At 62.0% G+C, this 53,572-nt stretch carries 65 protein-coding genes and 2 tRNA genes (1 of these 67 cut by a window edge); 28 read left to right on the plus strand and 39 right to left on the minus strand.

Going from position 1 to position 53,572, the window contains the following annotated elements; translation table 11 throughout:
• The first annotated feature begins 86 nt into the window (after window positions 1-86).
• Window positions 87-320 (plus strand): hypothetical protein, encoded by a 234-nt coding sequence (locus tag ACGYKA_RS17490; protein ID WP_394439359.1) that lies wholly within the window; start codon window positions 87-89, stop codon window positions 318-320.
• Window positions 321-353: 33 nt separating this feature from the next.
• Here the strand turns inward: ACGYKA_RS17490 and ACGYKA_RS17495 are convergent, their stop codons facing one another.
• From ACGYKA_RS17495 to ACGYKA_RS17525, 7 genes are all read right to left on the minus strand, one after another.
• A complete protein-coding gene (locus tag ACGYKA_RS17495; RefSeq protein WP_394439361.1) occupies window positions 354-1,352 on the minus strand; it encodes a phage late control D family protein in 999 nt (332 codons plus the stop codon).
• The gene (locus ACGYKA_RS17500) at window positions 1,352-1,573 is read right to left on the minus strand and encodes a tail protein X (protein ID WP_394439363.1); all 222 of its coding nucleotides are present in this window, start codon (window positions 1,571-1,573) and stop codon (window positions 1,352-1,354) included. Before ACGYKA_RS17500 ends, ACGYKA_RS17495 begins: the two co-directional genes overlap by 1 nt.
• Window positions 1,542-1,952 carry a phage tail protein gene (locus ACGYKA_RS17505; protein WP_394439365.1) on the minus strand — a complete coding sequence of 137 codons (411 nt, stop codon included), beginning with the start codon at window positions 1,950-1,952 and terminating at the stop codon, window positions 1,542-1,544. Before ACGYKA_RS17505 ends, ACGYKA_RS17500 begins: the two co-directional genes overlap by 32 nt.
• Window positions 1,949-4,237, minus strand: coding sequence for a phage tail tape measure protein (locus ACGYKA_RS17510; protein ID WP_394439367.1), 2,289 nt, complete (start codon window positions 4,235-4,237; stop codon window positions 1,949-1,951). The genes ACGYKA_RS17505 and ACGYKA_RS17510 overlap by 4 nt, the downstream gene beginning before the upstream one ends.
• Before the next feature lie 117 nt (window positions 4,238-4,354).
• Window positions 4,355-4,648, minus strand: a complete 294-nt coding sequence (locus ACGYKA_RS17515; protein ID WP_394439369.1) for a phage tail assembly protein — start codon at window positions 4,646-4,648, stop codon at window positions 4,355-4,357.
• 9 nt (window positions 4,649-4,657) lie between these two features.
• Window positions 4,658-5,164 (minus strand): phage major tail tube protein, encoded by a 507-nt coding sequence (locus ACGYKA_RS17520; RefSeq protein ID WP_394439370.1) that lies wholly within the window; start codon window positions 5,162-5,164, stop codon window positions 4,658-4,660.
• Window positions 5,164-6,366, minus strand: a complete 1,203-nt coding sequence (locus tag ACGYKA_RS17525; RefSeq protein WP_394439372.1) for a phage tail sheath subtilisin-like domain-containing protein — start codon at window positions 6,364-6,366, stop codon at window positions 5,164-5,166. Before ACGYKA_RS17525 ends, ACGYKA_RS17520 begins: the two co-directional genes overlap by 1 nt.
• Before the next feature lie 331 nt (window positions 6,367-6,697).
• Between ACGYKA_RS17525 and ACGYKA_RS17530 the strand changes: the two genes are divergently transcribed.
• Window positions 6,698-7,900 (plus strand): O-antigen ligase family protein, encoded by a 1,203-nt coding sequence (locus ACGYKA_RS17530; protein WP_394439374.1) that lies wholly within the window; start codon window positions 6,698-6,700, stop codon window positions 7,898-7,900.
• Here ACGYKA_RS17530 and ACGYKA_RS17535 read toward each other — a convergent pair.
• The 28 genes from ACGYKA_RS17535 to ACGYKA_RS17670 form a co-directional block, all read right to left on the minus strand.
• Entirely contained in the window at window positions 7,897-11,079 is a 3,183-nt protein-coding gene (locus tag ACGYKA_RS17535; protein ID WP_394439376.1) for a right-handed parallel beta-helix repeat-containing protein, read from the minus strand. The genes ACGYKA_RS17530 and ACGYKA_RS17535 overlap by 4 nt on opposite strands.
• Entirely contained in the window at window positions 11,045-11,218 is a 174-nt protein-coding gene (locus ACGYKA_RS17540; RefSeq protein ID WP_394439378.1) for a hypothetical protein, read from the minus strand. Before ACGYKA_RS17540 ends, ACGYKA_RS17535 begins: the two co-directional genes overlap by 35 nt.
• A gap of 13 nt (window positions 11,219-11,231) precedes the next feature.
• Window positions 11,232-13,511: a hypothetical protein gene (locus ACGYKA_RS17545; protein WP_394439380.1), complete on the minus strand. Its 2,280-nt coding sequence runs from the start codon at window positions 13,509-13,511 to the stop codon at window positions 11,232-11,234.
• 15 nt (window positions 13,512-13,526) lie between these two features.
• Window positions 13,527-14,792, minus strand: coding sequence for a phage tail protein I (locus ACGYKA_RS17550; protein ID WP_394439382.1), 1,266 nt, complete (start codon window positions 14,790-14,792; stop codon window positions 13,527-13,529).
• On the minus strand, window positions 14,782-15,687 hold the full coding sequence (locus tag ACGYKA_RS17555; protein WP_394439384.1) for a baseplate J/gp47 family protein: 906 nt from the start codon (window positions 15,685-15,687) through the stop codon (window positions 14,782-14,784). Before ACGYKA_RS17555 ends, ACGYKA_RS17550 begins: the two co-directional genes overlap by 11 nt.
• Entirely contained in the window at window positions 15,684-16,022 is a 339-nt protein-coding gene (locus ACGYKA_RS17560; RefSeq protein WP_394439386.1) for a GPW/gp25 family protein, read from the minus strand. The genes ACGYKA_RS17555 and ACGYKA_RS17560 overlap by 4 nt, the downstream gene beginning before the upstream one ends.
• Before the next feature lie 59 nt (window positions 16,023-16,081).
• Complete coding sequence (locus tag ACGYKA_RS17565) at window positions 16,082-16,579, minus strand: phage baseplate assembly protein V (protein WP_394439388.1); 498 nt, start codon at window positions 16,577-16,579, stop codon at window positions 16,082-16,084.
• On the minus strand, window positions 16,576-17,127 hold the full coding sequence (locus ACGYKA_RS17570; protein WP_394439390.1) for a hypothetical protein: 552 nt from the start codon (window positions 17,125-17,127) through the stop codon (window positions 16,576-16,578). Before ACGYKA_RS17570 ends, ACGYKA_RS17565 begins: the two co-directional genes overlap by 4 nt.
• Entirely contained in the window at window positions 17,124-17,678 is a 555-nt protein-coding gene (locus ACGYKA_RS17575; protein WP_394439392.1) for a phage tail protein, read from the minus strand. Before ACGYKA_RS17575 ends, ACGYKA_RS17570 begins: the two co-directional genes overlap by 4 nt.
• Window positions 17,665-17,997, minus strand: coding sequence for a head-tail joining protein (locus tag ACGYKA_RS17580; protein ID WP_394439394.1), 333 nt, complete (start codon window positions 17,995-17,997; stop codon window positions 17,665-17,667). Before ACGYKA_RS17580 ends, ACGYKA_RS17575 begins: the two co-directional genes overlap by 14 nt.
• Before the next feature lie 5 nt (window positions 17,998-18,002).
• Window positions 18,003-18,266: a hypothetical protein gene (locus ACGYKA_RS17585; protein WP_394439396.1), complete on the minus strand. Its 264-nt coding sequence runs from the start codon at window positions 18,264-18,266 to the stop codon at window positions 18,003-18,005.
• A 61-nt stretch (window positions 18,267-18,327) separates the two neighbouring features.
• On the minus strand, window positions 18,328-20,412 hold the full coding sequence (locus tag ACGYKA_RS17590) for a phage major capsid protein (RefSeq protein WP_394439397.1): 2,085 nt from the start codon (window positions 20,410-20,412) through the stop codon (window positions 18,328-18,330).
• A complete protein-coding gene (locus ACGYKA_RS17595; protein ID WP_394439399.1) occupies window positions 20,339-21,955 on the minus strand; it encodes a phage portal protein in 1,617 nt (538 codons plus the stop codon). The genes ACGYKA_RS17590 and ACGYKA_RS17595 overlap by 74 nt, the downstream gene beginning before the upstream one ends.
• Window positions 21,955-22,488, minus strand: a complete 534-nt coding sequence (locus ACGYKA_RS17600; protein WP_394439401.1) for a hypothetical protein — start codon at window positions 22,486-22,488, stop codon at window positions 21,955-21,957. Before ACGYKA_RS17600 ends, ACGYKA_RS17595 begins: the two co-directional genes overlap by 1 nt.
• An 18-nt stretch (window positions 22,489-22,506) precedes the next feature.
• Window positions 22,507-24,462, minus strand: coding sequence for a phage terminase large subunit family protein (locus ACGYKA_RS17605; protein WP_394439403.1), 1,956 nt, complete (start codon window positions 24,460-24,462; stop codon window positions 22,507-22,509).
• Window positions 24,455-24,955 (minus strand): terminase small subunit, Nu1, encoded by a 501-nt coding sequence (locus ACGYKA_RS17610; RefSeq protein WP_394439405.1) that lies wholly within the window; start codon window positions 24,953-24,955, stop codon window positions 24,455-24,457. The genes ACGYKA_RS17605 and ACGYKA_RS17610 overlap by 8 nt, the downstream gene beginning before the upstream one ends.
• Entirely contained in the window at window positions 24,952-25,689 is a 738-nt protein-coding gene (locus ACGYKA_RS17615) for a hypothetical protein (RefSeq protein WP_394439407.1), read from the minus strand. The genes ACGYKA_RS17610 and ACGYKA_RS17615 overlap by 4 nt, the downstream gene beginning before the upstream one ends.
• On the minus strand, window positions 25,676-25,876 hold the full coding sequence (locus tag ACGYKA_RS17620) for a hypothetical protein (protein WP_394439409.1): 201 nt from the start codon (window positions 25,874-25,876) through the stop codon (window positions 25,676-25,678). The genes ACGYKA_RS17615 and ACGYKA_RS17620 overlap by 14 nt, the downstream gene beginning before the upstream one ends.
• A gap of 20 nt (window positions 25,877-25,896) precedes the next feature.
• Window positions 25,897-27,297, minus strand: coding sequence for a site-specific DNA-methyltransferase (locus ACGYKA_RS17625; protein WP_394439410.1), 1,401 nt, complete (start codon window positions 27,295-27,297; stop codon window positions 25,897-25,899).
• A gap of 256 nt (window positions 27,298-27,553) precedes the next feature.
• Entirely contained in the window at window positions 27,554-27,784 is a 231-nt protein-coding gene (locus ACGYKA_RS17630) for a hypothetical protein (protein WP_394439412.1), read from the minus strand.
• Window positions 27,781-28,401, minus strand: coding sequence for a YcbK family protein (locus tag ACGYKA_RS17635; RefSeq protein WP_394439414.1), 621 nt, complete (start codon window positions 28,399-28,401; stop codon window positions 27,781-27,783). Before ACGYKA_RS17635 ends, ACGYKA_RS17630 begins: the two co-directional genes overlap by 4 nt.
• Window positions 28,394-28,840 (minus strand): hypothetical protein, encoded by a 447-nt coding sequence (locus tag ACGYKA_RS17640; protein WP_394439416.1) that lies wholly within the window; start codon window positions 28,838-28,840, stop codon window positions 28,394-28,396. The genes ACGYKA_RS17635 and ACGYKA_RS17640 overlap by 8 nt, the downstream gene beginning before the upstream one ends.
• A 164-nt stretch (window positions 28,841-29,004) precedes the next feature.
• Window positions 29,005-29,232 carry a hypothetical protein gene (locus tag ACGYKA_RS17645; protein WP_394439418.1) on the minus strand — a complete coding sequence of 76 codons (228 nt, stop codon included), beginning with the start codon at window positions 29,230-29,232 and terminating at the stop codon, window positions 29,005-29,007.
• Window positions 29,233-29,265: 33 nt separating this feature from the next.
• The gene (locus ACGYKA_RS17650; protein ID WP_394439420.1) at window positions 29,266-29,547 is read right to left on the minus strand and encodes a hypothetical protein; all 282 of its coding nucleotides are present in this window, start codon (window positions 29,545-29,547) and stop codon (window positions 29,266-29,268) included.
• A 176-nt stretch (window positions 29,548-29,723) separates the two neighbouring features.
• A complete protein-coding gene (locus tag ACGYKA_RS17655; RefSeq protein ID WP_394439422.1) occupies window positions 29,724-29,975 on the minus strand; it encodes a hypothetical protein in 252 nt (83 codons plus the stop codon).
• The gene (locus tag ACGYKA_RS17660; RefSeq protein ID WP_394439424.1) at window positions 29,972-30,874 is read right to left on the minus strand and encodes a helix-turn-helix domain-containing protein; all 903 of its coding nucleotides are present in this window, start codon (window positions 30,872-30,874) and stop codon (window positions 29,972-29,974) included. The genes ACGYKA_RS17655 and ACGYKA_RS17660 overlap by 4 nt, the downstream gene beginning before the upstream one ends.
• Entirely contained in the window at window positions 30,871-31,272 is a 402-nt protein-coding gene (locus tag ACGYKA_RS17665; protein ID WP_394439426.1) for a VRR-NUC domain-containing protein, read from the minus strand. Before ACGYKA_RS17665 ends, ACGYKA_RS17660 begins: the two co-directional genes overlap by 4 nt.
• Window positions 31,273-31,590: 318 nt before the next feature.
• Window positions 31,591-31,935 (minus strand): hypothetical protein, encoded by a 345-nt coding sequence (locus tag ACGYKA_RS17670; RefSeq protein WP_394439428.1) that lies wholly within the window; start codon window positions 31,933-31,935, stop codon window positions 31,591-31,593.
• Between the two features lie 293 nt (window positions 31,936-32,228).
• On the opposite strand from ACGYKA_RS17670, the gene ACGYKA_RS17675 reads away from it, so the two are divergent.
• From ACGYKA_RS17675 to ACGYKA_RS17710, 8 genes are all read left to right on the plus strand, one after another.
• The gene (locus ACGYKA_RS17675; RefSeq protein ID WP_394439430.1) at window positions 32,229-32,573 is read left to right on the plus strand and encodes a helix-turn-helix domain-containing protein; all 345 of its coding nucleotides are present in this window, start codon (window positions 32,229-32,231) and stop codon (window positions 32,571-32,573) included.
• Between the two features lie 97 nt (window positions 32,574-32,670).
• Window positions 32,671-33,015 carry a hypothetical protein gene (locus ACGYKA_RS17680; protein ID WP_394439432.1) on the plus strand — a complete coding sequence of 115 codons (345 nt, stop codon included), beginning with the start codon at window positions 32,671-32,673 and terminating at the stop codon, window positions 33,013-33,015.
• Window positions 33,016-33,159: 144 nt separating this feature from the next.
• Entirely contained in the window at window positions 33,160-33,303 is a 144-nt protein-coding gene (locus ACGYKA_RS17685; RefSeq protein ID WP_394439434.1) for a hypothetical protein, read from the plus strand.
• 271 nt (window positions 33,304-33,574) lie between these two features.
• A complete protein-coding gene (locus tag ACGYKA_RS17690) occupies window positions 33,575-34,018 on the plus strand; it encodes a hypothetical protein (protein WP_394439435.1) in 444 nt (147 codons plus the stop codon).
• Window positions 34,015-34,290 (plus strand): DUF2312 domain-containing protein, encoded by a 276-nt coding sequence (locus ACGYKA_RS17695; RefSeq protein ID WP_394439437.1) that lies wholly within the window; start codon window positions 34,015-34,017, stop codon window positions 34,288-34,290. The genes ACGYKA_RS17690 and ACGYKA_RS17695 overlap by 4 nt, the downstream gene beginning before the upstream one ends.
• 2 nt (window positions 34,291-34,292) lie before the next feature.
• Complete coding sequence (locus ACGYKA_RS17700; RefSeq protein ID WP_394439439.1) at window positions 34,293-34,526, plus strand: helix-turn-helix domain-containing protein; 234 nt, start codon at window positions 34,293-34,295, stop codon at window positions 34,524-34,526.
• A complete protein-coding gene (locus tag ACGYKA_RS17705) occupies window positions 34,523-34,819 on the plus strand; it encodes a hypothetical protein (protein ID WP_394439441.1) in 297 nt (98 codons plus the stop codon). The genes ACGYKA_RS17700 and ACGYKA_RS17705 overlap by 4 nt, the downstream gene beginning before the upstream one ends.
• A gap of 187 nt (window positions 34,820-35,006) precedes the next feature.
• Window positions 35,007-35,228 carry a helix-turn-helix domain-containing protein gene (locus tag ACGYKA_RS17710; RefSeq protein ID WP_394439443.1) on the plus strand — a complete coding sequence of 74 codons (222 nt, stop codon included), beginning with the start codon at window positions 35,007-35,009 and terminating at the stop codon, window positions 35,226-35,228.
• A gap of 17 nt (window positions 35,229-35,245) precedes the next feature.
• On the opposite strand, the gene ACGYKA_RS17715 is transcribed toward ACGYKA_RS17710, so the two are convergent.
• Window positions 35,246-35,322: transfer RNA gene (locus tag ACGYKA_RS17715), tRNA-Arg, on the minus strand.
• A gap of 104 nt (window positions 35,323-35,426) precedes the next feature.
• Here ACGYKA_RS17715 and ACGYKA_RS17720 point away from each other — a divergent pair.
• A complete protein-coding gene (locus tag ACGYKA_RS17720; RefSeq protein WP_394414744.1) occupies window positions 35,427-35,948 on the plus strand; it encodes a superoxide dismutase family protein in 522 nt (173 codons plus the stop codon).
• Window positions 35,949-36,206: 258 nt separating this feature from the next.
• Here ACGYKA_RS17720 and ACGYKA_RS17725 read toward each other — a convergent pair.
• Window positions 36,207-36,281, minus strand: a tRNA-Thr gene (locus ACGYKA_RS17725).
• 85 nt (window positions 36,282-36,366) lie between these two features.
• Here ACGYKA_RS17725 and ACGYKA_RS17730 point away from each other — a divergent pair.
• The 7 genes from ACGYKA_RS17730 to ACGYKA_RS17760 all read left to right on the plus strand — a co-directional run bounded on the left by ACGYKA_RS17730 (window position 36,367) and on the right by ACGYKA_RS17760 (window position 41,116).
• Window positions 36,367-36,543: a hypothetical protein gene (locus ACGYKA_RS17730; RefSeq protein ID WP_168612795.1), complete on the plus strand. Its 177-nt coding sequence runs from the start codon at window positions 36,367-36,369 to the stop codon at window positions 36,541-36,543.
• A 3-nt stretch (window positions 36,544-36,546) separates the two neighbouring features.
• Window positions 36,547-37,818, plus strand: coding sequence for a UDP-N-acetylglucosamine 1-carboxyvinyltransferase (gene murA, locus ACGYKA_RS17735; protein WP_394414742.1), 1,272 nt, complete (start codon window positions 36,547-36,549; stop codon window positions 37,816-37,818).
• On the plus strand, window positions 37,815-38,285 hold the full coding sequence (locus ACGYKA_RS17740; protein WP_394412353.1) for a DUF2948 family protein: 471 nt from the start codon (window positions 37,815-37,817) through the stop codon (window positions 38,283-38,285). Before murA ends, ACGYKA_RS17740 begins: the two co-directional genes overlap by 4 nt.
• Window positions 38,286-38,315: 30 nt before the next feature.
• Window positions 38,316-38,645 carry a hypothetical protein gene (locus tag ACGYKA_RS17745; protein ID WP_394414740.1) on the plus strand — a complete coding sequence of 110 codons (330 nt, stop codon included), beginning with the start codon at window positions 38,316-38,318 and terminating at the stop codon, window positions 38,643-38,645.
• Window positions 38,646-38,696: 51 nt separating this feature from the next.
• Window positions 38,697-39,998 (plus strand): histidinol dehydrogenase, encoded by a 1,302-nt coding sequence (hisD, locus tag ACGYKA_RS17750; protein ID WP_394439446.1) that lies wholly within the window; start codon window positions 38,697-38,699, stop codon window positions 39,996-39,998.
• 152 nt (window positions 39,999-40,150) lie between these two features.
• Window positions 40,151-40,654: a UPF0262 family protein gene (locus ACGYKA_RS17755; RefSeq protein ID WP_269451601.1), complete on the plus strand. Its 504-nt coding sequence runs from the start codon at window positions 40,151-40,153 to the stop codon at window positions 40,652-40,654.
• Window positions 40,655-41,116 (plus strand): low molecular weight phosphatase family protein, encoded by a 462-nt coding sequence (locus ACGYKA_RS17760; RefSeq protein WP_067266605.1) that lies wholly within the window; start codon window positions 40,655-40,657, stop codon window positions 41,114-41,116.
• Window positions 41,117-41,120: 4 nt separating this feature from the next.
• Here ACGYKA_RS17760 and ACGYKA_RS17765 read toward each other — a convergent pair whose 3' ends face one another.
• The gene (locus ACGYKA_RS17765; RefSeq protein ID WP_067266603.1) at window positions 41,121-41,483 is read right to left on the minus strand and encodes a hypothetical protein; all 363 of its coding nucleotides are present in this window, start codon (window positions 41,481-41,483) and stop codon (window positions 41,121-41,123) included.
• Between the two features lie 214 nt (window positions 41,484-41,697).
• On the opposite strand from ACGYKA_RS17765, the gene lepA reads away from it, so the two are divergent.
• The gene (lepA, locus tag ACGYKA_RS17770) at window positions 41,698-43,500 is read left to right on the plus strand and encodes a translation elongation factor 4 (RefSeq protein WP_394414734.1); all 1,803 of its coding nucleotides are present in this window, start codon (window positions 41,698-41,700) and stop codon (window positions 43,498-43,500) included.
• A gap of 146 nt (window positions 43,501-43,646) precedes the next feature.
• Here lepA and ACGYKA_RS17775 read toward each other — a convergent pair whose 3' ends face one another.
• Window positions 43,647-44,114 carry an REP-associated tyrosine transposase gene (locus tag ACGYKA_RS17775; RefSeq protein WP_394414731.1) on the minus strand — a complete coding sequence of 156 codons (468 nt, stop codon included), beginning with the start codon at window positions 44,112-44,114 and terminating at the stop codon, window positions 43,647-43,649.
• A 147-nt stretch (window positions 44,115-44,261) separates the two neighbouring features.
• Here ACGYKA_RS17775 and ACGYKA_RS17780 point away from each other — a divergent pair, with 147 nt between their 5' ends.
• From ACGYKA_RS17780 to ACGYKA_RS17820, 9 genes are all read left to right on the plus strand, one after another.
• On the plus strand, window positions 44,262-45,092 hold the full coding sequence (locus ACGYKA_RS17780; RefSeq protein ID WP_394414728.1) for a 3-keto-5-aminohexanoate cleavage protein: 831 nt from the start codon (window positions 44,262-44,264) through the stop codon (window positions 45,090-45,092).
• 80 nt (window positions 45,093-45,172) lie between these two features.
• Window positions 45,173-45,943, plus strand: a complete 771-nt coding sequence (locus ACGYKA_RS17785; RefSeq protein WP_394414725.1) for an MBL fold metallo-hydrolase — start codon at window positions 45,173-45,175, stop codon at window positions 45,941-45,943.
• A 267-nt stretch (window positions 45,944-46,210) separates the two neighbouring features.
• A complete protein-coding gene (locus tag ACGYKA_RS17790) occupies window positions 46,211-47,266 on the plus strand; it encodes a C4-dicarboxylate TRAP transporter substrate-binding protein (RefSeq protein ID WP_394414722.1) in 1,056 nt (351 codons plus the stop codon).
• A gap of 26 nt (window positions 47,267-47,292) precedes the next feature.
• Window positions 47,293-47,826, plus strand: coding sequence for a TRAP transporter small permease (locus ACGYKA_RS17795; protein WP_067267049.1), 534 nt, complete (start codon window positions 47,293-47,295; stop codon window positions 47,824-47,826).
• Window positions 47,826-49,166 carry a TRAP transporter large permease gene (locus ACGYKA_RS17800; protein WP_067267050.1) on the plus strand — a complete coding sequence of 447 codons (1,341 nt, stop codon included), beginning with the start codon at window positions 47,826-47,828 and terminating at the stop codon, window positions 49,164-49,166. The genes ACGYKA_RS17795 and ACGYKA_RS17800 overlap by 1 nt, the downstream gene beginning before the upstream one ends.
• The gene (locus ACGYKA_RS17805; protein WP_067267052.1) at window positions 49,163-49,951 is read left to right on the plus strand and encodes an IclR family transcriptional regulator; all 789 of its coding nucleotides are present in this window, start codon (window positions 49,163-49,165) and stop codon (window positions 49,949-49,951) included. The genes ACGYKA_RS17800 and ACGYKA_RS17805 overlap by 4 nt, the downstream gene beginning before the upstream one ends.
• A gap of 17 nt (window positions 49,952-49,968) precedes the next feature.
• Window positions 49,969-52,065 (plus strand): 3-hydroxyacyl-CoA dehydrogenase NAD-binding domain-containing protein, encoded by a 2,097-nt coding sequence (locus ACGYKA_RS17810; RefSeq protein ID WP_394414719.1) that lies wholly within the window; start codon window positions 49,969-49,971, stop codon window positions 52,063-52,065.
• The gene (locus ACGYKA_RS17815; RefSeq protein ID WP_394414716.1) at window positions 52,062-53,237 is read left to right on the plus strand and encodes an acetyl-CoA C-acyltransferase; all 1,176 of its coding nucleotides are present in this window, start codon (window positions 52,062-52,064) and stop codon (window positions 53,235-53,237) included. Before ACGYKA_RS17810 ends, ACGYKA_RS17815 begins: the two co-directional genes overlap by 4 nt.
• Window positions 53,238-53,248: 11 nt before the next feature.
• Window positions 53,249-53,572 carry the 5' portion of an acyl-CoA dehydrogenase family protein gene (locus ACGYKA_RS17820; RefSeq protein ID WP_394414713.1) on the plus strand. It continues 876 nt past the right edge of the window, so only the first 324 of its 1,200 coding nucleotides appear in the window; the start codon lies at window positions 53,249-53,251; its stop codon lies beyond the right edge, outside the window.

The raw sequence follows: 53,572 nt of genomic DNA on the forward strand, positions 1-53,572 counted from the left end.
CGATGTGGGATCACGCAAAGGCTTGCGTGGCGGACTTCTGGCCTGACGCCAAGATCAACTGAATCCAACAATCCCCCGGAGGCAACATGACCGACGAACCTACCATCATTAAGCGGCGCATTGAGGCTTGCGCGATGCAGGCGCAGATGAACGCGAGAAACCACGGCGGCGACAACGCGACCGCAGCGGCAGACCTGATGTGCGCTTTTGTCTTGCTGGCCGTGAAGTCAGGTGGAGACCCCGAACGAGCGCGCGCCGCGATGTGGGATCACGCAAAGGCTTGCGTGGCGGACTTCTGGCCTGACGCCAAGATCAACTGAATCCAACAATCCCCCCGCCCTAAAGAGGGGGTATCATTCCGGAGGCTCGCAAACGACCGAGCAGCGGTAGCCACCGCTGTCGAGCGAGTGATCGACGCGCGTGACTAGCCACGACCCATCGAGATACGACCGGAAGCCCGAGAGGTTCACACGGCCCTCGGCGACCAGATCGGGATTGCCCGGCATTTGCAGCTGCAGGCTTCGACCCGCCCGAGCCGCCCGACGATACTCGGCATCGGCAGCGCGCTGCGCCGCATCGCGGGAGGGATACCGCTCCTTCAGCCGCTTGATCGGCTTACCGGCCCCGGCGAAACACTCCACAGCTTCGCCCGCGTCCAAATCCTGCCAGACCGCGACCACCTGACCGGCAGGCTCGCGGAGCGACCGGCTGGAGCGCCACGACGACACGTCGCCCAGCGCGACCGGGATGGAAGGCATAGACTGACCAGAGACGGATAAGCTCTCGCCCCGCTTTGCGAGGATCAGCTGACCGTCGGCGGGTTTGGCGATTGCATCGAGATCACGCGCCACGCGCGACAGGAGGTGAATATCGCTCTCGTCCACTTGGTCGATGTGCGGCAGCTTGATATCGGCCAGAGAGCCGGAGACGGCCGCGACCATGCCATGCTCCCCGGCGACCTTTTGCACCAGCGCGCCGAGCGTGGTGTCGGCTGGCCACGACCGCGAGCGCTGCTCGGTGATTGCCGTCTTTCCGGAGGACGTCTCGCCATGCACCGACGCCACGGCCGTGATGGTCATTTGATCAGGAGGACCACCGATCTCGACCCGGTCGGCGATGAACAGCCCCATGTACTTCTGGCGCAGCCCATACCCGAGCCAGACCTTCACCTCGGCCCCGGTTGGTGGTTCTTCCAGCCGGGCGAATAGAGAGCTATCTGAGAGCGTGATCGACACCCGGTCGGATTGGACCCCGGCCGCGTCGGACAGCTGTAGGGAGACGAGCCGGTCGGTCAGAATGCCGGTGATATCCTCCCCGTCCACTTCGACCCGAAACGAAGGCTTAAAATCCATCAGCCCCACAGCCGGACCGCCTCCTGCGCGCGCGGCTCTTCGGCAGGCGGCAGCACCACCTTTGTGCCGAGCGGCAGTATCGGCCCGAGAGCCGCAACGCCACGGTTGGCTGCGAGCACCTGCTCGACCAGACCACCAGACTGCCGCCCGTAGTGCTTCCAGACGATACGATCCAGCGTGTCGCCTTCTTCAGATAGGTAATAGGGAACGGAGCCCGCCATCGTACCGCCTCAATCTAAGATCAAACTCCTGCCGGAGCGGCGCACCACCCCGCTCGAATATCCGCTGCCCCTCGCGGACGCCCTCGATCACCCACGCGCCCATGACGCGCCCCCCGCTTGATAGGAGCGGCAGCGGCACTCCGAGAGACGCCTGCGCGCGCATTCGGGTCACTTGGTCTAGCCCGCCCTTGTAGTGCGGATAGATCACCCCCCGGAGCTCCAGCGTTTCAGAAGGCAGCCCGGTGAACTGCAGCGCGTCGTTTGCGCCGATCCGCTCCTGCGAGGACCAGCGGTACTCAGCGCCCCGCGTGAGCTCTTGATAAGCCGCCGTAGAGATCGAGAACTGGAAGGCGCCCAGCTGCATCATCGGATCACTCATGCCGCGCCCCCATACTGGCCATAGCCCCGCGCGCCATCATAGAGCGCGCCGGATGACGCATCGCGCATCCGCCGCTCCAACTCGTCAATGATCAGCTGCGGAGACATGCCGCCCGCGTTGATCTGAATGTGGTTGGTGACGGACGCCGCAGCCGCGCCGCCCCCGGCGCCGGACATGGCGCTGGTCATATCGGCCCGCGCGCCCTTGGCGAGAGACGCGATCCGCTCGGCCGCGCGATTGGTTGCGATGAACCCGGAGCGGTTGGTGAATTCGAGCTCCGGCCCCCACTCGCCGACCTTGCGCCAGCCCGGACGGAACGAACCGCCCGTCGCGCGCTTTTGCGGCCGGTGCATCGGATGCCCCTTCGGGAATGGCCGGTCGGCAGAACCGAGCGCCGCAGGCTCCGGCCCGCCGCCGCCGATCCCGACCTTTTCGAGAGCCGCCCCGGCTTTGTCGCGCACCCACTTAAGCGCGTCGATCACCGGCTTAATCTTCTCAAGCACCCAATCGAACTTTGCCCCGATCCAATCGATAACGGCACCCAGCCCGGCCTTGACCGATTGCCACGCCTCGGTGATGCCCGAAACATTCACGAACTCGCCGACCGTCTCGCCGACCCACACCCGCGCGGCCGCGAACTTGTCCCCGATCCAATCGACAACGAAGCCCACCCCAGCTTTGACCGCATTCCACTGCCGCCTGATCCCCAAGGTGTCCGCGAAGGCATCCATAGCGCCGACCACGACCCTGCGGGCTGCTTCGAAATCTTGGCCGATCATACCGAGAACCGAGCCGACAACGCTCTTCGTGGCCTCCCACGCCTCGGAGATACTAGAAACTTTCGAGAACGCCTCGATGACAATACCGACGCGCTCCTTCGCCAGATCGAACCGATCAGTAACCTTGCCCCACAGCCTCTTAAAGAAGCCGGAGATGGGCTCCCAGTATTTGTAGACCAGAATGGCGCCGCCCGCGATTGCGGTGACCGCCAGACCAATGGGGTTTGCAGCGAGCGCCAGACCGATGGCCTTGATGCCGCCCGCGACCACCGGCAGCGAGGGAGCGAGCGCGATCATCGCCGCGCCGAGACGGCCAACGCTCCAGACAAAGCGACCGACACTCAGAATGGCCTTGGAGGCGAACACGGCCCCGAGCACTACCCCGAAGTTATCCCAGCCGCCGACCATATCGGCCACCTTGGCGGTCACCTCGCCGACTTTGGTCGCGACCGAGCCCATGCCCGATGCGACCTCGCCGATGATTGGAATGGCGCGCTCTAGGCTTTCGACCGCGGTCTTTGCGAACGCCTGCACATCGGCGCGGTTTTCCTGCGCCCACGCCGAGAACGTCTCCATCGATCGCGTGACGACCGGCATGAACTCGGCACCGATTACGTTCTTCAGCCCCTTGACGGTCAGCTGCGCGTCGAGCAGGCGATCCTGAAAGACCTCGGCATCCCGCGCGGTTTTTTCCGAGAGGACGTAGCCGGTGTTACGCGCCTGCTTTCGCAGATCCACAAGACCCTTCTCGCCGTCGCGCAGCATGTTGACCATGCCGACACCGGCCCGCGAAAACAGGTCCGAGGCGATGGCCGCGCGCTCGGCCGGGTTCTTCACGTCCTTCATGCGCTCGGCGATTTTGCCAAGCGCGTCCTCCGGCTTCATTTCCAGCAGATCACGGACATTCAGCCCGAGCGCCTTAATCGCATCGGCAGCCGGCCCGGTGCCTTCCTTGGCTTCGCCCAGCCGCTTAACGAACGCCGTCATGGAACTGTCGAAGGTGGCGATGGGAACGCCGGAGCGTTCGGCCGCATACCGGAGCTCTTGAAACGCCTCGACGCCAATGCCCAGCTTGTCGGCCGACTTCGCCACATCATCGCCGAGCGCGGCCGTCGAGGATGCCAGCCCGAAGATCGCCGTGCCGACAGCCGCGACCGCGATGCCGGCATTGCGCGCGACCCGCGTCATGTCACCTGTCATGCGTTTGAAATCTTTGCCGACCCGCTGCGATGCCTGCGCGGCCCGCGTCCAGCGCTCCTGCTTGCGGCGCAGAGTGTCGAGCGTTCGACTTAGGTCTTCATACTCGCGATCAAGCGCCTCGACGGAGCGGCCCTGCTTCTCAAGCACCTTGCGCTGTTTCGAGAGCTCCTTCTGGCGGTCGGTGACGCCCTTGATCTCTTTGCCGACGCCCTCAAGCCCCGAGCGCAGAACGCCGATGTTCTTCTTAACCGACCGCTCCAGCACCGAGCCGATCTGGACCGTGGCGTTAAGTTTTTGCTGCGCCATCTTCTAGCCCCTCGATCCACCACAGAAAGCGCGACGTGCGCATCCCGAGTATTTCAGACTGACCCCACCCGGTGTGCCGCGCCAGGGCCAGAGCGCCAGCGCGGATCACGTCCGGTGTCAGCCGTAGAAAAAACCCAGCGCCTCCTGCAGACGCGCGTAGTCCCGCATCTTGGCAGCGCGGAGCTCCTCCGGAGCGATCTCGGCCAAATTGGCGATCAAGGCGACTTCGGCGTCGGCATTCTCGCCGACCTTTTGTGACGCCAGCTGGTCGTCCAGAGTAGGCTCGCGCAGCTTCAGCTGCGTCACCTTCGCGCCGGAGATTTTCAGGCCACGGACCAGATCGACGGAGAGCGAGCCATCGGCGTCCTCGGTGATGTAGGCAGGCAGCCCGGCCGTTCGGTTATTGGACATGCGGCCCCCTTACATTCCGAGCGCGCCGCGGCGCGCTTCCAGCTGATCCACGCCATTGATAACGCGTTTCATGTTCGGCACATCGATCTCATGGATTTGACGACCGCCGAGCTCTTCGGCGAAATAGTCGAGGCGAACGGTAATGGTCAGCGGAGCGGGCTGGCCCGGTGTCCACGTCCCACGGTCGATGCCGGTGACTTTGCCGCGCAGGCGATGGATTGCAGCCTTCACCGACCCATCGACACTCTCGACCGAGCCGCGTGCTGTCAGGTTTACCGCTGCGCCCTGCGAGACACCCCACATGGTGAGCACATCGAAATCATAAGCCGTGAGAATGAAGGACGCCTCAAGCCCCTCCATGCCCATATCGAGCGCGACCGGAGCATCCATGCCACCGGCCCGGTGATCCTCGGTCTGCACCGTGAGAACGGGAGGGGTATATTCGGAGACGTTGCCGGCATAGCCGCGCCCGTCCACGAACAGGTTAAAGTTTTTCAGAATATCGCGCGCAGCCATTAGCTAAGAGCCTCCGTGATGTAGGTATCCACCAGATGCGAGCGGAACGTGATGTGCTCGGCCGGATACGGCGGGGTAAATTCGAGATTAAAGTAGACCTTCCCCTCGGTGATGGCGGCCGGAGTGTTCAAATCCGGATCAGGGAAGCAGCGACCGCCCAAGAGCGCGCCGAGCTCAACCAGCTGGGCGATGTAGCCGTTCACGCCGTCAGCCACGTCCTCCAAGTAGGTCTTGGTGATATTCCGGTCGACGGCCCACATATGAGCGCGCTGCAGACTTTCATGGAGGATATCGGCCGTCCGGCGCACCGAAATGAACTGCCACTTCGGATCACCCGTAGGCACACGGTTACCCCAAAGACGGAAGCCGTCCTGACGGATGATCGTGGTGACATTGTTCTCGTTCAGCAGGTTCGCGCGGGAAGCCGCATCGCCCAGCTTGAAATCCACTGGCCGCGCTGTGCCAACGATGCCGAAGATGCCCTTGTTCGAGGGGGAGTGCCAGAAGCCCGCATCGTTATCGGTGCGCGCAAGCACGCCCGCGACCCGCGCCGAAGCCGGCTCTACTACGATATCGCCGTCACCATTCATGACTTTGACCCAAGGATCGATCACATAAACGCGGCCCGAGGTTCCCCAATCGCCCGCGTAGGCTTGAGCGTCCGTGTCGTTGGTGTTCGGCCCATCGGCGACGATTACAGCGCGGAGCCGGGCGGCGATGCCTTCCAATTCGGCGACCACCGGATTGGCCGTCGGAGGATTGACGCCATCATCGATGCGCTGATGCGTCCAGCCCGGCGCGCAGAGAATGCGAGGTGTATGCCCCACAACCGACTCCGCGCCCGCCAGAGCATGGACGCCTTCATATTGGCCGGTGCCAGCATTCACACCGCCAACGATGTTCGCCAGAGTTTCGTCCTCGTCCAGACTTTCATCGACCCGGACCACGATAACGACCGCGCCGATCTGGTCGAAGATGCCGTCGAGAGCGCCCGGCAGAGTGCCGTTGCCATCGCCGACCGCGTCCAGCTTCGCGGCCTCGGTACGATTGCCCGCGATCAGAACCGGAGTGTTTAGGGGGAATGCTGCGGCATCCGCGTCGGGAGCAGTCCCGACAATGCCGATTACACCAGATCGAACCGTCCGGATCGGCCGCGCGCCGGTGTCCACCTCGATCACTTCAACGCCGTGAAGGAATGCCATTTATCTCGCCTCAACAATTGCCGACAGTTGCAGCAATCATCGTCACGCGGCCCGGCCCTTTCCTCTGGCGGGTTCCCCGCCCGCTACGTGCGCAGTCCGCAGGCTTTGGCCAGATCACCGGGCGAGTAGGTGTGCGGCTTTTCCAGACCAATGGCGTAGGCACAGAGAGCCATTCTGGAGAGGTCGGGGAATAGCGCAAAAGGGATACGCGGGGGGTCAATTCACAGAAAGGCCAGCAAAGCTTTGCGCATATGTCACCTGTGAGGGTTTAGATTTACATTCGAGCCATGGCCGAGTAGGCAATCTCCCAACCAATCTTTGAAAAGCCGCCATGAAGATAACCATTCGCAAAGCCCGAAATTCCGGCGTTACATGGCTCATCATTTTGATGATAGTAGGGTATCCGCTTGCGGCGATACTCGTCAGCTTCATGGGGGTAGATAGCCGCGCTGTAACGGTGCCGTATCGAACTTTTGTCTTCGGGCTGTCAATGGCGTTGATTGGCTCGGGTTTCGTCATCCCCTTGCGGGGAAAAGCTGTAAAAGCTCTTTTCCTATTCCTGTTTCTGTACGGATTTCGGCTGGTCTATGATGCTTATCTTGGCGGCAATGAGTATGCTCCCGATGCGTTGATATTTTTTCTTCTGGCAACCGCCACGCCGGCCATTGCAATTGCGTTGTGCATAGACGAGCAGTTTATCGAACGCGCCTTTGCTATCCGGCTTTTACTCGCGTCGGCGCTCTGCTTGAGTGGGTACTATGTCCTGCTGTGGACGGGCAGAATCACCCTAGAAGTAGGAATTCGCGCATCTCTCTCGGCCCTTAATCCAATTTCGCTTGGCCATGCCGCTGCAACCGCAGCTGTTGCGGCTGTCTATATTGCCGTGTCGCGACGGTCGATCCTTTATGTGGCCATTGCTTTCGCGGTTATAGGCTTTGCAATTCCCGCGCTCCTTTCCGCAGGTTCACGCGGGCCGATTGCCGCCTTTGCCATGTCCCTTGTTTGGCTCAGTATCAGCGATAAAAGGCGGGCGCTGATCTTGGTCCCGGCGCTGACTTTCGCCGCGTTTTTCGTTCCAACCGATAACCTGGCTTTTTCCAGACTTTTCGGGTTACTCCACACACTGGATCTCTCATCCCTCGCGCGCCTTGAATTGCAGCGGGCTGCGCTGGCCGATTTTGTGGCACACCCTTTTCTAGGGAAACACTTCATGGACCCCGCTTTCGGTGCCGGGTCATGGCCCCATAACTTCTTCCTCGAAGCGGCAATGGCCATGGGCATTGTAGGTGCGGTGCTGTCATTAGTTATTGTGTTTCAGTGCTTCAGGGCCGCGATGATAGGGGTGAACAGAAGAAACCCGCTCCTTATCGCCTTGCTTGTTCAGGCACTTGTAGCCGCTCAGTTTTCCGGCTCAATCTTCGGTGGCGATAAACTTTTCGCCTTGTTCGCCGCTGTTCTGGTGCTTGGAGCAACCCACAGGAGAGAAGTGCGGGCCCACCGTGTATCAGCGATACGTCCCGCGTTGCTCAATTAGACAGGCGTAATGGCTTTCCAGTCCGATCCACCTGTGCTGACCGCCGTTTTCACCCAGAATAGGGCTTCTGTTTCCGCGTATCCGGTGTTTTCAATAGTGTCGCCGATTTGACGAGTTTTGCCGCCAGTGTTCACGCTATCGTCGCGGGTGTGAAGTTGCCCTCCTGTCGAAAGGTTTTCCATGCGCGGAGGTGTCCCATCTGTAGCAAGCACATCATTATCTCGATGAAATACCGTGCCGGTGCATGTGCTTTTCAGTTGGACCGCCGGGCGCGCCGCTACATCATCCTGCATTCGGACACGGTTGCCCCGGAACTGCAGGTCTGTACATCCGTCAATGGTCAGCGAGGTATAGGCGCTGTCGGCACCGTCGAACTCGTTTCCTGAGATTTCACCGCCTGCGCAGTTCTTGATCCGGACAGTTTCAAACGCTTGGGCCGCTGGTTTTGCGTTCCGACACTTGATGCCTGAGATCGAAAGTCCGTCCACCTTTTGGACTTCCAAAAAGTTTGTCATAACGGTTACGTTGTACTCATGGCAGACCAAGTTTTTCAGAACTAAGTCACGGCCCCGTTCCACCTCGTCTGTAATGATGATGCGTCCTGAGTAAGCATCCGGTTTTGTTTCGATTTCGATATCTTGTAGCGTGAGGAAACGCGGGGTTCTGATGTTCATGCTGTCCCGCTCTACCCTTGAAACGATCATACCTCCGCCGATGCGCACCCTACCGAAGTATCCAGCCATCTTGATCGACATACCATGATAGCCACTGTCGAAGACGCCCCCACCCGTGACGGTCACCGGCCCGGTTGCCCCGTTCAACCCAATGGTGCCGGGGGTCAAGGTTTCCGAATTACTGTTCAGGTTGCTCCGCCGGAACACGTTATTTGACGCAGTGATCCCGCCTGCCGCCTGAACGTAGAACGCGCTGCCATATGGGTACGAGCCGGGGACGTACTCCCGGTCCCCGTCGATCCCGTCGATCTCATTACCCGCAACAATAGCACTGCAAGACTCTGACATGCGAATTTGTCCGAGACTTGTAGAAGCAGAATAAATGCTGCCCACAAGGTCGAATGTGGTGGAGCTTTGCACGTCAACTTCCCAAATGCCACTTGCATCACCGCAGCCAAGCAGATGGACCTTATCCCCGTCTGTCAGGTTGTGGGTGTTGCTTGTCACACGGAACGCCCCTGACCCGTTATCTGCAAAGGCGGTTGGGACTAGGGTATTCATCGTGTAGAAAACAAACCCGTATTGAGACAGGTCTTTGAACTTGTTGTTGATGATCCGAAGACCGTGGATGCGGGACGCCCCGTCGTTGACCTGATCCTGCACCAAGACAGCACAGTACCACTTGCCCGAAGCTTCATTGCCTTCGATGGTGATATTGCGCGCGTACTGGTAAATTTGAACCGGGGCATTATCCTGCGTTCCCCACGGATTATCCGCGCTGTTCATGTCGCCCTTGGTGAACCTATTGAAGCGCACCCGGCCGCCAGAGACATAAAGCCCCTGACGGCTGATCGTGACTCCCGAACCAACACATTGCTCAAACTCGTTAAACTCGATGTCGAAGTCCAAGCAGTTCTGCACCACAATAGCGCCACGCTGGTCGGTATCAGTAGCCCCCGTGGATGTTATGGTGCCTAGAAGTTTTACCCCACGAATGGAAAAGTAGTCGAGGCTATTGGCGAGAAAGTGTGCCTTATCTGGTCCTGTCTGCTGAATGCCTGCACCCGGCACCCCTAGAATGTCGCACCCGTCGCTCAGAGATAGGCGATCGGTGATGCGGAACATCCCAGCAGGCACCTTGAGAGGCAATCCCGAGTTTATAGCTGCCAAAATTGCTGCATCGTTGTTTGCTGATCCTTTAGTCGCGCCGAAAGCCATAATGCTTGCGCGCCCATCCGCCCCAGTCGGCACCTCCAGCGTCATCCCCGCCGTTGTCGTCAGGCTTCCACCACTGGATACCACATTGTACTCACCCACGCCGGGAAGGCGCAGCCGCGTCCCATCTGCAAAGATTCGCACGTCCGCGTCTAACTCGTCAAAGTCAGCATAGGTGGTCCGCGTTGATACCAGCCGCCCCACGCCCATGCCTGCCGCATCGACAACAAGCGCCCCGTCTGTCGGGAGGGTGCTACCTGCGAGGTAGGTGTATGTTTCCGGCTCGCCGTTGTGGGCGCTCCACACTACGATCTGCTTACCGTTTGTCAGCGCGTCGTCTGCCGCCATTGCAGCGATAGTCGCGAACTTCGGCCCATCATAGAGCGCCGCCTGCGCTGCGCTATCAGATGCAGCGCCGGCCTTTTTACCAGCGTCGGCCGCGTGCTCTTGCGCCGATTTCGTGCCAGCCCCGCCGGGCTCGGTGCCTTCGGCCCATGCTTGGGATTGCTCGGACCAGACCTTCGCACTTTTTGCACCGGCCACGCCTTGCGGCTCACCGACGCCTTCGGCCCACGCGCGGGCATCGCCCCTGCTTTCATCAGCGTCCAATGCAGCGTCAACCGCCAAGTTGGCTGCGGTACGCGCGCTCATGGTGTCGGGTCCACCCGGCGCAGTTTCTTTCTCAGCCCAATCACGCGCCGTCTGGATGGCCGCTGCGCTATCCGAAATGATCGCGTCACGCAACGCCTGCGCATCCGCGAACAGCGAGTATTGCGCGGCGGTGGAACCTGCCAAAGCACCGATCACCCAATCCGAATGCGGGCCAATCGACCCGAAAGCGGAAAGCACCAGACACTCGTACTTCCCCGTTTCTTGATCGTAGGAAACGGTACGAGCGATGCCGTAATCTTCGGTCGATCCGAGCCGCGTCAGAGCGGTGAAGGGAGAGGGAGTGAACAACTCCCGCTCCGTTTCATCCCCGACGATGAAGGTATGGACATCACCGATAGCAATCGTGGCCTCCGTCGAGGAGTTAGCGATCAGGAACCCACGGCTGGTCAACGTAAACACCTGCTGAATTGCTGGCGTCAAAATGTTGTTGATCCGATCAAGAGTGAGCCCTTGCAGGTTATCAAGCAAGTCCTCGGCAGATGCCTGCTGCTCCTGCAACGGCTGCAATCTCACATCGATAGCTTGCAGCAGCCGGCGCAGGAACGCCAAGTCAAAGCGCTCCTGCCCGTCGATGTTGAGTGCGCTAGATAGCGGCTGCCTGAACGCGTTCGATGTCATTCTCGTGCTCCTTGATTACCATCCCCTTCATTTTCACGACCGCGCCGGGTCGCAAAAAGGTGCGGTTGACCCGAACCGGACGCAAAAGCGTCACGTAGTAGGTTTCCTCGTCGTTTACATCTTTGGTTTTGATCGACATTGCTCAGGCTCCTTTAGGCGAACGCCACATAGGCGAGACGCGCTACATGGTCAGCGAAACGGCTATCATCCGTCGCGCCTACTTCCTTGATTTTGAAAGAAGTGATCGACGGAACTGTGAAGGACAGCTCGCGGATCATCGCGCCGGCATCATCAGGCGCCACGGTATCGATGCTCGCATCGGCCGTAACTTCCGTGTTGAACCCGGCGCCATGCAGCAAGGTCACGGTACTGGCGTTGTGCGCGTCGTCCCAATTTTCATAACGGACACGTACGGTCACGGTTGTGACGGCCGCTGGCATGGTCCGCTCGGCAGACACAATCGTCCGCGCCGAGCCCGGCCGCGATACTTCAACATTTGAACGCGCCGCCGTCACGCCGAGAGCCGGCATGATATCCTTGGTCCCGATGAACATGGCGCGAAAACGGGCGAACTCCGGACGAGTCGCGAGGATCGCATCATCTTGGGAAAGCGTTTTCCACTCGCCCGCGATCAGCACCTGAAACTCAAGCCGCGTCCCTTCGAACACTGTGGTGTCCGCGTTGATATCGATCATATCGATACCGCCACCAAGGCTCAGAGGCGACAACTCGACCTGCAGAATAGGCGCCGCGAATTCAGCAAAGAACGCCTCCATTGCAAGATCCACATTCGCATCGCCCTGCTCGATTTCGCCGTCCTGCACATAGAAGATGCCGCCAGTTGCCAGCTTGTTGCCTTCGACCGTGGCGAGGAAGTGTGCGCCCGCAGACATGACGACAAGGGCATAGCGCGCGCCCTTTTGCAGCGGCACCGCTCCAAAGTTGATATTCGTGGCGCGCTCGCCATTCGGGTCCGCGTCGATATCCGCGACCGCAAGAGTTTTGCGGGCGATTGTGCGTTTCAGGTCCAGCGCGCCGGCCTTGGTCTCCGAGATAAGAACATGGACCTCACCAGCTACCGCCTTCCGAGTGAAAAACAGGTTCAGGCTGGTCAGATAACCATCGCTACCTTGCAAGATCGTCTGTCCTACCACGGAGCCGGAGACATTCTCAGTGTTCACGACACGGTCGAAAAACGGCTCCTCGAATTGCTCCTCCGTGTAGCGGCGAACCCGGACCCAATGGCTCAAGCCTTGGTTGCCCGCTTCGACCGCGCCGTCATTCGCCACTTCGAAAGTTTCACCTTCGCGAATAAAGATGCCCTCGACCGGATCATAGCGCCCATCGCGCCAGAAGCGGCTATTTGTGCAGACCCGCTGGCTTTCGTGATAGCGGACAACCGTCCGGGTTCGGGTCAACTCCCGCACTTCAACGGTTTCAATAGTGGTATCAGCCAGCGAGTATTCCCCGTCACGCCCCGTCACCGACAGCAACTTTTGCTCGGCGAAATTTGGCACGGCCATATTGTCATGGACGGTCACCTTGGGCTCAAGAGGGTTGTTCAGCGCGATAGGTAAGTTTGCTTGCGCCGCGTAAGGGAAGCGCCCGCCTTCCAGAATTGTGGCGCTGAAATCCGGATGATCTGTATCGATCTCGTCCGTGGTCAGAAAGTGATCCGTACCCCAAGCGGTGTAATCGTCCGGCAGCCCGATTTCCTCTTTCACGTTCGCAACGTCGATGGCCAGATCGGTGACGAACCCCACATTCGCCTTCCCCCGCATGGCCACCCCAAGCCCGGCGATATTCGATTTCGCGGTGTCGAGCTCCGGACCGATAGCGGTCAAGCGGTTGTTAATGACCGTGATCGCTTCCTTGTTTTTGCGCACAGACGGCAGCTGGTTGCCGGTAAGAGCTCGAATGCTCTCGATCCCGGCCGGCGTTAGCACCACCTCAGCGACCGCAACAAAATCAGACGAGATTGCAGGCGCTACAGGCGTGGCATTTTCCTGCCCATAGACCGCATCCAGATAAGCGACCCGGCGACTTTCGGTCGCGATCTCCTGCCCCTCAATCTGACGCGTGGCAGCGTCGGTTAGGATCGACCGGGTCTCCAAATCTGTGTCTACCTGATTGCCGTAGGCCACCACGATGGCGATGCGCTTTGCCACCGCAGGCAGGTCCGACAGCATGTCGAGGGAAACGCCGCCTTCATCATCGCGATAAAAGACTTCGCCGTTTTTATACATGCGACCAGCGCCCACAGTAACCTCGGCAGGAGCGGATTGGACCGTAGCGAACCCGGCATATTTAACCGTGTGATCGATTGCGTCCCGATGGAGCGTATCAAAAGAGGCGCGAGGGAACGCGCCGAAGTTATTGAAGTCCTCGGTCGTGACCTTCTGGTTCGGCGTGATATTAACTTTGCGCTGCATGGGGCGATCCTTTTGTTACAGAGCGTTTGCGACATACCCACCGAGACGCTGGCCTTCTTTCAGGCTGAACCCATCCGCGAGCGTTCGCGGCCGGAGCGTTTGATGAGTGTAGAGAATTTGATCCCGCAAAGACTTGGAGGACCGGACAGATCGAGAGACACGATCCCGCGCGGCGTGGACCTCCTCGGTCGCGCTCATCTCACCAATGAAAGAGCGGCCCGCATAGGTGTCATCTTGCGCGCCTTTTTCATCCAGACGGATGATCATTTGCGCGGTATAGAGCGGGAAATCAGAACGGCAGTGATCCGCATAGCTGTTGCCGCCGTCGACCAACGGCGCGTTTACTTCCGGATTATGAAGGTAGAGCACATCGGCCAGAAGATCGTCAGCGATATCCGCGGTCACGAACATATCCGCTGCTAGAGCATCATCCGAGAAATGACCTTCATCAGCCGGGGCTGTTTCGCTCTCACGATAGTAGCGCGTGTCCCGCGGCTCATACCCGACCGGAACCGTATCGAGAAACGCCTCGGCTTCACGATGTTTGTACGCCCGGTCGATGGCGAAGGAATAGGTGCGCTGCGCTACTTCGTCCGCTTCAGCAAAGAGCTCCGAATAGAACCCCTCGCCCGCGAAGATCGCGAGCGGATCATCAGCTGGGCGGATCACTTGCTCGAATAGAACCCCGGTCCGGGTTTCGCTGGTGGCTTCGACCCGTCTGATTTGGATCGGCTGATCGGCCGCGCCCTTGCGTTCGCGCAGCACCGCTTGTCGCGCGCGCAGATGTGCGCCCTTGTTTATGTCGACGCAATCCTCGTCCGAATACGCATGGTCCGCGAAATGGCCCAGCGGCGCCGTCCAGGTATCCGTGCCGCGCGCCAGCTTGATGCGCAGCCGAGGCTGCCGGTCAAGGTAAGTCTGCCATTGCTCGGCCGACAGATCAGGCGCCGCATATACACCCTCCGGAGGCGTAACTGTTTGGACGATTTCACCCCCGGCAATCTCGACATAGCGCCGAACGCCCCCGAGCGTCCCCTTCTTGCGGTGATCAGCCGGAGCGGAGGCGATCACGGATCGCTTCTTCTCTTCCGACCAATCGGTGTCCCAGATATCGACGGACCGCTCGTAGGCTAGGAAATTGAGCATGTGCGCCGGGCATGTCCACGGGTCGCGGAAGCGCCGAACCACGTCCACATCGAACGCGCCCCACCGATCCGCCGAGACGGCATCGAAAGCAAGTTCCAGCGGCGTGGCGTTTTGGGGGAGCAGATCAGCCGTCATAGCTGACCACCTCGAAATTGATCGAGTTTAGAACCGCGACCTCGCCATAATCGCGGGCAATATCGGCCGCAGGCGAGGAAACGATCACCTTGTCCATCGCGCCGACGCTGGCCGCATCGATCACCGCGCTGCGCGGCAGATCGCGAGAGGGAGTGCGCCGTTGCGCAGCCATCGCTTTGATCGACTCGACGGTTTGGTCCCGAACCGCCAGAGCATCCGGCCCCGGCAGGACGTAGCCGGTCCCGACGACATCGTATGGCACATTCACGACCGAGCGAACGCTGAGAATGTCGGTCAGCGGCTTGATGTCCTCGCGTGACAGATGCGCGCGCACCGCGTCCAGAAGATCATCCGGCGCGGCACCATCACCCTCGCGCGATTGCACAGCGACATTTACATGGCCCGGCATTGGCGACCAGACATCGACATTAAGGACGCGCGTATCGGCCCCGAGCGCATGGAACACATAGCCCCCCGGAGCACCCGCGCTCGAAAACGCCTCCGGAGCCAGCAGAGTGCGACGGCGCAACTCCGCGTCGGTTTCCATGACGGCAGGCGCAGAATTAGTCGCCTCGGTGATCACCCGGCGCATAACCCCATAGAAGGCAGCCAAGTGGTCCAGATCGGCCCCGCCCGCGAAGGCAATCATGGTATCCCGCACGGCATCGTTTACCGCGGACAACGCTAGGAGCTCACGGTAGGCGTCGGACTGCTCGATTATTACCGCCGGCTCGCTTTCCAGCCCGAGCGCGTCGATCTCAAGCCCAGCTGCGTCGAAGCGAGACTGCAAACCCGCCAAACGCTCGGCCAGAATTGCCTCGTAATCCAAGCCACGAATGGCGAGCGGCGCAGGGAAGCGCGACAGGTCCAACGTGGACGACGAAAAACGGCTCATTGGATAACTACCCCTTGAAGCGTGAATGCCGCGCCCGTCTCAACCAACTTCAGATCGACATCCAACTCGATGCGACCCGGCTTCAAATCCACGGCGCGAACTTCCTCGACTTCGACCCGAGGCTCCCAACGCGAGATTGCCACAGCCGTCGCGGTGTAGATTTCCAGCACCGTCGAACTGTTCAAAGGGGCATCCACCAAGCGGTAAAGATCGCTGCCATACTCGCGGCGCATTACCCGACTGCCGATAGGCGTGGTCAGGATGCCGGAGATGGACTGCCGCAGATGATCGATGCCATCCAAAGGCGCCCCGTTTGATGCGTTCGTGCCAATCATGCTCGGATCATCGCCACGCGGCCGCGCCGTTTCCTCTGGCGGGTTCCCCCGAGCGCCCCTTAAACCGGGCTGCCGGTCTTCGCCGGACCAGAGAGGACGCCGGAGTGTTTGTGATCGTGGCCAATGTTCGTCCCGTTATGGGTCACCGCCCCGCCCTCGATTGCCACGCCCCCGCCAGAGACGGTCAGGGACACCCCGCCGACAGACAGCTGGATGCTGCCCGGAAGCATGACGAAACTGGCGTCACCGAGATGGACCTCCACCGCTTCACCGGCAGAGGACGGCGCAGGCATGTCCTGCTGGAACGCGGCCCCGAGGATAACGCCCTGCGCAGTGTCGCCGCTTTCGGCCAAAACCCAAACCTGCTCGCCGACAGCCGGAGGCGCCCAAACTTTCGCGGCCCCGGCGCGCAGTGCCATGAAGGGGAGCTCCGCGCTTTCCGTTTCGCCGCCGAAGGAGACACGCGCGCGCGCTTTGGCAGGGTCGACCGACACCACGCGCGCCACCCGAACCATAGACGCCGACCGCCGCTCTGCTTCTGCTGCTTGGAAACTCATAGATCAGGCTCCGGCGCGACTTGCCGGTAATCGCCGACGTGGTCCGGCCCGGTTTCAGGCTCGATGCCGAGATAGACTGTCTCCGGCACCGAGGCGCCCTCGGGGCATTCCCAAACCGACGCGCCGAGATGCACGATCTGCTCCCATTCGACCACCCAGACCTCATACTGGTCAAGCTTCGGGTCGAACGGGTCAGGACCGACAAGAGTGACCCGCGCCGGCTCGACCGGCTGGCCCCAGCGATTGAGATGTACCAGATGCGCCAGCTGCGCTGCGCCTTTGCGAACCTGCCGGTCCACATCGGCCGTCCGGAACCCGAGGATCAGCCGCGCACGCCACCGCGCACGAACTGCCAGCTGCTCGGTACCGGGATCGGCGTCCGGGGCAGCTTCCATGTCCTCAAGATCCACAAGGACCGCCGGCAGGGAGAGCGGCTCGCTTGTATCCGGATATGCCTGAACCGACGCGACCGAAGGCATGCCAGCCGAAATGGCCGCGATCACCGCGTCATGCAGAGCGTCCAGATCGATCTCTGTGTTAGCGTTCACCCGCCCACCTCATAGATTGTGCGCGCTCTGATTTCCGCGCGGAAATTCCGGAAGAACACCTCGTCAATTTCATCGAACACTTCGTCCTCGATGAAGCGCGTGGCTTCGTCCTCGATATCGAGCCGCGCCTCGGCGATAGGGTATCGCTTGCGGCCGACCCGGCGCATGATCGTCCGCTGCCCCTTGCGGTTCTTGGCGACGAAACCGCCCGACACGGAGCGGCCCGCCATCGAGGCGCCGCCCGGCGTGGCCTGCGGTCGGCCCTTGAACGCAGAGGCGCGCAGATCGTTAAGACCGAACCACATCCGGACGCTGCCCAGATCACCACCGCCGCCGCCCCGGTTGAACTTGAACCCGGCAAGCCGCTTGCGGAGCTCGGCCGCAGAGCGCAGCCCGAGCCGTTGGCGCAGACCCTTTCGCGCTTGGGTTTTCATGTTGGAAGCCGTCCGGCGCAAAGCGCGGGAGTAGGCGAGCGCAATCTGCTTTTCAGACGCCCCGAACTCGTCAGCAATCTTGCGCATTTCCGAGGCATCAAAATCAAAATGCAGCACCGCCCGCCTCCTGCTTCACCAGAGGCAGCACCGCCATGCCAGTGCCATCATTCTGCGGATCGCCGAGCGCAAGATAGACGACCCCGCCGATGGTCACCTCGTCGCGGCGCTGGACCCCGGCCAGATCGGCCGCGCGCGCCGTGAACCGCGGCTGCGCACCATCGAAGGAATACTCGCCCAGCTGCGCATCGAGGAACGGCTCGTCAAAGATGCCGGAGACGGAACGCGAGGCGCCCTCCGCAGACACGATGGTAGCCTCAACGGCGAAATCATCGGTCTGCAAGAAGGCGCCCAAGTCTTCCCAATCAGGAGACGGCATAGCCGTCAGTCCTTCTTGGCGTTGGCCCCGGCCGTGGCATCTTTGCCGCCGTTGGCCCCGGCGTCATTGCCGCCTTTGCCGGCGTCCGCACCCTTGGCGGGTTTGCGCCCTTTGGCATCATCGCCGCCATTCGCCATGACCGCCTTCTCGCGCTCCAGAATAGGCTTCGCGTCCGCTTCGGGCATCTCAACGATTTTACCCGGCGTCCGGATTTTCCCGCCATAGACGAACGCGCTGGTCACCTTGATTTTAACATTTTTCGACATCATGCCGCTCCGATGGTTGAAAGAAAAACGCCCGACCGCCTAAGCGGCCGAACAGTTAGGGAGGTTAGGAAGCGTCAGAGCCGTAGCAGAAGCTCTCGACGCGGCGCAGGAGGATATCGACGTCCTGCATGGTGACGATCCGCAGACGGCCCTTCTTCGAGTTGGAGTAGGGATCGACAGTGATATCGAGCCCGCCCCACATACCGACGACCACGTCAGCCCAGTTGCCAAAGAACAAGTCGCCCGCGACGATCTGGTTTGTGACCTCGGAGCGATAGCCGTTGACCGTGTTGCCGCTTTCCCAGATGGGCGAGCCGTTGGTGCCGTCGAACTTCTCGGTCGTTTTCAGGTGGCCGCGCATGCCCGCGCCCATCGCGTAGGCCATCGAGTTAACGTCAGCGTTATCCGAGGCAATGGCTGTCTCCATCTGCACCACTTCGGCGTAGCTGGGCATTGCCGCGCCACCACCGGAGGCTGCACCGCCGAAATCAACCGCGTTCACGCCGGCATAGTTTTTGATGCCGCGCGGCTGGCTGCCGGAGCCGGAGCCATAGAAGCCGGCCTTATCGATGGTCAGCGCGAGAGCAGATGCCAGATCGCGACGGACCAGCGCCTCCATGTCGATGCTCGACTGCTTCAGCAGCTTGCGCGTGATCTCCGAATAGGCCGCAACGGTCTTTGGCGACATGGCCAACTGGCCGAGCTCCAGACCGTCCTCGGGAGCATCATCGTCCTCACCGATCCAGTAGCCGGAGGCACCCGACGCTTGCAGCGGAATGTCCACGTTGCCCACCAGACCGGAGAGCGGCGTAGCCAGACGCATCAAAACAGCCCGGTTGCGCAGCATATCAATAAACGATTGCGACATCAGCGTGGTGGCGATGGCGTTACCGCCTGTGTCGCCCGCAGCCGTGCCGCTGGTGTCAGAATTGAGCGCGCGGGTCAGAACTTCAGGCGGCACCATGATGCCCTCGGCCGAACGGCCCATTGCCTGCGCGGCGGCTTCGGAGGCTTCGAACTCAAACGCTGCCGCTTCCTGCGCGCGACGGTTGGTCGGATCGGACAGTGCCCGGATTGCCCGCACGAAGGAGAACTGGTCCTGCTCGCGCTCAGATAGGCCGACATTGTGACGATCCGAGAGAGGAGAGGCATTGCGGCGACCACCGTCCATGTGATCGAGCAGCGCCTGCCGGAACTGATCTACGCCTTGCCCATCACGAACGGCATCACGCGCCAGATCGTCAGCGCCATACTGCTCGCCCATTTCCATGATCGAGCGAACGCGAGCGCGCTCGGCTTCGGAGCCAGTGCGCTCGGCTTGGCGGGTGTTTTCGCCAGCCTCCTCGATAGTTTCGAGGACTTCAACGATCTTGCCGTCCTTGTCCACCATCGCGCGCACGAGGTTGCCCGCGCTATCCCGCAAAATTCGTTCCATAGTTTCGCTCCGTTCCTGCGATTGATTGGACGCACCCTCGTCCGCATTTATGGCTTCAGTATCCGAAGCGGCTGCGCTCGCTTCCTCTGGCGGGTTCCCCGCGCCCATTTCGCGGCCCACGCCGACCGAAGGATCAGCAGCGACGGCGACGATGGACACCTCGTAGGGTTCCCAATCCAGAACCCGAACCATATCGGCCTGCCCGGCGCGCTCTTCGACCTCGATCTTGTGAACCAAGTAGCCGACCGAGACATGGCGACGGATGCCGTCCACCACGTCCTGCCAGATTTCATCCGCCCGAGCACCTCGCCCGAACTTGACCACGGCCCGCCCTCGGCGATCCGCATCGATGCGCGCCTCGGTCACGACGCCGATCTGGTCGTCCCAATCGTGGTTGACGAGCAGAGCCGCGCCGCCCAGCATCCGATCCATCCGGACGGAGGCAGGATCATGCGAGAGCACCTCGACGCCGAACCACCGCTCGACCTCGATCTCCGACGAGAAGGCGAGCTCGACCGTGCGCTCTTCTTCGTTAATTTTGCCGACCGATGCGACCCGCGACAGGCCGCGCTGCCCGCCTTTGTCCGCTGCGTTGATTTGCTCCGGCGTTACTGCCCGAGTGAGAGAGCGACCGACCAGATCAGCTGCCGTCAGCACCCGAGCCCCCGTCGCCTTGGTTTCCGGAACTTTGACCGGCTGGTTTCGCTGAGCCATTAGACCCCTCCGCTTGTTGAAGTACGACCGCGCTAATAATTTCCTCGGGAATGCCCGCCTTACGCATGTCCTCGATATCTCGAGCGATATCGCGCCAAACCGTCTGTGGGTCTTGGCCGCGATCACGAATGATCTGCGACGGAGACATCAGAAGGTTATTTTTCGCCAGCACGGCAGCTTTCACATCCGCGTTGGGATCGATCCAATCCCAGCGGCGTGGCTGCCATGCGACCTTTGAAAACTTGTCCAGCTTCGCTGCCGGCAGCGGCTTGCCGGCGCGCTTGATCTTGCCAGCCAGAAGCGAGCGCTTTAGCCAGCGCGCGAAGATCGGCGCCATCAGGCTCTCTACGACCCACTCCTGCAGGTCTTTCCAGTGCTCGCGCTCGTCAATCGTGCCTTGCCGGATTGACGAGTAATTCACGCCCTCAAGATCAGATGCCAGGTTGTTGTAGGCGACCCCAAGCCCGGCCGAGATGCCGCGCAGCTGGTGCTTGGAAAAGACCGCGAACTCGCCCGAGGGATATGTCGGATTGTACTCTTTGAAGCGCGCGCCGGCAGGGAGCTCATGATAGACCCCGGCCTCGCTTTCGATTTCCACCTCGATGGGCTCCCCGTTTTCATCGACCGCCTCCGGCCCGAAGCCCTCCTCCCATTCGAGAAAGCCCGCTTTGTTCGCGCCTTCGCGCGCGTTGACCAGCGCGGCGTTTTCCAGCTGGTTTAACTGGTGCATGCGCCAGAGCGCGGTAGCCATCCACGGCAGCCCGCGCTTTTGCCCGATCATTTCCGAGATAAAGCAATGGATGATCTGGTCCGCAGGGATGCGAACAAAGGACCGACCGCCATACGAATAGTCGCTCTCTTCGGCCGCGGTCGTTGTGAAGTAATAAGCCGTAGGACGACCGAACTGGCTGAACTCGATGCCATGCCGGATGAACCGACCGCCCGGCAGACTGACCTCGTCCAGATCGAGAGGACAGCGCTGCGGATCGAGGACGTTTAGAGCGAAGCCCCAAGGACCAGCATCGCGCCCGGTCACGACTTGGACAAAGAACTCGCCATCGCGAGCCGCCGTCTGGACAGCCAGCCCCTGAATTTGCCGGAGCGGGAGCCGCCCGGTCACGTCGCAGTTTTCAGCCTTCGACCATTCGGCCCAAGCCCCCTCAATCGCCGCGTTTGCTTCAAGATCAAGAGAGCCGTCAGGGTCTTTCGCCTGCGACTGCATCTGAATGCCGCGCGGCCCGACGATATTCTGCCGGACCATGCGCAGAAACGCCTTCGCGTGATCATTATTCGCCGCCTGTTCGCGCGAGCGGGCGACAAGAACACGCTGGTTGCGCCGGATCACATCATCGGCCGTCAGCGGCGTAGAGGACCAAGAACCCGTCAGGCGATCAGAGCCGCCCGCGTCAAAAAGACGCTTACCAGCGCCGCCACGGCCGAGACGCGGCGCGCGCTTCTTGCCGACCTTTGGCACATTGCTGGGCGCGTCCACGACGCGCGGCTCCTGCCGCGTTTGCGGCTCCCGCTTTCCGAACCAACCCATCAGCTAAACCTCACGCGCATCACGCGGCCGAGACGACCGCCATTCTTGCTGGCCTTCTCGGCTTGGACTTGGGCGCGATAGACCGCGCGCAGCTTCAGCAGATCGGCCATCGGCGTCCGGGTCAGGCTGCGGTTATTGATCGAGTAGGACTGCTGGTCGATGGACGCGCGCCCCTCGATCACCGCCTCGACGGCTTCCAGCACCTTGACCGCATGCGACCGACCGTCGAACGCGCCCTCAACCGCAGACAAATCCTGCAGCACCTTGGTCTGCCCGTCCTCAAGCAGAACTGTCTCGAATGTGTCGACAGCGCGCGTTTGCCACCAATATGTGCCGGGAGCCCACGCTGCGGTCGTCTCGGCCGAGGCAGAGAAGGTGAACTCGTCACCATTGCGCACGGCATCGAGCGTGATTGCCTGCGGCCCGCGCAGGATCAGCGTCAGCCCCCACTCGGGAGCCGCATATTCGGGATAGGACAGCGACACACCGAAGGTGATGCCCGCCGCGATTTCAGAAGGAATTGAACCGGCCACAGCCTCACCATCTTGACGTCAGCGCCCGCGCCGCTTCTTTGGGCGCCACACTCTCTTTGCACCAGCATCGCCCCGCGGCCGCGTTTGTTCCTCTGGCGGGTTCCCCGCTTCGACTTCAGCGACGGCCTCGTCCGCTTCCTCGTCCCCTCCCGGCTCGACCGGATCGGCCTTTGCCGCGAGCCCGCGCACCAGCCGGGCGATGTTTGGATTAACCAGCTTCAGAGCGGCATAGGCATAGACGCGGCAATCAAGCGCCTCGTTACGATCCCGCGTCTTGTGCCACTCGCGCACAGCGAACCCGCGCGACATTCGCGTCCGGAGCGCCTCGGCCGTGGCCTGCGCAAACCATTCCGGCGCGCGCGTATCAGGGATATGGCAGAACCCCGGCCCCGGCTCTTCGACCCCGAACCGGCGCGACACGATCAGCTTCGCCTCGTCCACGCCAATCGAGAACAGATGCACCACCCGCGCCCGGCGCGAGCGCACCCGGCTCGGAGCGGAGACAACCGGACGGCCCCAGCCGCCTACACCCTTGACCGCGAACAGACGCCGCCCGGTTTTGCCGCGCGCGTATTCATACGCCGCCTGCGTCAGACCCTCGCCGCCCCCGGTATCGAGACTGGCGCCGGAGATTGCCAGCTGGGCGCCGCTCTCATGGTCGAAGGTTTCCCCAAGGACCGCGTCCAATTCCTCCCAGACCTCGGATCGGAGCGGATCGCCCCAGAGAACCCGGTAATCCACAGACCAGCTTTCTTCGCCGAGCCCCCAGCCGACGATTTCGACCTCAAGACGATCCTGCTGCATGTCGATACCGGCCGTCAGGACCGCCGCCCCCATTGGCACCGGAGCCGCGAAGGGATGCGCGCGCGCGAGAAGCTCGGCGCTTTCGACTTGGTCGCCTTCCTCCTCCCACGTTTCAGCGAGCGAGACGTTCACGAATGTCTGCAGATCGCCCGCCGCCTTCTTGTCGAGGAAGGACTGCACCACGTCCTGCAGACGCCGGAAGCAGGAATAGAGCTCATTGAGATGGAACGAGGCATGGCCCCGGAACGGCCGCGCGGCGATCCAGCCTGCGCCCTTGGCCTCGGCCGAGCGGATCGCGCCGATGCGCTCGGCGTCGGACCAGACCACACCGCATTCCTCGCAGATATAGCCCGCCGTTTCCGGCCGATGCTCGCCATCCCCGCCCTTGTCCCAAGTTACCTGCGACCATTTGAGGTGCTGCGAGTGATCGCAGTGAGGACACAAGACATGGAAACGCCGCTGGTCGCCTTCTTCAAACGCGCCCTCGATGTATGACACGCCCTTGATCGTTGGCGTCGAGATTTCCAGCAAGAGCCGTTGATCGCCGAAGGTGGCAGCGCGCTGCCAGAGCAGGGACACCGGATGCCCCTCATGCGTCCGGTCGTACCCGTCCGTTTCATCGCAGACGATGAAGGGAGCGGATCGGCCCCGCATGGTCTTAGGCGAGCCCGACCAGCTGAACATCAAGAACCCGCCGGGGTAGGACTTCATTGATTGGTTATTCACGCCATCACGGCCGCGCGGTTTGGCGATGCGATCCTGCAGGGAGGCGTTGGCCTCGACCATCGGGTTAAACTTGGTTTCCAGCCAAGTGTGCAAGTCGCCTTGGCTGGGCTGCATCATGATTTGCGACATGGGGTTCTCGGCGATCCGATACGCCTGCGCGCAGAGCCCAACGGTCGTCTTGCCAACTTGCGCCCCCCATTGGAGCGTGATGCGAGAGACGAGCGGGTCCATCGTCAGATCGAGCGGCTCGCGCTGATACGGGGCATTGTCGAACCGGATCAGACCGGGGATCGCGTTACCGACCGGAATGTAGATCGATGCCTCGGACCACTCCGAAGGCGAAATCGAAGGGGGAGGCGCGAAAGACCCGAGCGCCTCGGCCGCGATCCGCCGCGCCACTGGCCCTATCGGCGCGCGGGGCTGCTTTGCGGCGCGTTTAGCCATCCGCAAAGAGCTCCTCCACGTCCGTCTCGGCCGCTGCCGACATTGCAAGCGCGATTTCATCCCGAATAACCCGTTTGATTTGAGCCTCGTCGTTCAGCCCGAGCACCAGCGAGGTGATGCGCTGCGGGGTGTTGCCTAGAAGGTTTGCCCGGACTTCTCCGAGGATCAGCTGCCACGCGCGCTTGACCTCGGCCGCATCGATTGCATCACCGCGCCGCTTTGCCGCCTCGATCTCGGCGATATCGGCCTCGGCCTTCGTCTTGCGCGCCTTTTCGACATGGTAATCGATGGTTCCAGACTGCACGGCGCTGCCGGCCGCGCGATCCTGCAGATAACGGATATAGCCCTGCACGGCAGGCGCGAGCTCATACCGCCCGCGCTCCGCTTTCGGGATCACCCCCTCCTTCGCCAGCTGCTGGACGCGACGATCCGTCAACATTAGCAGCTTGGCGATGGTTTTGCCGGGGTAGGTGGGTGTCCCCGCGCCGCTCATGTCCCCGGCACCCCGTCATCATCGAAGGCAAGAGGATCAAGGAACAGGTCTGACAGATCGTCGCCCGGCTCCAAATCGGCCCGAGGGGCAGGGCGCGGCGCCTCTTCGACCGGAGGCATGGCCAGATATCGGTCAAAAACCGCTTTGATGATCTCCTGATTGTCCCGCGTCCGGCCGCTTTCATCCCAAAGCGCGTCGAACCATTCGGTGTAGAACGCGCCGATCTCGTCACCGACATCCACGTCGAACTGTTCCGTCCGCAGGTTTTTGTTCAGGTTCATGGAGGACCGCATCACGGCCGAGCCGCGCTGGCCGTTCACGATGATGACCTTGGCGTGAACCGACAGGCACCGGAACGCATCCACGCCCAGCACCTCGATCAGCGGCCCGGCAAACTTGGGCGATTTCTCGAATGTGCCGCGGTCGAGCAGCACCCGAATGTCGGAGATACGCCCGTCCAGCTGGATTTCGCGCGCGCGCTGCACATCGTAGATCCCGGTAGTCCAGGTCGAAAGCCGGACTTCAGCAGGACCGAGCTCGTTGACCATGTGCTCCATCGCGTCGATGGCCGAGAATTGCCCGGCCGTCAGCCCGGTCACGGCCACGCCATCCGACAGCGGCCCGATGGTATCGGCCGCGTTGCCCGTCCGATGCGCGACGAAGCGCACCTTTCGGGAAGCGGATCGCAGCGCGCGCGGCGGTCCTTTGCGTGGTTTTGCCTTACCTTGCGCCACGACCACCCCACCAATTAAACAGCCGGCGCAGGCAGTAGGACCGGACCAGACTAATGCCAGTGAAGATTAGACCGATCTGGGCATGCTGGGCGAGCGACGGATGAAGGCCGAACAGCGGCAGAACCACGATGTTCGCGGCGACCGCGATGCCGTATCCGACCGCCACGTTTGCGACCGCCTCGATCATTGAACCCGCCCGGCTCTGCATCACGCATCCTCCGAGGCTTTCACCCGCTGAGACGCCAGAGCGTCGAAACCCTCGCCGGTCGACAGCAAGGTGGCTTTGCGGCCGGAGAACTGCTGCCAGCGACGGACAATCACATCAGCAAAGCGCGGATCGTACTCCATCAACCGCGCCCGGCGTCCGACCTTTTGGCAGGCGATCAGCGTGGAGCCGGAGCCGCCGAATAGATCGAGGACCGCGTCCCCGCGCTTGCTGCTGTTTTTCAGCATACCAAGGACCAGACCTACCGGCTTCATGGTAGGATGTTCGGCCGACTTCTTGGGTTTCTCGGCCCGGATCACAGAGCCGACAAGCTCCTCCACGCGCAGATCGGCGCCAGAGATGCGCAGCGTGGTCTCGCCGATCTCGATCTGGACCGCCGCCCCATCATCCTCGACCACGAACGGCGCGTCCTCGGCCTCGATCACGGTCGTGTTCTTGCGCCCGCCATACCACGAATGCGCGCCGCCTTCTTTCCAGCCGTAGAGGATCGGCTCGTGCCGCCACTGGTAATCGGATCGGCCCAGCACCAGCGCCGGCTTCACCCAGATGAGGCAGCCCGAGAGTTTGAACCCAGCCTCGCGGAAGGCGCCCCGGAAGTTGAACCCCTCCGTATCGGCGTGAGCCACATAGATCGGAGCGCCCGCCCGCATGACCGAGAAGGCAGAGACGAAGGCATCGCGGAGGAACTCCCGAAAAGCGGCGTCCCCCATGTGGTCGTTTTCGATTTTGCCCGCGGTGCCTTCGTAATTTACGTTATAGGGCGGATCGGTCCAGCAGCAGTCAATCGGCCCGTCCGAGCAGAGCTCCGACACCATGCCGATATCGGTGCTGTCGCCGCACATCACCCGATGATCCCCGAGCACCCAGATATCTCCCCGGCGCGAGACAAAGCCGTCGCCCGGCTCCGGCGTTTCATCATCGCCGATCAAGCCCTGCTCTTCGACATCGTCCTCGCCGAGAAAGAGCGCATCGATCTCCGAGGCATCGAAGCCGGTCATATCCAGATCGGCGCCCGCGTCCCGAAGCGCGCCAAGCTCAAGCCGCAGCAATTCCTCGTCCCAACCCGCGTTGAGCGCGAGCTTGTTGTCGGCCAGAATGTAAGCCCGGCGCTGCGTATCGGTCAGGTGCGAGAGCCGGAGACACGGCACCTCGGCCATGCCCAGCTGACGCGCCGCCATCACCCGGCCATGCCCGGCGATGATCGTGCCATCATCCGAAATCAGAACCGGGTTCGTGAAACCGTATTCGCGGATCGAACCCGCAATCTGGCTGACTTGCGCTTCGCTATGCGTCCGCGCGTTCTGCGCATAGGGGATCAGCCCCTCAAGAGGCAGAAACTCCAGCTGGGACGGCAAAACAGGCGACTTAGTAGATTTGGGCATCAGCCCCTCCAAACGAAACGAAATGGGAATTTTCAAGCACGCAGAAATAAATTTTTGCGCGTACGCACACCCTCACCCCCCACCCCCCGCAGAAGGACCCAAAATATCTGAGGGGGGATCGGCGAAGGGGAGAGCGAAAGACGGACACGCCGCGAGGAACACATCATAGCCGTCGCCGATCTCGACGCGGGTCTGCGCAGTGTCCAAGCGCGAGCGCGAGGGCAGGCTGTCACGCCACGCCTCGCAAGCCGCCCGCTCAGTCTCGGTAACCGCGCCCGTCTTCTTCATGGTCGCGCACCCGCTCGCGAGCAGCAGTAACTCTACGACGCAAATGAGCAGCACGATCCTCGTCAAATTCCACAGCGGCATCCAACGCGTCCTCCTTGCCAGTGCGCCGCCCCCGGCGCCAAGCCGTGCCGAGCGCGGCAATCACCGCGACAGCACCGCCCAACGCTGCGAGCAGCCATGCCTGCAGCCGACCGATCATTCGGCCCCCGAGCGGAACGCCCGCCAAACCACGATGCCCAAGCCAAACACCGCCAAGCCGGTAAAGCCCCAAGTGACCAGCTGGTCAGAGAGCAGAGGCGCCGCCTCATTAACGACGCGCTCGGCCGCGACCGCTACAGCCGCCACCCCGGTGCCTTCCTTCGCAACCTTCTTCGCCTTCTCAGGCGTGGGCTCCGGAGCAAAGCGCCGCTCGCGCTTCGGGAACTTCGTACCCCAGCTGCGCGCCGGCCCGGTGTCGATGTGCATGAACCCGAGGTGCGGATAGTAGCCGAAGCCAGTGAAACCCTCGGCCCGCGCCGCTTGCTCAAACGCCTCGGGATCGTGGTTATCCATGCGGATATCGAATGCCATCCCGCGCATGTGGTAGCTGCTCTTTGCACCGCCGACGCGACGATTGTGCGCCGGATCACGATACGCGCTGGTCACCAGCATAGGAGAGCCGAGACGGACACGCAGCCGCTGAAGGCGGTTCATAGCATCGACGCTGAGCCGCAGGCTGCCATCGCCCTTCGACGCCATCTCACTCGGGGAAAAGTTTTTCCACCGCCAGCCCGTCACCTTCGACCAATGGGCCGCCTCAATCATTTCTTTAGTCATTACGCCCTCCGCGTTTTGCGCCTACACGCCGCCGCAGCTGCGCCACCGTTCGCGTGAAGGCATTGTGATCTGGGAACCAAGGAGCCTGCCAAACCGTCCAATCCCGCCGCTCGCGCGCAGGGATCAGGAGCCAGAGCAACACCAGCAAGTGGTAGAGCCCGCGCAGGAAGATCAGGCTGAAAACGATGTTGACCGTTTTGCCGGTCAAGCCAAACCACAGCGACCACCAAGACGGATCGAGCGAGCGGAGAACAACCGGAGTGAACTCCCAATAGATCGAGCGCGCGACATAAGAAACCACGACCAACGCGATCCCCACCGACAAGCGATATGTCGGGCTTTGATCCCGACGAAACGCATGCGGCGTAAAACCCCGCACCACCATGTACGCGAGGACCAAGCCCGCGCCGGACAGCGATACCACCACCCAATCAACCATCACGGACCCCACGCTCTCGCTGCAACTCTTCCACTAAACTCTCCAATCGCGCCGCCCGACGCTTTACGGCGTCGACGTGCGCGCGGTTACCGCGCCGCAGCGCTTCCGTCTCGGCTTTCTGCTCAGAAGCCGCAGACGGCTGACCAGACACCCACGCCCACATTTTACGGATCACGACGCCCCTCCCGCTCCAGCACGCGCGTCAGCGCATCCATGCTCGAATTTGACGCCTCGGCAATTTCTCTGATTTCGCGCGCGCTTTCGCGGTTGTCGTTGATCCGGTCGTTCTGCACTTTCTCGTAGGCTCGGAACAAATACAGACAGGCATAAGACAGCCCGAGGATCACAGCCCCCGGCAGCCCGTAGGTTTCTATGAATGCGCCCGTGTCCATTGGCCTCGCTTCCGGTTCCGCCGTTGCCACGCATTACGCGACCTCTTCCGAACCATTTTGACCGGCACGTCCCGGCATTCCCTCTGGCGGGTTGCCTCTTAAGATTTCACGCACGCGGGAAACCGAAAGACCGATCTGGTCCGCGATATCCGCAGGCGACAGGCCAGAGACACGCGCCAGTTGGTGGATGCTCCACGCGCGCCAGCTGCGCTCCAAATAGCGAAGGTTCGAGGTTTGGAGAATTTCACCGCCGAAGGAATGGCAGAGCCGCCGCGCGTCTTTCCAGCCGAGGATGCGCACAAGATCGTGGTCCATATGCAACCGCTTCGGCACATAGATGCAGACCCGCCAAGACCGCCCAGTGCTGCCCCGCATCGCGACAATCAGGCGACAAGCCTGCTCACGTCCGATCACTTCCGCGATTTCCCCAGCCACACCGACAAGCGGGAGCTCCGGAGGCGAAGGCATAACAGGTACGAGCGCGCCATCCGTCAAACCGCCTCGCTTTCCGCCTCAATGGCGATCACGGCCACATCAAGCAGCGCGCGCATGTCAGCGGCCCGTTCACCTTCGGCTGAGCCCCAGTGCTTCAGCCCGGCGCGAACGTCCGCGATCCCCGCATAGCAAGCCAAGACTTCGCCCGTTCCCAAGACCCAGAGATCCACATTGCCGAGTAGAACGTCGCAACGCATGGTCACCGACCCAGCGGTAGTCTCGAAGAAATCCGCCCCGGCCCCCATCACGGCTTGATCCCAATCGCGCGCAGCTGATCGCCGGTCACTAGCGCGAGCTCCATCATCCGCGTAGCCACATCAGCGCCGAACGAAGATGCCGCAACGAACTTGCCATCGTTGATCCGGTCGGCCCAAAACTTCGCCCGGTCGTCAATCGAAGCCGGCGCAGAGCGAGCAGGGTAGGCGGTCTCTTCGCGCCACGCGCCGTCTCTCAGCCAATTCTGCGCCTTCTTCGCATAGCCACGCTGGACCTCTGGCGTGGCGCCGTATCGCTGCGCCAGAACTACCAGCCGCGCCGGGTTGGCGCCGTCCTCGACGGCATCACACCACGCCCGGTAGACCGCGTCCCGATCGGTAGCCTTGGGATGGGCCCGACAGAACTGATCAAATTTCTCAGACAGACCCGCCGCTGGTGCGCTTTTGCGCGCCAGCGCCTTACTGGTTCCTCTTATAGGTTCCCTTACAGGGTTAGTGTCCGGTTTCCGGACACGGCTTTGCCCCAAATCCGGACACGGCTTTGCCTGTTTTCCGGACACGGCTCCGTGTCCGGTTTCCGGACACGGCTCGCCATTTCGTTCTTTTTCCGTTCCGTGTCCGGATTTAGGACACGGGCCTACATCATCGGGTATGAACCCATCCTCAAACCCCAAAATATAGCGCGTGGACTTTTGGCGATGCGTGGTCGGATTGAACCGAGTTTCACGCCGGATAAGCCCAGCGCTCTCAAGCGACTTAAGATGCTCATTAAGAGCCGAACGCGAGATGCAGGCATCCCGAGCGAGCGTATCCTGAGAGGGGAAGCAGCCCATGTCAGGATTGTGCCGATCCGCCAGACACAGCAAAATCAGCTTAGTCGCGGGTTTCAGACCGCGCTGGGCGAACGCCCAATTCGTGGCAACGTGGCTCATGCCCCCTCCAACGGCCGGCTTGGCGCGGCCTTGATACGTGTTCGAAACCCATGCCGAGAGAGCGCGCCCAGCGCGTCGTCAACAGAACGGATGATGGCGTAGGGGAAGCCTTGCGCTTCGACCGTCGCCTGAAATTCGCGCTGGGCAGGCGATTGCGGCCCGCGCTTCGATTTTACTTCGAGGAACAGGACGCGGCCCTCGGAGATCAGGATCAAATCAGAGAACCCCGAATAGACGCCCATGCCTTGCAGAATGGCCTGCTTGATCCTCGCGGCCTTGCCCCCGCCCGTCACCTCGTTTGCCGAGTGGTGCAGGACCGAACCGCGCGGGAGGATCGCGCGCAGCGCCTTGACGATATCCCGCTGGATATCCGCCTCCGGTGTCCCGCGCCGCTTCATGTTAGCCACCTGCCCGAAGGCTCTCGGCCGGAGCAGCCGCTGTGCTTGCACATTGCCGTGTTTCCATAGGGCCAACCCAGAACCCCGGACAGGCCACGACCCGCATGTGCAATTGGTCTTGAACGGCGGAGCCACGATACCCAGCCAAAGGAATGCCCGTCCAATGACGACCGCGCCGCAGCGCAGCCGAACTCAATAACTGGACTTATCCAACGCCGCGCAAATCTGCTGCTGTGCAGCATGGCGTAGGGCGTAAGTCCGGGTGCAAATCCGGGTTTAAGTCCCGCACCAGCAAGAAAAAGGGAAAAGCGAAGCACGTTAGCCGGCCTCCCCGAACAGCATCTGAAACGCCCGATCACCATGCTCGCGCATTGCCACGGCCACGTAGCCGCCGTTGGGCCCAAACTGACCGTTCCACCAGTTTCTGGCGGTTCTTTCAGAGACTTGGAACACGCGCGCCACATGGGCGATATTGCGATAGTTTCCATTGATGTAGGCGCACCAGCGCTCGCGGAACTCGCGGTGAACTTGGTAGGCGTCATAGCCGACCGGCGGCGCGGAGGTAGGTCCGGTCGCCTCGACCGCGCTGATCGTGACAGGATCACCGCATGACGAGCCATTCACATAGATCACAACAGGGGAGCCGGGGGGGAGCGCGTTCATGCCGAATGCTCCCTGCAGCTTGGCGCGGGATTGGCCAACATGTAATCGCGCAACCGCTCCGCGTCTCGATCCATCGCAGCAAGGCGACGTTTCAGGCGACCGACATAGCGGCTGTCATTCAAAGCACGAACGCACACGGTCGACGGCTTCAAACCGACTTCGTGGCAGTATGCCTCAAGCTCAGAAAGGATGTTTCGATGTTCCATGCCAAACAGTCATTGGACAATTGGCCAATCAAGTCAACTGACAATTGGCCAATTCCAGCCGCTTTCGCCATTAAGTAAGGTACAGGTATGGGAAACAACGATATACCGACCTTCCAAAAGGCGCTGATTGCACACATTGAGGAAGCTCGTGAGGAAGTGACCGCGCTAGCAAGGCGCGCGGGTGTGAGCCGCGACGCGCTTTACAAAGTCATTTACGGGAAAACGAAATCACCGAGCCTTGAGGTAATCATCCGGGTGGCGCGAGCATACGGCAAGACCGTCGAGGAATTTATGGGGATCGCGCCGGCACAGGTGAAGGACGACCTGATCGAGGAGATATCCCGCCTTGCCCCTTCAGAGCGCGCAGTACTTCAGGCTTCGTTAAAGGCTCTACGGGCCCAGCGGATCGCCGAGCCCGAAGATATAGAGTAAGGCGAAGCGCCTCTTCTGTGCTTAATTTACTAACAATCGAATCCGTACCCATGACGGAACGTTAGATGAACACAATTTGAAGAGAAAGAGATTTTTTATGTTCAAAGCAGCCATCGCGAGCGCCGCCATTCTTGCAGCCAGTAGGGGGTGGGCGGCAACGCAGCAATGCGATCCGGCCGAAGCGGAGGGAATTCTGGAGCACGCCCAAGCATCCGGAATTGTGTCGGGAATGAGCATGCACAATGGCATACCCTCAATTTCTGTGGAGGGGGAGGTGTGGGCGGCAATTGATCTAGAGACACGGCTGGGCCTCATCGGCACGTTCGAGTGCGCGGTGGCGGGCAGGGGCAATATCCTCGCTGAGGTGCAGGTGATCGCCGAGACGGGGGAGGTTCTCGCCTCTTTCGATGGCCTGACCCGCCAGCTGACAGTTAACAAATAAAACGACCCATTTAACTGCGCGGCAGCGAAACGTTCCAGCAGCGCGAATCAATTCGGCTGGGCTAAGATTGGCCAAATATCCAATTAAAAATTGACATTGGACAATCCGCCAATCTATTCTGCTTCCAACGCAAGGAGACAGCCAGTGACAGACCGCAACACCCTCACCAAAGCAATCACCGCCGCGCTCGCGGTCGCAATCGTCCTGGCATTCGCCCGAGCGGCCCTCGAAACCGCCACGGCCATGCCGGACATGGAAGAGCGCACCCGCATCGCGGCGATGTACTGATGACGGCTTCCATTTCGCCTGCCGAACTTGCTGCCAGCGAAAACAAAGCCGTTCGCCGCGCTTGGGGGGAGCAGCCCGATGGTCGCCGCTTCGCCAAGAAAAACGTGGCGGAACATGTGCGCCCCTTTCTCGGGTCGGGCCTGAGCGCAAGCGAAGTCGCCCGGCGGATCGGATGCACCCGCCCAGCCGTAACGGATGCGATCAAAAGGATAGGCGGCTCTCTGCAGCCCCGACCCGGCGACCCCTCTTAAAGTGAGCAAAGGACCAATCGATGTCGTTTACACCAGTACCACTCCCTCCGGCGAAGGCACCGGCAGGCACCGGCCTGAGTTTCAGCCTGCAATTTTTCCGGAACGTCCGCAAAGCGCGGATGACGATCCGCGCAGGCATGCAGGAGGAACTATTCGGCAAGAGCATCATCGGGGAGAACTTCACGGCACAGGTGGGCCGAGGCACCGACGAAGGGAAGCTGCGCTTAATCCTTGACCCCGAAGGTGGGCTCGTCGCGAAGGCAAGTGTCAGCGGCACCGCTTTCATCAGCATGGGCGCGTGGGACTTGCTGCCGAAGGACAAGCGCCCCGCTGGATCGTGCAAGGTGGTCGCCAACCCAAGCCAGACCGAGGTGATCGTCCAGCTGCCGGATTGGTGCAAGCCGAGCGCAACCGGCGGCAAGCTGGCGTCTGAGTTTGGCCTGACCAGAGGGGCGAAGAAATGAGCGAGAAACCCGCAGTGGCCGAAAGCGAAGGCGATGCCACCTACCGCGTGACCGCCAATGAGCTCCGCCAATTCGTGGAGCGGATCGAGCGCCTCGATGCCGAGAAAAAGGATATCGCAGAGCAGAGGAACGAGGTGCTCGCGGAGGCAAAGAGCCGTGGCTACGACACCAAGGTGCTGGCCAAGGTTTTGGCGCTCCGTAAGCGCGACAAGGACGACATCGCCGAGGAAGAGGCAGTCCTCGAAATGTACAAAGAAGCGTTGGGAATGTGAGCATGTCGCAGGAAACCCAAACCCACCGCATTCTCGCCCATCTGCAATCCGGCAAAACGATCACGCCCGCTGAAGCGCAGGAGAAATACGGCTGCTACCGGCTTGGCGCCCGCATCTATGACCTCAAGCAAGAGGGGCATCAGATCCACACGGATCGCGTCGATAGCGGCCAAGGCACCAAATTCGCCCAGTACAGCCTGATCAGAAAACCAGCACGGCAGGAGCAAGCCCCATGAGCAACATCGCAATCCCCGCGGCTGAACGGCTGCGTGCCCTCGGCCTTCAGCGCCTTCTCAAGACCCGCACCATATCGGCGCCCAGCATCGAAGCGCTGGCAGGATCGCCGATCACAGTAGACGCGCGGCTGACGATGCCAGACGGCCAGACGATCACGCGCTTGGTGGCGATCTCGCCCCGCACATGCGCGGCCGACATTGAGAACGATGTCCGCGCCGCGATCAGCCTCGATCCCGATATGCGCCGCGCGCGGATCGACAAGGTGACGCTCCGCGCCGCGAAATCCAGATAGCCCGGAGGCCCATATGCTTTGGAGCCGAGTTGAACTTGGAGAATGGACGATTGGCGTTTCTGTCGATCACACCTTCACACTGCACCTCGGGCCGTGGAAACTCTCATGGGTTCCGCGCGGCTCGCAACTGTATCGCGACTTTCAGCGCATGCGCGCCGGCAAGTCCAGCTGAACCCGGAGACGACACATGGCACATGCCCAAACACAGCAAACACCGATCATGGTTCGCGTCTCGCAGGCGAAGGCAGCGTTCGGTGTTCACCGCGCCACGCTCTACCGCTGGGCCGCAGACAAGCACATCAAGATCCACAAGCGCGGGTCGATGTCTTTCGTGGACCCTAACGAGGTGCGCGCGTTCATCATGGGGGAACAGCTGGGGGAACAAACGGCTGAGAGCGGAAGTTCGTGAGTAAAATCAAAGAAAGATGGCGCTCCCTGAAGGATTCGAACCCTCGGCCTGCCGATTAGAAGTCGGCTGCTCTATCCAGCTGAGCTAAGGGAGCACTCGGCCGCTTATAGGGGCAAGCCTCGCCCTGCATCAAGAGGAACCCGACGCGGGCCGGGTGGGTTGAGCCGTCATCGGACATATAACCCAAAGGAGGAAGCCATGTATCTGCGCAATATCCTACTCGGGGCCGCTTTGGCCACAACAGGCGCCGTGGCGGCGCAGGCCGAAAGCCATATGCAAACGGCGGCGACGGCTCAGGTCGCGGGCAATTCGAACGATATTTCAGGCAATGTTTCGCTGAACACGACCGCATCGGGCCGCACCTTGGTCAAGATCGACGTGACCGGCGTGCCTACGGGTACCCACGGTGTGCACCTGCATGAGACCGGTGATTGTTCGGCCGAGGATTTCAAATCCGCCGGTGGTCATATCGCGGGGGACCGCAAACACGGTGTGCTCGTCGAAGGTGGGCCGCATCCCGGTGATATGCCCAATATGGTCGTGGGTGAAGATGGGGTGCTTGAGGCCGAAGTCTTTCTCGACCTGCTCGATATCGAGACCATGATCAAAGATGATGACGGTGCGGCCTTCATCATCCACAGCGGCGCAGACGATTACGAATCGCAGCCTTCGGGCGACGCGGGTTCGCGTATTGCGTGCGGCGTGTTTGAGGCGTCGTGATTTGATGTGAATTTTGGCACCTCCGTCCCGGGTTATCGGGGCGGGGGTGTCGATTCGATGTATAGAATAGGCGTGCAACGTAGGCTCTAAAGAGACGAGCGGCACTCTCGCGGGGGTACTTCGATAACTAAGGGAAGTTTCATGGTGCTGCTGGAGAGAATTGAACTCTCGTACTCAGACTGACGCGTAGCGTCGGGCGTAAGTCGAGAGACCGGCGCTCGTGCTAGACGTTACATATCTGGAAAAAAGGAAGATTAATGGTGCTGCTGGAGAGAATTGAACTCTCGACCTCTCCCTTACCAAGGGAGTGCTCTACCTCTGAGCTACAGCAGCGCCGTGGGCGGGTGATTAGCCGCAATCGAAAGGGGGCGCAACCCCTGATCTGGACCCTTCTTGCCCCCTGCGCTAGATAGGCGGCATGGCAAAGCAAAACGCCCCGGAAAAGAACGCGAAAACGCCCTCTGCGCGGGAGGCGCGGCTGAAGGCTGCACTCAAGGCGAATATGGCGCGGCGCAAGGCGCAGGCGCGCGCGCGGGCCGAGGATGTGGCGCAGGATACAGGCAATGGCCCCGAGGGGCCGGAAAAGGACAGCTGAACGATGGATTCCATTCTGGTCAGGGGCGGCGGTGCGCTCAACGGGCAAATTCCCATCGCGGGTGCTAAAAACGCTTGTCTGGCGCTGATGCCCGCCACATTGCTGAGCGAAGAGCCGCTGACGCTGACCAATGCGCCGCGTCTGAGCGACATTCGCACGATGACGCAGCTTTTGCAGTCTCTGGGCGCCGAAGTGGCCGCGATGCAGGACGGCAAGGTCATCACCATGGCAAGCCATGGGGAGATCAACACGCGGGCCGAATATGACATCGTGCGCAAGATGCGCGCGTCGAATCTGGTTTTGGGGCCGCTTTTGGCGCGGGAAGGCCATGCCGAAGTCTCGCTCCCAGGCGGTTGCGCGATTGGTGCGCGCCCGATGGACATTCACACCGATGGTCTGGCCAAGATGGGGGCGGAGATCGACCTGCGGGAAGGGTATCTTTATGCCAAAGCCGCGGGCGGTAAACTGAAGGGGGCGGTGATCGACTTCCCCTTTGCCTCTGTCGGGGCGACTGAGAATATCCTGATGGCCGCGACCCTTGCCAAGGGCACGACCGTCATAAACAACGCCGCGCGCGAGCCTGAGATCGTCGATCTGGCGGATTGTCTGCGGGCCATGGGGGCGCAGATCGAAGGCGATGGCACCTCCAGCATCACCATTCAGGGCGTCGACAGCCTGCACGGGGCCACCCATAAGGTCGTGACCGACCGGATCGAGCTTGGCACCTATATGCTGGCCCCCGCCTTCTGCGGCGGTGAGGTTGAGCTTCTGGGCGGGCGAATCGACCTGTTGGAGGCGTTTTGCGAAAAGCTCGACGCAGCGGGCATCGACGTGACCGAGACTGATGCGGGTCTCAGGGTCGCGCGGCGCAACGGGCGGATTTCGGCGGTGGATGTCACCACCGAGCCTTTCCCAGGCTTTCCGACCGATCTTCAGGCGCAGATGATGGCGCTGCTCTGTACGGCTGAAGGCACCTCGGTTCTGGAAGAGAAGATTTTTGAGAATCGCTTCATGCACGCGCCGGAGCTGATCCGCATGGGGGCGCGGATTGATGTGCAGGGTGGTACGGCCAAGGTCACCGGTGTCGAAAAGCTCAAAGGGGCGCCGGTTATGGCGACCGATCTGCGGGCGTCGATTTCCCTCATCCTTGCCGGGTTGGCCGCCACTGGGGAGACCACGGTCAGCCGGGTCTACCACCTTGATCGCGGCTATGAGCATGTGGTCTCCAAACTGCGCGGCGTTGGGGCGGATATCGAAAGGATCAGCGACAAATGACCGAAGATGCACGTTTCGAAGATGGCCGCGAAGCGCCGCTGAACCTTGGCGCATTGGATGCCGAGGATCTGACGGTGATCGCCTCGCTGACCCAAGACGCGGTCTTTCCCGCCTCCGAAATGCGCTGGCACCGCGCGGGCGCGCGCTTTGCGCTGCTGCTGAACCGCTTGCGGCATGAGGATACGGGGGCGGCGCGTCATGCGCCCGAGCGGGTGCAATCGGTGCTGATGTTCAACAACGTGCAACGCGTCGCCAGCCAAGGTGTGCCGCAGGGCGATGCTGATACGATTCTGTCGCTGCTCGACATCGCGTTTGAAGAGGGCGACGCGCCCTCGGGCCATGTGACGCTGACATTGGCCGGAGACGGCGCGATCCGGTTGCAGGTCGAAGCGCTTGAGGTAACGCTCAAGGACGTGACCCGCCCCTATGTCGCCCCGTCCAAGAAACGGCCCGTTCACCCTGAGTGACGCCGCCGCACGGCGGGCAAGGATCGCAAGATGCCTGAACTGAAACAGAACAGATTTACCCGGGGTCGCATCACCGCGCTTCTGACCGAGGTCTCCGGCTGGGCGCTGATCCTGCTAGGGTGTGTGCTAGGCGGGGTGCAAATGCTTGCATCGCTCTCTGTCGCGACTTTGGTGGTGCCGCTTGCGCTGGTCTCGGGTGGCTTGTCTGCCATTCTTGTTGCTCAAGTGGCGCGTGCAATCTTCGACAACGCTCAAGACACCCGCGCCATGCGTCTGGCGCAGCGCTCCGTACCTAGTGCTGCCGTTAAAACTTCGGGCCTGCGAGCCGAGCCGAGCCTGCGCCGCCCCTCTGCGTCTTAACACCTTTGGGCCAGCCCAACGCGGCGGCCCCTTTTTCGAAAGCTTGAACCCATGCCCGTCACGCTCGATGCCTCCGCCGCCGATTTCGAAGCGGCTTTTGACAAACTGCTAAACGCCAAGCGCGAGGACAGCCCCGATGTCGATGCCGTGGTGGCCGAGATCATTGCCGATGTGCGCGCCCGTGGCGATGCCGCCGTGATCAACCTGTCGCAGAAATTCGACCGGGTGACCCTGACCGCCGAGACCCTGCGCATCAGCGCGGAAGAGGTCGACGCCGCCGTGGCCGAAGTCTCCCCCGAAGACCGCAAAGCGCTGGAGCTCGCCGCCGACCGCATCCGCGCCTATCACGCGCGGCAACTGCCTGAAGATGCGGAATGGACCGATCCCGACGGCGCGACTTTGGGCTGGCGCTGGACACCGGTTTCCGCCGCGGGTCTCTATGTACCGGGCGGACTGGCAAGCTATCCGTCCTCGGTGCTGATGAACGCGGTCCCGGCCAAGGTGGCGGGGGTCGAGCGTTTGGCGATGGTCGTGCCCACGCCCGATGGCGTGCTGAACCCGCTTGTGCTGCTGGCCGCCCGCATCGCCGGGGTGGATGAGATTTACCGCATCGGCGGCGCGCAGGCCGTGGCGGCGCTGGCCTATGGCACTGAAACGATCCCCCCGGTGGACAAGATCACCGGCCCCGGCAACGCTTTCGTCGCCGCCGCCAAACGCCGCGTTTTTGGCAAGGTCGGCATCGACATGATCGCGGGGCCATCCGAGATCCTCGTCATCGCCGATGGAGAGAATGATCCCTATTTCATCGCCCTCGATCTGCTCAGCCAAGCCGAACATGACGAGAGCGCGCAGAGCATCCTGATCACCACTGACCCTGCCTTTGCCCACGCAGTGGAAGAGGCGGTTGAGAAACGTCTGCTCACCCTCGAACGCCGCGCCATCGCGGGCGCAAGCTGGCGCGACAATGGGGCGATCATCACCGTGCCGGACCTTGACGCCGCCGCCGCCCTCAGCAACCGCATCGCGCCGGAGCACCTTGAGCTTTGCGTGGCGGACCCGAAGGCGCTGTCGGACAAGATCACCCATGCCGGGGCGATCTTCCTTGGCCAATGGACGCCCGAGGCGATTGGCGATTACGTCGGCGGGCCGAACCACGTTCTGCCCACGGCGCGCTCGGCGCGTTTCTCCTCAGGCCTGTCTGTGCTGGATTTCATGAAGCGGACGACGCTGGCGCAGATGTCGCCCGAGGCGCTCAAGGCCATCGGCCCCGCGGCAGAGCGGCTGGCCCAGTCCGAAAGTCTTGAGGCGCATGGCCTGTCGGTCACCGCGCGTCTGCGCAAACTTAACGACTAGGGCAGGGGGGGGCAGCGCTGCCCCCGCCTGCGCGCTCTCGGTCTTGCCGATGCTTCTGACGTATCGTCAAATGCGCTGACGGGGCGCAATCGCGGGCGCGCGTGTTCTCGCGCATTGCCCCCTCCCCACCGCTGCGCTATCCACGAAAGGGTATCGCCAGCAAAAAGGATGCGCCGATGACCCGCATCACCCATATCGCGCTTGATGACGCGAACATGCCGCCCCCCACGCCCGAGATCGATCAGGAGCGTAAGGTGGCCATGTTCGACCTGCTGGAAGAGAACAGCTTCATACTGCCCGAACGCGAAAAGGGGCCGGTGCCCGAGGGGCCTTACCATCTGTCGCTCTCCATCCGCGACAAACGGCTGGTCTTTGACGTGCAGACCGAAGCGGCTGAAAAGGCAGCGGAATTCCACCTTTCCCTCGGCCCCTTCCGGCAGGTGGTGAAGGATTACTTCCAGATCTGCGAAAGCTATTTCGAAGCGGTCAAGAAACTGCCCCCCAGCCAGATCGAGACGATCGACATGGCCCGGCGCGGCATCCACAACGAAGGCTCTCGCGTGCTGCAAGAGCGGCTCTCGGGCAAGGCCGAGATCGACACCGACACCGCGCGGCGGCTATTTACCCTGATCTGCGTTCTGCATTTCGGCGGATAAATGACGCAGGTGCTGCCTCAATCCGTTCTCTTCTGCTGCGATCATAACGCCGTCCGCTCCCCCATGGCGGAGGGGTTGATGAAGAAGTTCTACGGCACCGGCACCTATGTCCAATCCGTTGGCGTCAAGAACGATATGGAGATCGACGGCTTCTCCATCGCCGTCTGCAGAGAGTTGGATGTGGAACTCGACCGCCACCGCAGCCGCAGTTTCGACGAGATGGAGGAATGGGGCGACGATCTGGGGTCATTCGACCTTGTGATCGCGCTCAGCCCTGCCAGCCAGCGCCGGGCGCTGGAATTGACGCGGTTCTATCATCTCGACGTGGAATATTGGCCGATCCTTGACCCCACGGGGCTGGGCGAGGGGCGCGAGGCCAAGCTCACGCAGTTTCGCGCCGCCCGCGATCAAATCGTCGGACGGCTGATTGACCGTTTTGGCCAGCCGCTCAGCCAAGACTGAGCAATCAGGTGTTGGAACAGGCCGCCGCGGCGCTTTGGCCGAAGGCTTTCCATGTGCTCCAGAAAGCGTTCTCGCTTTTGTTGTCGGATTGGCGCATTTCCTGCAAACGGTGCGGGTCGCGGAAAATCTTGGCACCTTGGCGCTGGTCCGAGCGCGACAGCGTCTGATCCGCCACCGCCTGCACGCAGCCGCAGCGCGCATGGCTGGAGCCGCGGCGCCCATCGGCCAGACAGGCCTTTTGGATCGGCCCCGTGGCGAAAAGAACCGGTGTGGGGGAGAAACGTCCTACGGCGGCATCGCTGGAATAACGTGTGCCGCCACAACCCGCCAAGATGGCGAGCGCCATCAAACTTGCAACTGTCCGCATTGATTTGCCCTATTGTTCTGGACCATGGGGTTTTCCCCTTGTCGGCCCGATCTGCTCTACCCGTCATTATGCCGCAAAAGGGGGCTTCGCGCAATTCTCCTTTGGGGGGCTGCGCCCTTCGACCCGCGATAAAGCGCCGTGACGTGCGGGCAGGGGGCATGGGCGCGTTCATGGCCAATTGACGCAGGCGCGGCTCTGCGCCATATCCCCTTGCATGACACCGCTTGAAAACATCCGCAACTTCTCCATCGTGGCGCATATCGACCACGGCAAATCCACGCTGGCCGACCGGTTGATCCAACTCACCGGCACGGTCGCCGAACGCGACATGCAAAGCCAGCTTCTGGACAACATGGATATCGAGCGGGAGCGGGGCATCACCATCAAGGCGAACACCGTCCGCATCGAATACCCGGCCAAGGACGGCAAGACCTATGTGCTGAACCTGATCGACACGCCCGGACACGTCGACTTTGCCTATGAGGTCGCGCGTTCCATGCATGCGGTCGAAGGCTCGCTGCTCGTCGTCGACGCCACCCAAGGCGTCGAGGCGCAGACGCTGGCCAACGTCTATACCGCCATCGACGCAGATCATGAGATCGTGCCGGTGCTGAACAAGGTCGACCTGCCCGCCTCTGACCCCGACCGCGTGCGCGAACAGATCGAGGATGTGATCGGCATCGACGCCTCCGATGCCTGCCTGATCTCGGCCAAGACCGGCGTTGGCATTCCCGACGTGCTGGAAGCGATCGTCAATAAACTGCCCGCGCCCAAGGGCGGCGACCCCGATGCGCCGCTGAAAGCGATGCTGGTGGACAGTAAATATGACCAGTACCTCGGCGTCATCTGTATCGTCCGTATTATCGACGGCACCCTGAAAAAGGGCGACCGCATTCGCATGATTAAGACCGGCGGCACCTATGACGTGGACGATGTGGGCGTCTACCGGCCCAAGATGACCGGCGTCGACAGTCTCGGCCCCGGCGAGATCGGCTATCTCAACGCCTCGATCAAACAGGTCCGCGACACCCGCGTCGGTGACACGATCACCCATGAGAAACGCAAATGCGAAACCGCGCTGCCGGGCTTCAAACCTTCGGTGCCGGTGGTTTTCTGCGGCCTCTTCCCGGTTGACGCCAATGATTTCGAGGACATGCGCGAGGCGATCGAGAAGCTCGCCCTGAACGACGCCTCCTTCACTTACGAGATGGAGACTTCCGCCGCGCTTGGCTTCGGCTTCCGCTGCGGCTTCCTTGGCCTTTTGCACCTCGAGGTGATCCGCGACCGGCTCGAGCGCGAGTATGACATCGACCTCATCACCACCGCGCCTTCGGTGATCTACCACGTCCACATGAAGGACGGGGAGATGCAAGAGTTGCACAACCCCGCCGACATGCCCGACATGACGCTGGTCGATCACATGGAGGAGCCGCGGATCAAGGCGACGATCCTCGTCCCCGACGACTACCTCGGCGATGTGCTGAAGCTATGCCAGGACCGCCGCGGCATTCAGGAAGACCTGACCTATGCCGGCTCGCGCGCCATGGTGGTCTATGACCTGCCGCTCAATGAGGTGGTGTTTGATTTCTACGACCGGCTGAAGTCGGTCACCAAGGGCTACGCCAGCTTCGACTACCAGATGATCGGCTACCGGCAGGACAATTTGGTCAAGATGCAGATCCTCGTGAACGACGAGCCGGTGGATGCGCTCTCGACCATGGTGCACCGCGACCGCGCCGAGATGCGCGGCCGGGCGATGGTGGAAAAGCTCAAAGACCTGATCCCGCGCCACATGTTCAAGATCCCGATCCAAGCGGCCATCGGCGGCAAGGTCATCGCACGCGAGACGCTCTCCGCGATGCGCAAGGACGTGACGGCGAAGTGCTACGGCGGCGACGCCACGCGGAAGAAGAAGCTGCTGGAGAAGCAGAAGGCCGGTAAGAAGAAGATGCGCCAGTTCGGGAAAGTGGATATCCCGCAGGAGGCGTTTATTTCGGCGCTGAAGATGGACAGCTAAGAGCTGGCCATTTGTTAGCGCGGTCCCCAAAACCACCCGTAGGGTGCGTGCTCCGCACGCACCTTTCAAACCATGTCACTGCCCGCAAAACATACCGTCAACGCCCGCGCCGCCTCGCATACAAGGGTGCGTGGGGACCACGCACCCTACGGGTCCGCATTTCGGTGGATGGACGACAGAGGCCAATCTTCCGGGTTTTCGACGTACCCGTGCTTGACGGGATTGTTCCAACAATACCCGACATGCGCGTCGAAGTCGCGCCGATCTCGAATATGGTGCTCCCAGAAGCGGCGCTGCCAAAGGCCGCGTTCGCCGCGCCTGTCATGGCTCGACCGCGTTGCGCCTTTCGGCAAGACCCTTGAAAACCGCGCCTTGATCAATCGCCAGCGCAGCGAGTAATCGCAGTCGCCGGGAGGCAGGGTCCAAACGCAATGTAGATGATCCGGCAGCACCACGAAGGCGTCGATCCGGAACGGCCGTTCTGCCTTGGTTTGGCGTATCGCAGTGCGCAGAAAATCTACATGCCGGACCAGAATGTCCGACCTGCGGTCGGCTAAGTTGACGGTAAAGAAGATGGTCGCACCGGCGATGCGGGGACGGCGATAGGAGGACATCCGTGGAGGTTGCTGCGAGGTGGTAAAGGAATGGTAAACCTCGTGCCAAACCTCCTCGGGGTTTGGCTGCGCCTGAACCTTCCTAACCAGTGTACACCGCCCCCGCCATATGCGACCCTGAGCGCCAAACACTACAGGACCCCACCCATGACCACCCCCTGCATCCTCTGCGTCGCCATCACCGGCTCCGTCCCCACCAAAGCCGCCAACCCCGCCGTGCCGATCTCGATCGCCGAGCAGGTCGAGTCGACTCATGCGGCCTTCGAGGCCGGGGCCTCGATCTGCCACGCCCATGTGCGCAATGACGACGAGACCCCGTCTTCGGACCCCGAGAAGTTCGCGCGATTGATGGAGGGCGTGCAAAAGCACTGCCCCGGCATGATCATCCAGTTCTCCACCGGCGGGCGTTCGGGCGCGGGGCGGGAGCGGGGCGGGATGCTCTCGCTCAGGCCCGACATGGCCTCGCTCTCGGTCGGGTCCAACAACTTCCCGACGCGGGTTTACGAAAACCCGCCGGAATTGGTCGATTGGCTGGCCTCGGAGATGAAAGCCCATGAGATCAAGCCCGAGATCGAAGCCTTCGATCTCAGCCACATCCACAAGGCCGCCGAGATGAACCGTGACGGGCGCATTCCCGGCCAGCTCTATGTGCAATTCGTCATGGGCGTGAAAAACGCCATGCCGGTGGATCGTGAGACCTTTGATTTCTATATCCAGACGCTGAACCGCCTCGCGCCCGATGCGCAGTGGTGTGCCGCCGGGATCGGGCCGAACCAGAACGTGCTGAACGAATGGGCCATCGCCGCGGGCGGTCATACGCGGGCCGGGCTGGAGGACAACGTGCGGCTCGACCGCGAGACGCTGGCGCCCTCCAACGCCGCGCTGATCCAGCGCGCGGCGGATCTCTGCGCGAAATATGAGCGCCCCGTCGCTACGGCTGCACAAGCGCGTGAGATTCTCGGCCTGCGCCCCTCATAGGCTTGCCGCAAAACGGGTGCCGCGTTGAAATGCGGGGCGGGGCCGCTATGTCCCGTTCCAGCAACCAACAGGAGCCTGAAATGTCCCAGACCCGCCGCCATTTCCTTGCCACCTCCGCCGCCGCAGCTGGCGTCGTGACGCTGCTGCCATTCGCCGCCCGCGCCGCCACGCAGAGCGGCGATACCTTCGACACCGACGCAGGGCCGATCACCGTGCACCCGGTCGATCACGCCTCCATCGTGTTGGAGACGCCAAAGGGCGTGATCTATGTCGATCCGGTGGGCGAGCCCGCGCAATACAGCGATTTCCCGGCGGCGGATCTGATCCTCATCACCCATGAGCATGGCGATCACTACAATGCCGATACGCTGGCCGCACTGGCAGGCGATGACGTGCAGATCATCACCAACCCAGCGGTGTTCGACATGCTGCCCGAAGCGCTTGCCGCCAAGGCCAGCAAGATCGCCAATGGCGAGAATACCGAGTTCAATGGCCTGCCGATCAACGCGATCCCGGCCTATAACACCACCGAAGAGCGCAAGAAGTTCCACCCCGAGGGGCGCGACAACGGCTATATTCTGGGCTTCGAGGGTTTCCGCGTCTATATCTCAGGCGACACCGAAGACACGGCCGAGATGCGCGGCTTGACCGATATCTCGCTGGCTTTCGTCTGCATGAACCTGCCGTTTACGATGGATTCCAACGCCGCCGCGTCGGCGGTGGCTGAGTTCAAGCCGACCTACGTCTACCCCTACCACTTCCGGGGCAAAGATGGCGGCACCCAAGACCCCCAAGAGTTCGCCAAACGTGTCGGCACCGATGTCGAGGTCAAATTCGGCGACTGGTATTAAAATTCAGCGGCCATGTCCTGAGCGGGCGTGGCCGCCTTTGCTACAGGCCGCTCGATCGGAGCAGCCGATTCCGGGATGGAGTGGGGATGTTCCACGCCTGCACCATCCTTCGGGAAATTTTCCCTTAACAAATTCAATAGCCTAACCGCTCTCCCTGCCTTTGGCCGAAGTTTCGCTTGATCGCCTTCGGTCCGCGGACTAGCGTGACCTGCGACAAATGCGAAACAACGGTTCGCATTGCGAAACAAGTCTCTGGGAGGAGCCGACATGACAATTTTCAAACACCTGAGCTGCGCCGCAGCTCTGGCGCTGGCTGGTGGCGCGGTAAGCGCCGAGACCGTGTTGATTCATGGGGAAGCCGGGCCGAACCGCGGTGCGCGCGCGCAGGCGTTGCAGTGGTTCGCCGATCAGGTCGCCGAACGGTCCGACGGCGATATGCGCCTCGACATCCAGTGGGGCGGGGCGCTGTTCAAAGCCAATGCCGCCGTGCAATCGCTGGCCGATGGCGTGGCCGACACCGGCTCGGTCATCGCGGTCTACTACCCGCAAGAGATGGCGGGCTACGGCATCGCCGACCTGCCGGTGAACAACCCCGACGCTTGGGTCGGCATGCGCGCCACCGATGAGCTGATGCGCAGCAACGAAGCCATTCAAGAAGACCTCGCCGAGAAGAACCTCGTCTACATCGGCACTTGGACCACCTCTCAGGTGAACATCGGCTGCAAGGGTGGCGCGATCAAATCCGTCGACGACATTTCGGGCAAGAAGGTCCGCGGTGTGGGCGCCTATGGCAAGGTCTTCGGCGAGCAGGGCGCGAACATGGTCAACATGTCGATCTACGACGCCTACCAAGGGCTCGACACCGGGCTGATCGACTGCTCGCAGGGCTACAGCTATGCCGTCGCGGCGCTGAAACAGGCCGAGGTGATGGACAGCTATACGATCCTCGATTGGGGTCAGGTCGGCGGCCTTGGCATCTTCATGAACAAGGACATGCATGACAGCCTGACGGAAGAGCAGCAGGCCACTCTGGCCGAGGTTGGCGCGGACATGGCCGATGAATTCGGTCGTCTGATCACCACCGCCAACGAAAAGGCCATCGCCTCCATGAAAGAGCAGGGCGTCGAGGTCATTACCCTGCCCGAAGAGGACCGCGCGAAACTGGTCAAAGCCGGTGAGAAGTTCCTTGACGAATGGGTTCAAACGGCAAGCTCCGCTGGTCTGCCCGGTGAGGAACTGCTGGAAGAGTATAAGGCGCTGATCGCCAAATACACCGAAGAGCGTGACGCCAACGGCTACCCATGGGACGCCGCTGGTAACTGATCGCTGACACTGGGGAGGGGCAGCATATGTTGGTAAATCTGGAGAAAATCCTGTTGGGGCTGGGGGCCTTGGCGGTGATCGCCTTGGGGGTGTTGATCACCTCCAACGTGATCGCCCGCGCGCTCTTTGCCAGTCAGGTGCCCGATAGCGTGACCATGGTGCGAGAGCTCATGGTTGCCGCCATCCTGCTGCCCCTCGCCGCCGCCACCGCGGCCCGTGCGCATGTCTCGGTCGCCTTCGTGACCGACCGTTTCCCGGAACGCGCACGCTCGGTGCTGATCGTTGCAGGCTCTGCCATCGGGATGCTGGCGCTGGCGCCGCTGATCTATTCCGGCGGGCGTGAATTCCTGTCCGTGGTGGAGAAGGGCAGCTTTTTCTACGGCGACCTGAACCTGCCGAAATGGCCGGGGCGGTTGTTGTTCCTGATCGGGATGATCGCGACTTTCTTGCGGCTGGCCGAACTGACATGGCGCGACGGGCGCACCGTGCTTGCAGGCGGCGTCGTCTCGGATGAGCAACATCATGCGGCTGACCTTATGGTTGAAGAGGACCTGCGCTAATGGATGCCTCGACCATCGGAATGATCGCCTTTGCCGCGGTGCTGATCATGCTGGCCCTGCGGGTGCCGATCGCCTTCACGCTGGCCTCGGTCGCGACCGTCGCCACCTTCTTTATCTTCGCCTTCCGCACCGGGACTTTCATGCCCGAACGCGCGATCAAGGCGACCACATCGATGGTGTTCTCGAACTCCTTCGACCTTATACATTCCTACGATCTGTCGATGATCCCGCTCTTCGTGGCGCTTGGACATATCGCTTACCGCGCGGATATCACGACGAAAATCTACCACGCGGCCAAGGTCTGGCTGACCAAGCTGCCGGGTGGGGTCGCCATGGCCTCTGTCATGGGCTGCGGCGGGTTTTCCGCGATCACCGGCTCGTCCATTGCCTGCGCCTCGACCATGGGCAAGATCTGTACGCCCGAGATGCTGCGCATGGGCTATGACCCACGTCTCGCCACCGCCTCCGTCGCGGCGGGCGGCACGCTGGGCTCGCTCATTCCGCCTTCGGTGCTGTTCATCATCTACGGCATCTTCACCGAGACCTCGATCTCCTCGCTCTTTCTCGCCGGTGTTCTGCCGGGGCTGCTGACGCTGATGGGCTTCGTGCTGGTCATCGCCGTCTGGGTCTGGCGTGATCCATCGGTCGCCCCCTCGACCGACCAGCGCTACAGCGCGGGGGAGCGTTGGACCGCAGCGCTCGAAAGCTGGCCCGCGCTGCTGCTCTTCGTGCTCATCATCGGCGGCATCTATGGTGGCATCTTCACCGCGACCGAGGCCGCAGCGGTCTGCGTCGTCTCGGCCACGCTGATCGGTTTCGCGCAGAAGAAACTTGACTGGGCCGGTCTTTGGGCTGCGGTGAAAGAGACCTGTGTGCAGACCTCCGCCATTTTCCTCATCGCTGCCTCGGCCAAGATCTTCGTTGCCTTCGTCGCGCTGACTGGCGTCGCGGGCACCATCGTGGGCTTCGTCTCTGACGCGCAGATGTCGCTGGTGGTCCTGATGCTCTGCATCGCGCTGATCTACCTGCTCTTGGGCATGTTCCTTGATCCCATCGGCATCATGGTGCTGACTCTGCCGCTGATGATCCCGCTGGTGGAAAGCTATGACCTGAACCTCATCTGGTTCGGCGTCGTGGTCATCAAACTGTTGGAGATCGGTCTGATCACCCCGCCCGTCGGCCTCAACGTCTTCGTCATCGCCAACGTGGTGGGCCGTGAAGCGCCGATCGACAAAATCTTTGCCGGTATCACACGCTTTCTCAGCGTCGACGTGATCGTGCTGATCCTGATCATGTCCTTCCCGATGATCTCGCTTTTGATCCCGATGGCGGCGCGATGAATCAGGCGGCATCCGATACCGGCACGGACCGCAAGTTCGCCAATACGCTGGCGCGGGGGCTTGGCATTCTGCGGGCCTTTCGCGCCAGCGACAGCGGGCTGAGCCACGCCCAGATTGCCGAGCGGACGGGGCTGCCGAAACCCACGGTGTCGCGGCTGACCTATACGCTTTGCGAGTTGGGGTATCTGGCCCATGGCGGGCGCAACGACAAGTTTCGGCTTGGGCCTGCGGCGATTGCGCTCGGCTCCGTCGCCTCTGTCGCGGTGAGTTTCGTGGATATGGCGTCGGATGCGATGCAGGAACTGGCGGATGAGACCCGCACGCTGGCGTTGATCGCCGTGCGCGACGGCGATCGGATGATGCTGGTGCGCACTTGGCGGCCGCGCACGGCCTCGACGATCTGGCTGGAGCCGGGGCACCGTATTCCGGTCTATGGATCCTCCTCGGGTCTGGCCACGCTGGCCAGCCTCGACGAAGACCGTTTCGAAGCGCTGGAACCCGATGACCGGCTGCGCGATTTCCGCCGTGAGGGCTATGAGCAACTGCTGGCGCAGGGCTTCGTGCTGGCCCCGCCTGACACCCGCTATGCCCGCAATGTAAACGCGGTCAGCGTGCCCTATTACGCCGGTGAGTTCGGAGAGCCGGTGTCCTTTAGCTGCGGCGCGCTGCCGGCGGACTTGCCCGACGACCGCATTCTGTCACAAGTGGGGCCAGCCCTGCGAGACGTGGTCAGCGGCATCGAACAACGCACCGGACGGGCGCCCGCCCTGTCACGGCGCGGATAAAGACAAGGAGACATCACATGACCGACAAGATCGCCTATTCCCGCCACGACGACATCGTCGTGCTGCGCATCGAGAACCCGCCCGTCAACGCGCTGAGCCAAGCCGTGCGGCAGGGGCTGGCCGACGGCATGGACCGCGCCGAGGCCGAGGAGGGCGTGCGCGCCGTGATGATCGTGGGCGAAGGCCGCGCCTTCATCGCCGGGGCCGACATCACCGAGTTCGGCAAGCCGCCGATGGAGCCGCATCTGCCCAACCTGTGCAACCGCATCGAAGCCTCGCCGCTTCTGGTCGTGGCCTCCATGCATGGCGTGAGCCTCGGCGGCGGTCTCGAAGTCGCGCTCTCGGCGCATTACCGCATCGCCCAGCCCTCGGCCCGCGTCGGTCTGCCGGAAGTGCACCTCGGCCTTATCCCCGGCGCCGGTGGCACCCAGCGTCTGCCGCGGCTCATCGGCGTGGAGCCCGCACTCGATGCCATCACCACCGGCCGCCACATCAAGGCACCGCAGGCGCTGGAGATGGGCATCCTCGACCGCGTGGAGGAGGGTGATCCGCAGGAAGTGGGCCTCGCCTACGTCCGCGAATTGCTCGACAGCGGTGCCGAGCGCCGTCCGATCTGCGAGATGCCCGCGCCCGCGCCGATCGACTGGGATGCCGCCTATGAGGCGGTGCTGAAGAAAGGCCGCGGCCAGATTTCCCCCGCCGAGGCCGTGCGTGCCGTGCAGGCAGGCGTGGAGAAACCCTTCGAAGAGGGCATGAAGGCCGAGCGCCGCATCTTCTCGGAGCTGATGAACACCGACCAGCGGCAGGGCATGATTCACGCCTTCTTCTCCGAGCGCGCGGTCAGCAACCTGCCCGAGTTGAAAGGCGTCGAGCCGCGCGAGTTGAAGGCCATCGGCGTCATCGGCGGCGGCACCATGGGGGCGGGCATCGCCACGGCGGCGTTGCTCTCGGGTTTCTCGGTCGTCCTGATCGAGATGAAGGACGAGGCTGCCAAGGCCGCGCATGACCGTATCTCCGGCAACCTCGCCGGCGCGCTGAAGCGCGGCAAGATCAATCAGGCGAAATTCGATCACCTGACCGGCGAAGCGCTCACCGTCTCCACCGAGTATGACAGCCTCAAGGACGTCGATCTGGTGGTCGAAGCGGTCTTCGAAGATATGGACGTCAAGAAGGACGTCTTCGGCAAGCTCGATGCGGTCTGCAAGCCGGGCTGCGTGCTGGCCTCCAACACCTCCTATCTCGACGTGAACGAGATCGCCGCCTCCACCAAACGCCCTGAGGACGTGATCGGGCTGCACTTCTTCTCGCCCGCGCATGTGATGAAACTGCTCGAGGTCGTCGTCGCCGACAAGACCGCGAAAGATGTGGTCGCCACGGGCTTTGCGCTTGGCAAGGCTCTGGGCAAGGTCTCTGTCCGCGCGGGTGTCTGCGACGGCTTCATCGGCAACCGCATCCTCGCCACCTACCGCACCGCGGCGGACCACATGGTTCTGGACGGCGCCAGCCCCTACAAGATCGACGCGGCGTTGGAGAAATTCGGCTTCGCCATGGGCCCCTTCGCCGTGGCCGACCTCGCCGGTCTCGACATCGGCTGGGCCACGCGCAAGCGCAAGGCCGCCACGCGCCACCCCGAGGAGCGCGTGCCAACCTATATCGACCGGCTTTGCGAGCAGGGGCACTTCGGCCAGAAGACCGGCGAGGGCTATTACATCTACGAGAAGGGCAAGCGCGGCGGCACGCCGAACCCGGAAGTCACCCGTCTGATCGAAGAAGAGCAGAAAGAACGCGGCATCACCCCGCGCGACTTCACCGATGCCGAGATCGTGCGCCGCTATATGTGCGCCATGGTCAACGAAGCCGCCAAGGTGCTGGAAGAGGGCATCGCCAAACGCCCGCTCGACATCGATATGACCCTGCTCTTCGGCTACGGCTTCCCGCGCTACTGGGGCGGCCCGATGAAATGGGCCGACATCCAGGGTCTGCCCAACGTGCTGGCGGCGATCGAGGGCTTCGCCGAGCAGGACCCGTGGTTCTGGAAACCCGCGCCGCTGCTGGCCGAACTGGTCAAGACCAACCGCACCTTTGATGATCTGAACAAGGAAGCTGCCAAATGAAACAGGCCGTAATCGTCTCTGCCGTCCGCACCGGGCTGGCCAAATCCTTCCGCGGGTCATTCAACATGACCCACGGTGCCACCATGGGCGGCCATGTGGTCGCCGAGGCCGTGAAACGTTCGGGCGTGGAGCCTTCGGCCATCGAGGACGTGATGATCGGCTGCGGCTACCCCGAAGGGGCCACCGGCTCGAACATCGCGCGTCAGATCGCCCTGCGCGCGGGCCTGCCCGTCACCGCCTCGGGCGTGACCGTGAACCGCTTCTGCTCGTCCGGCCTTCAGACCGTCGCCATGGCCGCCAACGCCATCTGCATGGAGGGCGCGGGCCCGATGGTCGCGGGCGGGGTCGAGAGCATCTCGCTCATCCAGCCGCATGTGAAATCGGTCAAGGAGCCGTGGTTGGAAGAGCACAAGCCTGAGGTCTATATGGCGATGATCGACACCGCCGACATCGTGGCCAAACGCTACAACATCAGCCGCGAGGATCAGGACGCCTACGGTCTGCGCAGCCAGCAGCTGATCGCCAAGGCGCAGGAGGCCGGTCTCTTCGACGATGAGATCGTGCCGATGACCACTACCATGGGCGTGCAGGACAAGGAAACCAAAGAGGTCTCCACCCGCGAGGTCACCGTGGACCGCGACGAATGCAACCGCCCCAATACCACGATGGAGGGGCTCGCGGGTCTCACGCCGGTGCGCGGCGAGGGGGCCTTCATCACCGCCGGTAACGCCAGCCAGTTGTCGGACGGTGCCGCAGCACTGGTGCTGATGGACAGCAAGCAAGCCGAGCAGCAGGGCCTTGAGGCCATGGGCGCATTCAAAGGTTTTGCCGTCGCGGGTTGCGAGCCTGACGAGATGGGCATCGGTCCGGTTTTCGCCGTGCCGCGCCTGCTGGAGCGTCATGGGCTGACCGTCGATGACATCGACATCTGGGAGCTGAACGAGGCCTTTGCCAGCCAAGCACTCTATTGCCGCGACCGTTTGGGCATCGACCCCGATAAGTGCAACGTGAACGGCGGCTCGATCGCCATCGGTCATCCCTTCGGCATGACCGGGGCGCGGATGACCGGCCACATCCTGCGTGAAGGCCACCGCCGCGGCGCGAAACTCGGCGTCGTCACGATGTGCATCGGCGGCGGCATGGGGGCCGCTGGCCTGTTCGAAATCTACTAAAGGGGGCCGACATGGACCTGAGCTATACAGACGAAGAACACGCCTTCCGCGAGGAGGTGCGTCAATTCCTCGCCGAGAAACTGCCAAGCGAGCTCTCCGAAAAGGTGCGCCGTGGGCAGGAGTTGACCAAGGACGACCACGAGCGCTGGCACGCGATCCTGAACGAACAGGGCTGGCTTGCGACCAACTGGCCCAAGGAGTTCGGCGGGGCGGCGTGGAACGCCGTGCAGCGTCACATCTTCGAGGAAGAAGCCGCCGCCCACCACGCGCCGCGCATCGTGCCCTTCGGCCTGTCGATGCTGGCGCCAGTGCTGCAGAAGTTCGGCTCGAAAGAG

It is taken from the genome of Sulfitobacter sp. 1A15106 (assembly GCF_043556995.1).
Lineage (GTDB): Bacteria > Pseudomonadota > Alphaproteobacteria > Rhodobacterales > Rhodobacteraceae > Sulfitobacter > Sulfitobacter faviae.

Bases quoted from the DNA above. Each gene is read 5' to 3' on its own strand.
- ACGYKA_RS17490 (WP_394439359.1), top strand. From the start codon at position 87: ATGACCGACGAACCTACCATCATTAAGCGGCGCATTGAGGCTTGCGCG.
- ACGYKA_RS17495 (WP_394439361.1), bottom strand. From the start codon at position 1,352: ATGGATTTTAAGCCTTCGTTTCGGGTCGAAGTGGACGGGGAGGATATC.
- ACGYKA_RS17500 (WP_394439363.1), bottom strand. From the start codon at position 1,573: ATGGCGGGCTCCGTTCCCTATTACCTATCTGAAGAAGGCGACACGCTG.
- ACGYKA_RS17505 (WP_394439365.1), bottom strand. From the start codon at position 1,952: ATGAGTGATCCGATGATGCAGCTGGGCGCCTTCCAGTTCTCGATCTCT.
- ACGYKA_RS17510 (WP_394439367.1), bottom strand. From the start codon at position 4,237: ATGGCGCAGCAAAAACTTAACGCCACGGTCCAGATCGGCTCGGTGCTG.
- ACGYKA_RS17515 (WP_394439369.1), bottom strand. From the start codon at position 4,648: ATGTCCAATAACCGAACGGCCGGGCTGCCTGCCTACATCACCGAGGAC.
- ACGYKA_RS17520 (WP_394439370.1), bottom strand. From the start codon at position 5,164: ATGGCTGCGCGCGATATTCTGAAAAACTTTAACCTGTTCGTGGACGGG.
- ACGYKA_RS17525 (WP_394439372.1), bottom strand. From the start codon at position 6,366: ATGGCATTCCTTCACGGCGTTGAAGTGATCGAGGTGGACACCGGCGCG.
- ACGYKA_RS17530 (WP_394439374.1), top strand. From the start codon at position 6,698: ATGAAGATAACCATTCGCAAAGCCCGAAATTCCGGCGTTACATGGCTC.
- ACGYKA_RS17535 (WP_394439376.1), bottom strand. From the start codon at position 11,079: ATGACATCGAACGCGTTCAGGCAGCCGCTATCTAGCGCACTCAACATC.
- ACGYKA_RS17540 (WP_394439378.1), bottom strand. From the start codon at position 11,218: ATGTCGATCAAAACCAAAGATGTAAACGACGAGGAAACCTACTACGTG.
- ACGYKA_RS17545 (WP_394439380.1), bottom strand. From the start codon at position 13,511: ATGCAGCGCAAAGTTAATATCACGCCGAACCAGAAGGTCACGACCGAG.
- ACGYKA_RS17550 (WP_394439382.1), bottom strand. From the start codon at position 14,792: ATGACGGCTGATCTGCTCCCCCAAAACGCCACGCCGCTGGAACTTGCT.
- ACGYKA_RS17555 (WP_394439384.1), bottom strand. From the start codon at position 15,687: ATGAGCCGTTTTTCGTCGTCCACGTTGGACCTGTCGCGCTTCCCTGCG.
- ACGYKA_RS17560 (WP_394439386.1), bottom strand. From the start codon at position 16,022: ATGATTGGCACGAACGCATCAAACGGGGCGCCTTTGGATGGCATCGAT.
- ACGYKA_RS17565 (WP_394439388.1), bottom strand. From the start codon at position 16,579: ATGAGTTTCCAAGCAGCAGAAGCAGAGCGGCGGTCGGCGTCTATGGTT.
- ACGYKA_RS17580 (WP_394439394.1), bottom strand. From the start codon at position 17,997: ATGCCGTCTCCTGATTGGGAAGACTTGGGCGCCTTCTTGCAGACCGAT.
- ACGYKA_RS17585 (WP_394439396.1), bottom strand. From the start codon at position 18,266: ATGATGTCGAAAAATGTTAAAATCAAGGTGACCAGCGCGTTCGTCTAT.
- ACGYKA_RS17590 (WP_394439397.1), bottom strand. From the start codon at position 20,412: ATGGCTCAGCGAAACCAGCCGGTCAAAGTTCCGGAAACCAAGGCGACG.
- ACGYKA_RS17595 (WP_394439399.1), bottom strand. From the start codon at position 21,955: ATGGGTTGGTTCGGAAAGCGGGAGCCGCAAACGCGGCAGGAGCCGCGC.
- ACGYKA_RS17605 (WP_394439403.1), bottom strand. From the start codon at position 24,462: ATGGCTAAACGCGCCGCAAAGCAGCCCCGCGCGCCGATAGGGCCAGTG.
- ACGYKA_RS17610 (WP_394439405.1), bottom strand. From the start codon at position 24,955: ATGAGCGGCGCGGGGACACCCACCTACCCCGGCAAAACCATCGCCAAG.
- ACGYKA_RS17620 (WP_394439409.1), bottom strand. From the start codon at position 25,876: ATGATCGAGGCGGTCGCAAACGTGGCGGTCGGATACGGCATCGCGGTC.
- ACGYKA_RS17625 (WP_394439410.1), bottom strand. From the start codon at position 27,297: ATGCCCAAATCTACTAAGTCGCCTGTTTTGCCGTCCCAGCTGGAGTTT.
- ACGYKA_RS17630 (WP_394439412.1), bottom strand. From the start codon at position 27,784: ATGATCGGTCGGCTGCAGGCATGGCTGCTCGCAGCGTTGGGCGGTGCT.
- ACGYKA_RS17635 (WP_394439414.1), bottom strand. From the start codon at position 28,401: ATGACTAAAGAAATGATTGAGGCGGCCCATTGGTCGAAGGTGACGGGC.
- ACGYKA_RS17640 (WP_394439416.1), bottom strand. From the start codon at position 28,840: ATGGTTGATTGGGTGGTGGTATCGCTGTCCGGCGCGGGCTTGGTCCTC.
- ACGYKA_RS17645 (WP_394439418.1), bottom strand. From the start codon at position 29,232: ATGGACACGGGCGCATTCATAGAAACCTACGGGCTGCCGGGGGCTGTG.
- ACGYKA_RS17650 (WP_394439420.1), bottom strand. From the start codon at position 29,547: ATGGACCACGATCTTGTGCGCATCCTCGGCTGGAAAGACGCGCGGCGG.
- ACGYKA_RS17660 (WP_394439424.1), bottom strand. From the start codon at position 30,874: ATGAGCCACGTTGCCACGAATTGGGCGTTCGCCCAGCGCGGTCTGAAA.
- ACGYKA_RS17665 (WP_394439426.1), bottom strand. From the start codon at position 31,272: ATGAAGCGGCGCGGGACACCGGAGGCGGATATCCAGCGGGATATCGTC.
- ACGYKA_RS17670 (WP_394439428.1), bottom strand. From the start codon at position 31,935: ATGAACGCGCTCCCCCCCGGCTCCCCTGTTGTGATCTATGTGAATGGC.
- ACGYKA_RS17675 (WP_394439430.1), top strand. From the start codon at position 32,229: ATGGGAAACAACGATATACCGACCTTCCAAAAGGCGCTGATTGCACAC.
- ACGYKA_RS17680 (WP_394439432.1), top strand. From the start codon at position 32,671: ATGTTCAAAGCAGCCATCGCGAGCGCCGCCATTCTTGCAGCCAGTAGG.
- ACGYKA_RS17690 (WP_394439435.1), top strand. From the start codon at position 33,575: ATGTCGTTTACACCAGTACCACTCCCTCCGGCGAAGGCACCGGCAGGC.
- ACGYKA_RS17695 (WP_394439437.1), top strand. From the start codon at position 34,015: ATGAGCGAGAAACCCGCAGTGGCCGAAAGCGAAGGCGATGCCACCTAC.
- ACGYKA_RS17700 (WP_394439439.1), top strand. From the start codon at position 34,293: ATGTCGCAGGAAACCCAAACCCACCGCATTCTCGCCCATCTGCAATCC.
- ACGYKA_RS17705 (WP_394439441.1), top strand. From the start codon at position 34,523: ATGAGCAACATCGCAATCCCCGCGGCTGAACGGCTGCGTGCCCTCGGC.
- ACGYKA_RS17710 (WP_394439443.1), top strand. From the start codon at position 35,007: ATGGCACATGCCCAAACACAGCAAACACCGATCATGGTTCGCGTCTCG.
- ACGYKA_RS17720 (WP_394414744.1), top strand. From the start codon at position 35,427: ATGTATCTGCGCAATATCCTACTCGGGGCCGCTTTGGCCACAACAGGC.
- ACGYKA_RS17730 (WP_168612795.1), top strand. From the start codon at position 36,367: ATGGCAAAGCAAAACGCCCCGGAAAAGAACGCGAAAACGCCCTCTGCG.
- murA (WP_394414742.1), top strand. From the start codon at position 36,547: ATGGATTCCATTCTGGTCAGGGGCGGCGGTGCGCTCAACGGGCAAATT.
- ACGYKA_RS17740 (WP_394412353.1), top strand. From the start codon at position 37,815: ATGACCGAAGATGCACGTTTCGAAGATGGCCGCGAAGCGCCGCTGAAC.
- ACGYKA_RS17745 (WP_394414740.1), top strand. From the start codon at position 38,316: ATGCCTGAACTGAAACAGAACAGATTTACCCGGGGTCGCATCACCGCG.
- hisD (WP_394439446.1), top strand. From the start codon at position 38,697: ATGCCCGTCACGCTCGATGCCTCCGCCGCCGATTTCGAAGCGGCTTTT.
- ACGYKA_RS17760 (WP_067266605.1), top strand. From the start codon at position 40,655: ATGACGCAGGTGCTGCCTCAATCCGTTCTCTTCTGCTGCGATCATAAC.
- ACGYKA_RS17765 (WP_067266603.1), bottom strand. From the start codon at position 41,483: ATGCGGACAGTTGCAAGTTTGATGGCGCTCGCCATCTTGGCGGGTTGT.
- lepA (WP_394414734.1), top strand. From the start codon at position 41,698: ATGACACCGCTTGAAAACATCCGCAACTTCTCCATCGTGGCGCATATC.
- ACGYKA_RS17775 (WP_394414731.1), bottom strand. From the start codon at position 44,114: ATGTCCTCCTATCGCCGTCCCCGCATCGCCGGTGCGACCATCTTCTTT.
- ACGYKA_RS17780 (WP_394414728.1), top strand. From the start codon at position 44,262: ATGACCACCCCCTGCATCCTCTGCGTCGCCATCACCGGCTCCGTCCCC.
- ACGYKA_RS17785 (WP_394414725.1), top strand. From the start codon at position 45,173: ATGTCCCAGACCCGCCGCCATTTCCTTGCCACCTCCGCCGCCGCAGCT.
- ACGYKA_RS17790 (WP_394414722.1), top strand. From the start codon at position 46,211: ATGACAATTTTCAAACACCTGAGCTGCGCCGCAGCTCTGGCGCTGGCT.
- ACGYKA_RS17795 (WP_067267049.1), top strand. From the start codon at position 47,293: ATGTTGGTAAATCTGGAGAAAATCCTGTTGGGGCTGGGGGCCTTGGCG.
- ACGYKA_RS17800 (WP_067267050.1), top strand. From the start codon at position 47,826: ATGGATGCCTCGACCATCGGAATGATCGCCTTTGCCGCGGTGCTGATC.
- ACGYKA_RS17805 (WP_067267052.1), top strand. From the start codon at position 49,163: ATGAATCAGGCGGCATCCGATACCGGCACGGACCGCAAGTTCGCCAAT.
- ACGYKA_RS17810 (WP_394414719.1), top strand. From the start codon at position 49,969: ATGACCGACAAGATCGCCTATTCCCGCCACGACGACATCGTCGTGCTG.
- ACGYKA_RS17815 (WP_394414716.1), top strand. From the start codon at position 52,062: ATGAAACAGGCCGTAATCGTCTCTGCCGTCCGCACCGGGCTGGCCAAA.